This window comes from Streptomyces sp. NPDC058620, from assembly GCF_042717135.1.
In the GTDB taxonomy this organism is placed as follows: domain Bacteria; phylum Actinomycetota; class Actinomycetes; order Streptomycetales; family Streptomycetaceae; genus Streptomyces.
In genome coordinates this window covers 429333-470771 of record NZ_JBHXQO010000002.1, presented here as the reverse complement: position 1 = coordinate 470771, position 41439 = coordinate 429333, and the positions used below count along the sequence as shown (strand labels likewise).

At 71.1% G+C, this 41439-nt stretch carries 42 protein-coding genes and 1 pseudogene; 16 read left to right on the top strand and 27 right to left on the bottom strand.

The genetic code is table 11. The features are described from left to right. Positions 1-76 precede the first annotated feature (76 nt). From ACFWSK_RS04715 to ACFWSK_RS04700, 4 genes are all read right to left on the bottom strand, one after another. Positions 77-1201, bottom strand: coding sequence for a GuaB3 family IMP dehydrogenase-related protein (locus tag ACFWSK_RS04715; RefSeq protein ID WP_383781875.1), 1125 nt, complete (start codon positions 1199-1201; stop codon positions 77-79). Between the two features lie 106 nt (positions 1202-1307). After that, complete coding sequence (gene guaB / locus ACFWSK_RS04710; protein WP_383781872.1) at positions 1308-2810, bottom strand: IMP dehydrogenase; 1503 nt, start codon at positions 2808-2810, stop codon at positions 1308-1310. 127 nt (positions 2811-2937) lie between these two features. After that, a complete protein-coding gene (locus ACFWSK_RS04705; RefSeq protein ID WP_056796454.1) occupies positions 2938-3513 on the bottom strand; it encodes a sigma-70 family RNA polymerase sigma factor in 576 nt (191 codons plus the stop codon). Positions 3514-3800: 287 nt separating this feature from the next. Continuing rightward, positions 3801-4412 (bottom strand): response regulator transcription factor, encoded by a 612-nt coding sequence (locus tag ACFWSK_RS04700; protein WP_003948568.1) that lies wholly within the window; start codon positions 4410-4412, stop codon positions 3801-3803. 422 nt (positions 4413-4834) lie between these two features. Here ACFWSK_RS04700 and ACFWSK_RS04695 point away from each other — a divergent pair, with 422 nt between their 5' ends. Further along, positions 4835-5167, top strand: coding sequence for a WhiB family transcriptional regulator (locus ACFWSK_RS04695; protein WP_383781869.1), 333 nt, complete (start codon positions 4835-4837; stop codon positions 5165-5167). A 101-nt stretch (positions 5168-5268) separates the two neighbouring features. Here the strand turns inward: ACFWSK_RS04695 and ACFWSK_RS04690 are convergent, their stop codons facing one another. Then, on the bottom strand, positions 5269-6159 hold the full coding sequence (locus ACFWSK_RS04690; RefSeq protein WP_383781866.1) for a LysR family transcriptional regulator: 891 nt from the start codon (positions 6157-6159) through the stop codon (positions 5269-5271). A gap of 81 nt (positions 6160-6240) precedes the next feature. On the opposite strand from ACFWSK_RS04690, the gene ACFWSK_RS04685 reads away from it, so the two are divergent. From ACFWSK_RS04685 to ACFWSK_RS04650, 8 genes are all read left to right on the top strand, one after another. Then, complete coding sequence (locus tag ACFWSK_RS04685; RefSeq protein WP_383781863.1) at positions 6241-6909, top strand: MOSC domain-containing protein; 669 nt, start codon at positions 6241-6243, stop codon at positions 6907-6909. Between the two features lie 88 nt (positions 6910-6997). Further along, positions 6998-8518 carry a multicopper oxidase family protein gene (locus ACFWSK_RS04680; RefSeq protein ID WP_383781860.1) on the top strand — a complete coding sequence of 507 codons (1521 nt, stop codon included), beginning with the start codon at positions 6998-7000 and terminating at the stop codon, positions 8516-8518. Positions 8519-8528: 10 nt separating this feature from the next. Beyond that, positions 8529-9302, top strand: a complete 774-nt coding sequence (locus ACFWSK_RS04675; protein WP_383781858.1) for an SDR family NAD(P)-dependent oxidoreductase — start codon at positions 8529-8531, stop codon at positions 9300-9302. Between the two features lie 238 nt (positions 9303-9540). Continuing rightward, the gene (locus ACFWSK_RS04670) at positions 9541-10644 is read left to right on the top strand and encodes a substrate-binding domain-containing protein (protein ID WP_383781856.1); all 1104 of its coding nucleotides are present in this window, start codon (positions 9541-9543) and stop codon (positions 10642-10644) included. A gap of 135 nt (positions 10645-10779) precedes the next feature. Further along, positions 10780-12108 (top strand): ABC transporter substrate-binding protein, encoded by a 1329-nt coding sequence (locus tag ACFWSK_RS04665; protein WP_383781853.1) that lies wholly within the window; start codon positions 10780-10782, stop codon positions 12106-12108. Further along, positions 12108-13001 (top strand): carbohydrate ABC transporter permease, encoded by an 894-nt coding sequence (locus ACFWSK_RS04660; protein WP_383781850.1) that lies wholly within the window; start codon positions 12108-12110, stop codon positions 12999-13001. Before ACFWSK_RS04665 ends, ACFWSK_RS04660 begins: the two co-directional genes overlap by 1 nt. Beyond that, positions 12998-13852, top strand: coding sequence for a carbohydrate ABC transporter permease (locus tag ACFWSK_RS04655; RefSeq protein WP_383781846.1), 855 nt, complete (start codon positions 12998-13000; stop codon positions 13850-13852). Before ACFWSK_RS04660 ends, ACFWSK_RS04655 begins: the two co-directional genes overlap by 4 nt. 35 nt (positions 13853-13887) lie before the next feature. Then, the gene (locus ACFWSK_RS04650) at positions 13888-14916 is read left to right on the top strand and encodes a hydroxyacid dehydrogenase (RefSeq protein ID WP_383781843.1); all 1029 of its coding nucleotides are present in this window, start codon (positions 13888-13890) and stop codon (positions 14914-14916) included. Between the two features lie 75 nt (positions 14917-14991). Here ACFWSK_RS04650 and groL read toward each other — a convergent pair whose 3' ends face one another. From groL to ACFWSK_RS04635, 3 genes are all read right to left on the bottom strand, one after another. Next, on the bottom strand, positions 14992-16614 hold the full coding sequence (groL, locus tag ACFWSK_RS04645) for a chaperonin GroEL (protein ID WP_383781840.1): 1623 nt from the start codon (positions 16612-16614) through the stop codon (positions 14992-14994). A gap of 99 nt (positions 16615-16713) precedes the next feature. Continuing rightward, positions 16714-17022: a co-chaperone GroES gene (groES, locus tag ACFWSK_RS04640; RefSeq protein WP_028439209.1), complete on the bottom strand. Its 309-nt coding sequence runs from the start codon at positions 17020-17022 to the stop codon at positions 16714-16716. 221 nt (positions 17023-17243) lie between these two features. After that, entirely contained in the window at positions 17244-18185 is a 942-nt protein-coding gene (locus tag ACFWSK_RS04635; RefSeq protein ID WP_383781837.1) for a polysaccharide deacetylase family protein, read from the bottom strand. 115 nt (positions 18186-18300) lie between these two features. Between ACFWSK_RS04635 and ACFWSK_RS04630 the strand changes: the two genes are divergently transcribed. After that, on the top strand, positions 18301-19524 hold the full coding sequence (locus ACFWSK_RS04630) for a methyltransferase domain-containing protein (protein WP_383781939.1): 1224 nt from the start codon (positions 18301-18303) through the stop codon (positions 19522-19524). Here the strand turns inward: ACFWSK_RS04630 and ACFWSK_RS04625 are convergent. Further along, entirely contained in the window at positions 19487-20158 is a 672-nt protein-coding gene (locus tag ACFWSK_RS04625; protein ID WP_383781833.1) for a hypothetical protein, read from the bottom strand. The genes ACFWSK_RS04630 and ACFWSK_RS04625 overlap by 38 nt on opposite strands. 71 nt (positions 20159-20229) lie before the next feature. Here ACFWSK_RS04625 and ACFWSK_RS04620 point away from each other — a divergent pair. After that, a pseudogene (locus ACFWSK_RS04620) lies at positions 20230-20992 on the top strand (metallophosphoesterase family protein). 31 nt (positions 20993-21023) lie between these two features. On the opposite strand, the gene ACFWSK_RS04615 reads toward ACFWSK_RS04620, so the two are convergent. From ACFWSK_RS04615 to tsaB, 7 genes are all read right to left on the bottom strand, one after another. Beyond that, positions 21024-21488, bottom strand: a complete 465-nt coding sequence (locus ACFWSK_RS04615; RefSeq protein WP_383781830.1) for a VOC family protein — start codon at positions 21486-21488, stop codon at positions 21024-21026. A 98-nt stretch (positions 21489-21586) separates the two neighbouring features. Beyond that, positions 21587-22828 carry an RNA polymerase sigma factor gene (locus ACFWSK_RS04610; RefSeq protein ID WP_383781827.1) on the bottom strand — a complete coding sequence of 414 codons (1242 nt, stop codon included), beginning with the start codon at positions 22826-22828 and terminating at the stop codon, positions 21587-21589. A gap of 64 nt (positions 22829-22892) precedes the next feature. After that, a complete protein-coding gene (locus tag ACFWSK_RS04605) occupies positions 22893-23249 on the bottom strand; it encodes a YciI family protein (RefSeq protein WP_383781824.1) in 357 nt (118 codons plus the stop codon). Between the two features lie 104 nt (positions 23250-23353). Beyond that, positions 23354-23620, bottom strand: coding sequence for a hypothetical protein (locus tag ACFWSK_RS04600; RefSeq protein WP_383781821.1), 267 nt, complete (start codon positions 23618-23620; stop codon positions 23354-23356). After that, a complete protein-coding gene (gene tsaD, locus ACFWSK_RS04595) occupies positions 23617-24717 on the bottom strand; it encodes a tRNA (adenosine(37)-N6)-threonylcarbamoyltransferase complex transferase subunit TsaD (protein WP_383781818.1) in 1101 nt (366 codons plus the stop codon). Before tsaD ends, ACFWSK_RS04600 begins: the two co-directional genes overlap by 4 nt. Then, complete coding sequence (gene rimI, locus ACFWSK_RS04590) at positions 24717-25202, bottom strand: ribosomal protein S18-alanine N-acetyltransferase (protein WP_383781936.1); 486 nt, start codon at positions 25200-25202, stop codon at positions 24717-24719. Before rimI ends, tsaD begins: the two co-directional genes overlap by 1 nt. Before the next feature lie 53 nt (positions 25203-25255). Further along, a complete protein-coding gene (gene tsaB / locus ACFWSK_RS04585) occupies positions 25256-25918 on the bottom strand; it encodes a tRNA (adenosine(37)-N6)-threonylcarbamoyltransferase complex dimerization subunit type 1 TsaB (RefSeq protein WP_383781814.1) in 663 nt (220 codons plus the stop codon). 152 nt (positions 25919-26070) lie between these two features. Between tsaB and ACFWSK_RS04580 the strand changes: the two genes are divergently transcribed. After that, entirely contained in the window at positions 26071-26631 is a 561-nt protein-coding gene (locus tag ACFWSK_RS04580; protein WP_383781811.1) for a hypothetical protein, read from the top strand. Between the two features lie 135 nt (positions 26632-26766). On the opposite strand, the gene ACFWSK_RS04575 is transcribed toward ACFWSK_RS04580, so the two are convergent. From ACFWSK_RS04575 to glmS, 8 genes are all read right to left on the bottom strand, one after another. After that, the gene (locus ACFWSK_RS04575) at positions 26767-26964 is read right to left on the bottom strand and encodes a hypothetical protein (protein WP_383781809.1); all 198 of its coding nucleotides are present in this window, start codon (positions 26962-26964) and stop codon (positions 26767-26769) included. A 158-nt stretch (positions 26965-27122) separates the two neighbouring features. After that, on the bottom strand, positions 27123-27659 hold the full coding sequence (tsaE, locus tag ACFWSK_RS04570) for a tRNA (adenosine(37)-N6)-threonylcarbamoyltransferase complex ATPase subunit type 1 TsaE (protein WP_383781806.1): 537 nt from the start codon (positions 27657-27659) through the stop codon (positions 27123-27125). A gap of 11 nt (positions 27660-27670) precedes the next feature. Continuing rightward, a complete protein-coding gene (locus ACFWSK_RS04565) occupies positions 27671-28888 on the bottom strand; it encodes an alpha/beta fold hydrolase (protein WP_383781804.1) in 1218 nt (405 codons plus the stop codon). 91 nt (positions 28889-28979) lie between these two features. After that, positions 28980-30119: an alanine racemase gene (gene alr, locus ACFWSK_RS04560; protein ID WP_383781801.1), complete on the bottom strand. Its 1140-nt coding sequence runs from the start codon at positions 30117-30119 to the stop codon at positions 28980-28982. Between the two features lie 72 nt (positions 30120-30191). Further along, positions 30192-30572 (bottom strand): DUF488 domain-containing protein, encoded by a 381-nt coding sequence (locus ACFWSK_RS04555; protein ID WP_383781798.1) that lies wholly within the window; start codon positions 30570-30572, stop codon positions 30192-30194. Between the two features lie 42 nt (positions 30573-30614). Next, complete coding sequence (locus tag ACFWSK_RS04550) at positions 30615-32069, bottom strand: NAD(P)H-hydrate dehydratase (protein ID WP_383781795.1); 1455 nt, start codon at positions 32067-32069, stop codon at positions 30615-30617. 4 nt (positions 32070-32073) lie between these two features. Further along, on the bottom strand, positions 32074-32442 hold the full coding sequence (locus ACFWSK_RS04545; protein ID WP_383781934.1) for a holo-ACP synthase: 369 nt from the start codon (positions 32440-32442) through the stop codon (positions 32074-32076). Between the two features lie 12 nt (positions 32443-32454). Then, positions 32455-34305, bottom strand: coding sequence for a glutamine--fructose-6-phosphate transaminase (isomerizing) (gene glmS / locus ACFWSK_RS04540; RefSeq protein WP_383781792.1), 1851 nt, complete (start codon positions 34303-34305; stop codon positions 32455-32457). A 191-nt stretch (positions 34306-34496) separates the two neighbouring features. Here glmS and ACFWSK_RS04535 point away from each other — a divergent pair, with 191 nt between their 5' ends. The 4 genes from ACFWSK_RS04535 (at position 34497) to ACFWSK_RS04520 (ending at position 38262) form a co-directional block, all read left to right on the top strand. Beyond that, positions 34497-35156, top strand: a complete 660-nt coding sequence (locus tag ACFWSK_RS04535; RefSeq protein ID WP_383781789.1) for an RNA polymerase sigma factor — start codon at positions 34497-34499, stop codon at positions 35154-35156. Next, a complete protein-coding gene (locus ACFWSK_RS04530; protein ID WP_383781786.1) occupies positions 35144-36124 on the top strand; it encodes a CU044_5270 family protein in 981 nt (326 codons plus the stop codon). Before ACFWSK_RS04535 ends, ACFWSK_RS04530 begins: the two co-directional genes overlap by 13 nt. Before the next feature lie 163 nt (positions 36125-36287). After that, entirely contained in the window at positions 36288-37283 is a 996-nt protein-coding gene (coaA, locus tag ACFWSK_RS04525; RefSeq protein ID WP_383781783.1) for a type I pantothenate kinase, read from the top strand. A gap of 19 nt (positions 37284-37302) precedes the next feature. Continuing rightward, positions 37303-38262, top strand: coding sequence for a DUF389 domain-containing protein (locus ACFWSK_RS04520; RefSeq protein WP_383781780.1), 960 nt, complete (start codon positions 37303-37305; stop codon positions 38260-38262). 7 nt (positions 38263-38269) lie between these two features. Here the strand turns inward: ACFWSK_RS04520 and glmM are convergent, their stop codons facing one another. The 3 genes from glmM to rplM form a co-directional block, all read right to left on the bottom strand. Then, on the bottom strand, positions 38270-39628 hold the full coding sequence (glmM, locus tag ACFWSK_RS04515; protein ID WP_383781777.1) for a phosphoglucosamine mutase: 1359 nt from the start codon (positions 39626-39628) through the stop codon (positions 38270-38272). A 240-nt stretch (positions 39629-39868) separates the two neighbouring features. Further along, positions 39869-40396 carry a 30S ribosomal protein S9 gene (gene rpsI, locus ACFWSK_RS04510; protein WP_382738655.1) on the bottom strand — a complete coding sequence of 176 codons (528 nt, stop codon included), beginning with the start codon at positions 40394-40396 and terminating at the stop codon, positions 39869-39871. Between the two features lie 44 nt (positions 40397-40440). Further along, positions 40441-40884 carry a 50S ribosomal protein L13 gene (gene rplM, locus ACFWSK_RS04505; RefSeq protein ID WP_383781773.1) on the bottom strand — a complete coding sequence of 148 codons (444 nt, stop codon included), beginning with the start codon at positions 40882-40884 and terminating at the stop codon, positions 40441-40443. Between the last annotated feature and the right edge of the window lie 555 nt (positions 40885-41439).

The following is a 41439-nucleotide window of genomic DNA, read 5'->3' as shown; positions in this document are numbered from 1 at the left end:
TGATATTGTGCCGGTGGGCCCGTCCCAACAGGCGTGGTCCGGGCCCTCCCGTCATGTCCGGGTCTCCGGCGTGGGATCAGCGGCGGTGCTGCGAGTCCGCCACCGTCACCTCGACGCGCTGGAACTCCTTGAGGTCGCTGTAGCCCGTGGTGGCCATCGCGCGGCGCAGCGCGCCGAAGATGTTCATCGAGCCGTCAGGGGTGTGCGAGGGGCCCGTGAGGACCTCCTCCGTCGTCCCGACGGAGCCCAGGTCCACCAGCTTGCCGCGCGGCACGTCCTCGTGGACGGCCTCCATGCCCCAGTGCCGGCCGCGGCCGGGCGCGTCCGTCGCACGGGCCAGCGGGGAGCCCATCATCACGGCGTCCGCGCCACAGGCGACGGCCTTCGGGATGTCGCCGGACCAGCCGACGCCACCGTCCGCGATCACGTGCACGTACCGGCCGCCCGACTCGTCCATGTAGTCACGGCGCGCCCCGGCCACATCGGCGACCGCGGTCGCCATCGGGACCTGGATGCCGAAGACGTTGCGCGTGGTGTGCGCCGCGCCGCCGCCGAAGCCGACGAGGACTCCGGCCGCGCCGGTGCGCATCAGGTGGAGCGCCGCGGTGTACGTGGCGCAGCCGCCGACGATCACCGGGACGTCCAGCTCGTAGATGAACTGCTTCAGGTTCAGCGGCTCGGCGGCGCCCGAGACGTGCTCGGCGGAGACCGTCGTACCGCGGATGACGAAGATGTCCACGCCCGCGTCGACGACCGCCTTGGAGAACTGGGCGGTGCGCTGCGGGGAGAGCGCGGCGGCGGTGACGACACCGGAGTCGCGCACCTCCTTGAGGCGCTGCCCGATCAGCTCCTCCTGGATGGGAGCGGAGTAGATCTCCTGGAGCCGGCGGGTCGCGGACTCGACGGGCATCTCCGCGATCTCGTCGAGGAGCGGCTGCGGGTCGGCGTGCCGGGTCCACAGCCCTTCCAGGTTGAGAACGCCCAGGCCGCCGAGCTCGCCGATCCTGATGGCGTGCTGCGGGGACACCACGGAGTCCATGGGGGCGGCCAGGAACGGCAGCTCGAACCGGTAGGCATCGATCTGCCAGGCGATCGAGACCTCCTTCGGGTCCCGCGTACGACGGCTCGGGACGATGGCGATGTCGTCGAATGCGTACGCCCGGCGGCCGCGCTTGCCGCGCCCGATCTCGATCTCAGTCACGATGGTGTGGCCTTTCCCTCTACGTCTGCCATGCCAGTATCCCCGACACACGTCGGAGGGGCGGCCCCGGGAACCCCCCGGGGCCGCCCCTCGGGCGACGGTGCGGCTACTTCCTGCTGTAGTTCGGCGCTTCGACCGTCATCTGGATGTCGTGCGGGTGGCTCTCCTTGAGACCCGCCGAGGTGATCCGTACGAAACGGCCGTTGTCCTGGAGCTCCTGCACCGTCCGGCCGCCGACGTAGAACATCGACTGGCGCAGACCGCCGGTGAGCTGGTGGACGACCGCGGAGAGCGGACCCCGGTAGGGGACCTGGCCCTCGATGCCCTCGGGGACGAGCTTCTCGTCGGAGGCGACGCCCTCCTGGAAGTAGCGGTCCTTCGAGAACGACTTGCGGTCGCCCCGGGTCTGCATCGCGGCGAGCGAACCCATGCCGCGGTACGACTTGAACTGCTTGCCGTTGATGAAGAGCAGCTCGCCCGGCGACTCCTCGCAGCCCGCGAGCAGCGAGCCGAGCATCACGGTGTCGGCGCCGGCCACGAGGGCCTTGGCGATGTCGCCGGAGTACTGGAGGCCGCCGTCACCGATGACCGGGACACCGGCCGCCTTGGCGGCGAGCGATGCCTCGTAGATCGCGGTGACCTGCGGGACGCCGATGCCGGCGACCACACGGGTGGTGCAGATGGAACCGGGGCCGACGCCGACCTTGATGCCGTCGACGCCCGCGTCGATCAGTGCCTGGGCGCCGTCACGGGTGGCGATGTTGCCGCCGATGACATCGACCGAGGAGTTCGACTTGATCTTGGCGACCATGTCGCCGACGAGCCGGGAGTGACCGTGGGCGGTGTCGACGACGATGAAGTCGACGCCCGCCTCGACGAGTGCCTGGGCCCGCTCGTAGGCGTCGCCCGCGACACCGACGGCGGCGCCGACCAGCAGCCGGCCTTCCTTGTCCTTGGCGGCGTTCGGGTACTTCTCGGCCTTGACGAAGTCCTTGACCGTGATGAGGCCCTTGAGGATTCCGTGGTCGTCGACCAGCGGAAGCTTCTCGATCTTGTGGCGGCGCAGCAGCTCCATGGCGTCCACGCCGGAGATGCCGACCTTGCCGGTCACGAGCGGCATCGGGGTCATCACCTCGCGCACCTGGCGCGTACGGTCCGGCTCGAAGGCCATGTCACGGTTGGTGACGATGCCGAGGAGCTTGCCCGCCGCGTCGGTGACGGGGACACCGCTGATGCGGAACTTGGCGCAGAGGTCGTTGGCCTCCATGAGCGTCGCGTCCGGGTGCACCGTGATCGGGTCGGTGACCATGCCGGACTCGGAGCGCTTCACCAGGTCGACCTGGTTGGCCTGGTCGGCGATGGAGAGATTGCGGTGCAGCACGCCCGCGCCGCCCTGACGGGCCATGGCGATGGCCATGCGCGCCTCGGTGACCTTGTCCATCGCCGCGGACAGCAGTGGGATGTTCACCCGGACGTTCTTCGAGATGTACGAGGAAGTGTCGATCTGATCGGGCGCCATGTCGGACGCGCCCGGCAGCAGCAGCACGTCGTCGTATGTCAGCCCGAGCGTCGCGAATTTCTCGGGCACTCCGTCGACGTTTGCAGTCATGACACCTTCCCCAAATGGCCTTGATCGGTGCGGATGTCCATGCTAACGGGCTTCCGGGGTGTCTCATTCCACGATCAAGATCGGTAAGTGGTTCTGTACGTTCCTACGTGCTCGCGGGCGGACGCGCCTACTGTCCCGCGAGGGCGCGCAGCCTGCTCAGTGCGCGGTGCTGGGCGACCCGGACGGCCCCCGGGGACATCCCGAGCATCTGTCCGGTCTCCTCCGCCGTCAGTCCGACGGCGACCCGCAGGACCAGCAGTTCACGCTGGTTCTCCGGGAGGTTGGCCAGGAGCTTCTTGGCCCAGGCCGCGTCGCTGCTGAGCAGGGCACGCTCTTCCGGGCCGAGCGAATCGTCGGGCCGCTCCGGCATCTCGTCGGAGGGCACGGCCGTCGACCCGGGGTGCCGCATGGCGGCGCGCTGGAGGTCGGCGACCTTGTGACCCGCGATGGCGAAGACGAAGGCTTCGAAGGGCCTGCCGGTGTCCTTGTACCGCGGCAGCGCCATCAGCACCGCGACACACACCTCCTGCGCCAGGTCCTCCACGAAGTGACGGGCATCACCGGGCAGCCGGTTCAGCCGGGACCTGCAGTAGCGCAGCGCGAGGGGGTGGACGTGGGCCAGCAGATCGTGGGTGGCCTGCGCGTCGCCGTCGACGGCGCGGTGCACCAGAGCACCGATCACCGTTGTCTCGTCATCGCGCATCGAACCATGGTGCCTTGACGCCGCCGGATCCGCGGCACCGCGTCCTGAGTTGTGCACCGAAGCGTTATGAGCGGGTGCGCCGGATGTCATGTCCTGCGCCCTCCCCTTCCGCTCGACCGAATCGTTCCCGAGGAACTCCACGTCTCAAGAATGCGGCATCGGCCGGGAAGCGTCACATATCGCTGGTCGGAGCGGCCGGATCACGGGCCCGCCGCCCCGCCGTCCCCGTCACCCCGCCCGCTGGTGTGCGGACGGGGGCGGCTTCGGCTACCGGCCCCGGCCCGGTGTCAGCGGACCAGGCCCCAGCGGAAACCGAGCGCCACGGCGTGCGCGCGGTCCGAGGCGCCGAGCTTCTTGAAAAGACGCCTCGCGTGCGTCTTCACCGTGTCCTCGGAGAGGAAGAGCTCCCGTCCGATCTCCGCGTTGGACCGGCCGTGGCTCATGCCTTCGAGCACCTGGATCTCACGCGCGGTGAGCGTCGGCGCCGCACCCATCTCGGCTGACCGCAGCCGACGCGGGGCGAGCCGCCACGTCGGATCGGCCAGGGCCTGCGTCACCGTGGCCCGCAGCTCGGCGCGCGAGGCGTCCTTGTGCAGATAGCCGCGGGCACCGGCGGCGACCGCGAGCGCGACACCGTCCAGGTCCTCGGCGACGGTCAGCATGATGATCCGGGCCCCGGGGTCGGCGGAGAGCAGCCGCCGGACCGTCTCCACACCCCCGAGACCGGGCATGCGTACGTCCATCAGAATCAGATCCGAACGATCGGCCCCCCACCGGCGGAGCACTTCCTCGCCGTTGGCCGCAGTCGTCACACGCTCGACACCGGGCACGGTGGCAACCGCGCGGCGGAGCGCTTCTCGGGCAAGCGGGGAGTCGTCGCAGACGAGGACGGATGTCATGACCGTCCTCCGCAGCTGATGCGCGTCACCTTGAGCCTCCAGGCTGATACAAGTCGTCACCTGTGCGATTGACCCCCTCGGACATCTGCCCGAGCTCGTTCTTCGTCAACCGCCTCCGCACTCTCAACGATGGTCACTCGAAAGAGTTACGGGTCGGAAGGTCGAGTTCGGCACTCTACGTGAGGGGCCGTACACGGAGGAGAGCGGCGCAGATCATCCAGGCGTCAACGAAAACTTCACCCAAAGGTATGCCCCATTTAGCGTATTTTCTTCCCTTTTAGTGGTGTCTGTGGCTAGATTCGCAATCAGTCATATTTACATCTACTAACACCGTAGATGTACGGTCGGGACTCCGGTCACCGACGATCCACAACGGTCGAGGATGCCGTTTCCGACTCAGCACGGTTTCGAGGGGACAAGCAATGGCAGATTTCTCCCGCCTTCCCGGACCCAATGCAGACCTGTGGGACTGGCAACTGCTGGCCGCCTGCCGAGGGGTCGACAGCTCACTCTTCTTCCACCCGGAGGGTGAGCGCGGGGCGGCTCGGAGCGCTCGCGAGACCTCGGCGAAAGAGGTGTGCATGCGCTGCCCGGTACGGGCCGAGTGCGCGGCACACGCGCTGGCGGTACGGGAGCCCTACGGAGTGTGGGGCGGCCTGACCGAGGACGAGCGCGAAGAGCTCATGGGCCGGGCGCGCAACCGGCTGATCACGGCGGCCCACTCGGGCGCCACGGCCGGCCCCGGGCATGCCTGACACCGGCGCCCCCACCCAAAACAGAGAAACGTTTCTTCGCAGGCGTTCCCCATACAACCACCGAAGCGGGGCAGTCCCGGATCAGCCGGAGCTGCCCCGCTTCAGCGCGCGGCGGCCCGGGAGAGTTCGTCGAGGGTGGCCGCCACGGCGGGCACCTGGGCCAGGTCCGGAAGGGTCAGCGCGACGATCTCGCGTTCGATGGCCGGTTCCACCGTGACCGTACGGGCGCCCTTCGGGCGCACCGACTCGATGGCGAGCTCCGGCAGGACGGCCACGCCGAGCCCCGCACCCACCAGTCCGATCACCGCCGGGTAGTCGTCGGTGGCGAAGTCGATCCGGGGAGTGAAGCCGGACGCCTCGCAGACCTCCACGAGCTGACGGCGGCAGCGCGGGCAGCCCGCGATCCACGGCTCGTCGGCCAGTTCCGCGATGCTCACGGAGTCGGCGCCCGCCAGCCGGTGCCCCTCGGGGACCAGGCCGATCAGCCGGTCGGCCAGCAGGGGGCGCACGACCAGGTCGTCCCACTCGCCGCCGGACGCCCCGTAGCGGAACGCCAGCGCGATGTCGCAGTCACCGTCCCGGAGCATCTCCACCGAGCGGGGCGGCTCCGCCTCGACCAGCGAGACCCGGGTGCCGGGGTGGGCGGCGCGCAGGGCCGCGAGCGCGCCCGGGACCAGGGTGGAACTGCCGCTGGGGAACGAGACGAGCCGGACCCGGCCCGCCCGCAGCCCGGCGATCGCCGCGACCTCCTCCTCGGCGGCGGTCAGCCCGGCGAGGATGCCCGACGCGTGGCGCACCAGGGCCTCGCCGGCCTGGGTCAGCCTCATCTCGCGGCCCGTACGGATGAGCAGCGTGGTGCCCGCCGACGCCTCGAGCGCCTTCATCTGCTGGCTGACCGCGGGCTGGGTGCAGCCCAGTTCGCGCGCGGCCGCGGAGAACGAACCGGTAGTGGACACGGCGCGCAGGACTCGGAGATGACGGGCTTCGATCACTCCTCCACCATAAGCGAATCTTGGAGCGTGGGCGAATAAATGGCGTGCGGCTTTGAGTGGCGGCTCGCTAGCGTGTACGCCATGAAGCTGCTGACCGTGAACCTGGGCCGCCCCAGGACGTCCGAACACACCAATGGTCCCGGGGGCGTCACCGGGATCGACAAGCGCCCGGCCGACGGCCCCGTACACGTGGCGGACCCTGGACCCAAGGGGACCGGCGGCAGCGGTCTGGCCGGTGACACGGTGTGCGACATGCGGCACCACGGGGGCACGGACCAGGCGGTGTACGCCTTCGCGCGCGAGGAGCTCGACGCCTGGGAGACGGTGCTCGGCCGGGACCTGGCCAACGGTGAGTTCGGCGAGAACATCACGACCCGGGGGATCGATGTCAGCGGGGCGCGGATCGGAGAGCGCTGGCGGATCGGCTCCCGTCTCGTCCTGGAGGTCACCACGGGCCGCATTCCGTGCCGTACGTTCGCGGGTCACCTCGGCGAGAAGGGGTGGGTCAAGCGGTTCACCGGGCAGGCCGCGCCCGGCGCGTATCTGCGGGTCGTCGAACCGGGGACGATAAGCGCCGGGGACCCGATCGAGATAGTGCACCGGCCGGACCACGACGTCACCGTGTCCCTGGTGTTCCGCGCCGTCACGACCGAGCGGCACCTGCTGTCCCAGCTGCTCGCGGCCGGGGACGCGCTGCACCCGGAGGCACTGCGTGACGCACGGGCGTACGTGGAGAAGCACGGGGTCTGACGGCTGACGGTCCGTAGGGGGCGGCTCAGGGGCCGGTCAGGGATGCGCCCCATGCCCTGGCCGGCCCCCGGGCGGAACCCTGGGCAGCATGGAAAAGGCCAGGGGACGACGGTGGTTGGTACGGACGCTCATCACGCTGGGAGTGGTGGCGGGCGTGTTCGTGGCGGCCGTCGGCGGCGTGTTCGCCTGGCTGTGGACCGGCGCCGATGTGAGCACGGTGGGAAAGGTCCGCTTCGCCAACCGGATGGCCGTGCCCCCGCTGGCCGGGTCGACCGTCGACAAGGACGGCACCCGGGTCTTCGATCTGCGGATGCAGACGGGGGAAACGGAGTTCAAGGACGGGCGGCCCACCCCGACCTGGGGATTCAACGGCGGCTATCTGGGGCCGACACTGCGCGCGAGCCGCGGCGAGCAGGTGAAGGTCCGGGTGAGGAACACCCTGGACGAGGCATCGAGCGTGCACTGGCACGGGATGCACCTGCCCGCCTCGATGGACGGCGGACCGCACCAGATGGTGCCTGCGGGCGGCGACTGGGCCCCGCGCTGGACGATCGGCCAGCAGGCGGCGACGCTCTGGTACCACCCCCATCCGCACGGCAGGACCGAGCGGCACGTCCAGCGCGGGCTGGCCGGGATGTTCCTGATCGACGACGAACGGTCGAAGCGGCTCGCGCTGCCCAGCAGGTACGGAGTGGACGATCTTCCGGTCGTCGTCCAGGACGTGACGTTCGACGGGGCGAAGCTCGACCACGGGCGCTTCTTCCTGGCCAATACCGGATTCCTCGGCGAGCAGACCCTGGTGAACGGCACCCTCGACCCGTACCTGGAGGTCGGCGACGAGCTCGTACGGCTGCGCCTGCTGAACGCGTCCACGGCCCGCGTCTACACCTTCGGATTCGACGACGACCGCTCGTTCGGCCTGGTCGGGACGGACGGCGGACTGCTGGAGAAGCCCGCCACCATGAACCGCGTACAGCTCTCCCCCGGCGAGCGCGCCGAGATCGTCGTACGCGTGCGTCCGGGTGAGCGCACCGTGCTGCGCAGCCATCCGTGGCGCCATGGGAACGGCTGGGAGAAGCGGTTCAACGGGGGCGACGACTCCTTCGACGTACTGGAGCTGCGCGCGGCGAAGACGTTGCGGACGTCGCCCGCCCTGCCCGCGGCCCTGGGTGCACCGGAGCTGCCCCGGGCGGAGGATTCGGTACGCGGCCGGCACTTCGAGCTGCTGCAGTCGGGGATCAACCGGCGCCCGATGGACATGGGCCGGATCGACGAGACGGTCGTCCGGGGCACGACGGAGACCTGGACCCTGCGCAACGGCGGCGACGTGACCCACAACTTCCACGTCCACGACGTGCAGTTCAGGGTTCTGGCCGTGAACGGGAAGGAGCCGGAGCCCGCGCTGCGCGGCCGCAAGGACACGGTCGCGGTGCCCATGGGTACGACGGTGACCATCGTTCTGCGGTTCGACGGACCGGCCGATCCCGACACTCCGTACATGTACCACTGCCATCTGCTGCGGCACGAGGACGAGGGAATGATGGGCCAGTTCGTGGTTGTCGACGAGGGACAGCGGGCGGGTCGGCCTCCCGCGCACGCGGGGCACTAACGTGCCGCGTATGACGACTGCACTGATTACGGGCGCGACGGCGGGGATCGGGGCCGCTTTCGCGCGGCGGCTCGCGGGCGAGGGACACAACCTGGTGCTGGTGGCCCGTGACACCGAGCGGCTGCGGGTACAGGCCACCGAGTTGCACGACCGGCACGGCATCGAGGCCGAGGTCCTGACCGCCGACCTCTCCGAGGACAAGGGGATCGCGGCGGTCGAGGCCCGCCTCGGGGACCGCCACCAGTCCGTCGACCTCCTGGTCAACAACGCCGGATTCGGTAACAAGGGGCGCTATCTGGAGGTCCCCATGGCCGATGAGCTGGCGATGCTGAAGGTGCACTGCGAGGCCGTGCTGCGGCTGACGTCCGCCGCCGCGGCCGGGATGAAGGAGCGGGGGCGCGGCGGAGTGATCAACGTGGCGTCCGTCGCGGCCTTCGTGCCGCGCGGGACGTACGGGGCTTCCAAGGCGTGGGTCGTGCAGTTCACCCAGGGGGCGGCCAAGGACCTGTCCGGGTCGGGGGTGCGGCTGATGGCGCTGTGCCCCGGGTTCGTACGGACGGAGTTCCACGAGCGCGCCGGAATGGGCACGGGCAGCATCCCCGGCTGGATGTGGCTCGACGCGGACAAGCTGGTGACGAGCGCGCTCGCGGACCTGGCGCGCGGCCGGACGGTGTCGGTGCCGGACGCCAGGTACAAGGCGCTGATGGGGCTGGTGAAGGTGACGCCTCGCGGCCTGCTCGGAGGGGTCACCTCCAGGACAGGCCGCAAGTACGGTCCTCAGTAGTCCGGCAGGGCGGCAGTCCGGCAGGGCGTCCTTACGGAAGCCCGGGGCCTTCGCAGGCGCCCCGGTTTCTCACAATTCCTCCGTACGGAGAGTCCGAGTCGGGTCGGGCAGGCATCGCCAGGAATCCTGGACTCGGACTGATCGAACGTCAACGAAAAGCACTTGAATGATCGAAACTCCCGTCGTTCGATCATCGTGGTCTAGGGTCGGGGACACACACGTCGAGGGGACTGCTGTCGTGCGCGAAAGTGCTGCTGAACGTCATGACCGCCTGCTGGGGCTGGTACGGGAACGGGGCTCGGCCCGCGTCTCGGAACTCGCCTCCCAGCTGGGGGTCTCACCCGTCACGGTGCGCCGGGACGTGGAGGACCTGGCGGGCCGGGGCCTGCTCGACCGGGTGCACGGTTCGGTCTCCTGGCCCCAGGACCGTACGGCCCCTGCACCCGGCTCCGCGGGCGGTGCGGGCAGTGGGCTGGTCCTCGGCATGCTCGCGCCCTCGGCGACGTACTACTTCGCCGAAGTGATCCGCGGGGCGCACGAGGCCGCGGCCCGCGCCGGGGCCCGGCTGATCCTGCGGATCTCGGACTACCGGCCGGAGGAGGACCACGCCCGCACCCAGGGCCTGCTCGCCGCCGGTGCCGAAGGGGTGCTGATCGCGCCCGGCTGGCGGCGGCCCGGCGACCCGGCGGCGTACGGCGACTGGATCGCCTCACTGCCCGTGCCCACGGTGCTGCTCGAACGGCAGCCCGCCGCCGGCTCGCCCCTGGACGCCCTGGACCGGGTCTGCTCCGACCACCGGCACGGAGTGCTGCTCGCCCTGCGCCACCTGGTGAAACTGGGTCACGGGGCTCCGCTGCTGATGGCCCGCGCCGATTCGCCGACGGCCGTCACGGTGCGGTCCGGGTACGAGGAGGCGCTCGCCGTGCTGGGGCTGCGCGCCCCGCAGGACGTGATCGGTTCCGTACCGGCGGACCAGGCGCCCGACGCCTTCGAGGAGGCCGTACAGGCCCTGCGCGAGGCGGTCGTCTCCGGGGTGGCGACCGCCGCCCTGATCCACAACGACGTGGACGCGATCCAGGTCGTGCAGCGCCTCGCCGAGCTCGGCGTCCGGGTGCCGCAGGACCTGGCGCTCATCGCCTACGACGACGAGGTGGCGGCGCTCGCGGACACCCCGCTCACCGCCGTGGCCCCGCCGAAGCGGGAGGTGGGAAGGCATGCGACGGAACTGCTGGTGGAACGCCTCACGCAGACCGGGGAGCCCGGCACCGTACCGCCCCGCCGCCACCTGACACTGCTCCCGCAGCTCCGGGTGCGGAGCTCCTGCGGGGACCCCCTGACGTAACCTCCGCCGCCACTTCCGTACATAACCGTTCTGATCTTTTTTCGATCAATCAATCTTTCGCTCTTGACTTCGGTCACCACTGGTTCAAGGATCACGGCCAACGCCCCATGTCGCCGCCTGTTCAGGAGCCTCGCTGTGAGCCGCAGTTGGAGCAGAACGTCCCACGTCGTCCTCGGTGCCGCCACCGCCCTCGCCGTTCTCACGGCGTGCGGCGGCAGCGGTGAGGACGAAGCCGCACCCGGAAGCGACGGCAAGCCCGTCAGCATCACCTTCTGGGGCTGGGCGAAGGGATCGAAGGAGGTCGTTGACGCGTTCAACGCCTCGCACAAGGACATCAAGGTCGTCTACGAGGAGATCCCGTCCGGTAACGCGGGCGGCTACGCCAAGATCTCCAACGCGGTCAAGGCGGGCAACGCGCCCGACCTCGTCAGCATCGAGTACCCGCAGCTGCCCGAGTTCGTCAGCCAGGGCTCCGTCCAGGACATCAGCGCGTACGTCACGGACGACATCAAGAAGAAGCTGCTGCCGCAGGCGGTGGAACTGACCACGCTCGGCGGCAAGAACTGGGCCGTCCCGTTCGACGCCTCGCCGCAGGCGTTCTACTACCGCAAGGACCTGTTCGAGAAGTACGGCGTAGAGGTCCCCACCACCTGGGACGACTTCCGCAAGGCCGCCGAGAAGGTCAGGAAGGCCGACAAGAAGGCCCGCATAGGCACCTTCTTCCCGGATGACCCGACCACCTTCCAGGCGATGGCCTGGCAGGCCGGGGCCCAGTGGTACAAGGCCGAGGGCGACACCTGGAAGGTGAACACCACCGACGAGGCGACGACCAGGACCGCCGACTACTGGCAGGGCCTGATCGACGACGACCTGATCAGGGCCAACGCCTCGTTCAGCCCGGAGTGGACCAACTCGCTCAAGAACGGCGGCACGGTCGGCTACCTCGGGGCCGCCTGGGGCGCCGGTGTCCTGAAGGGCACGCTGCCCGAGCAGAGCGGCAAGTGGGCGGTCGCGCCGATGCCCAGTTGGGACGGCACACCGGCGAGCGGCATGCTCGGCGGGTCCACCTTCGCCGTGTCGAAGAACAGCAAGAAGGCCGAGGCAGCCGTCGAGTTCGCCACCTGGATGTCGACCACGCCGGAAGGCATCAAGGCCCGTATCGCATCCGGCACGTCGAGCGCCTTCCCGGCCGCGGCCGAGCTGCGCCCGGTGGCCAAGGCCGCCTTCGACGCGAGCTACTACGGCGGCGCGGACATCTACCAGGTCTTCGAGGGTGCCGCGACGTCCATCCGGCCCGACTGGGCCTGGGGACCGACGACCGGCACCTCCAACACGATCATCAAGGACCAGTTCGGCAAGGTCGCGAGCGGAGACACGACGATCGCCGAAGCGGTGAAGGCCGGCCATGACGCCACGGTCACCGAGCTCAAGAAGCGCGGCCTGAAGGTCGAGGACGCCGGCTGATGAAGCGCGCCCGGACAACCAGAGCCGCCGCAATCCTGCTGGGCCCGTTCTTCGCACTGTTCACCGTGGTCATGGTGGTGCCGATCGGTTACGCGGTCTGGCTCAGCCTGTTCACCGAGAAGCAGTCCGGACTGGGCTTCGGCGGCACCGAGACCGTCTTCAGCGGCCTCGACAACTACGCGGCGGCGCTGGGCGACCGGGCCTTCCGCGAGGGCTTCGTCGTCCTGCTCGGATACTGCCTCTTCTACATTCCGCTGCTGCTCGTCGGAGCTCTCGCGCTCGCTCTGCTGCTGGACTCCACGCTCGCCCGCGCCCGCCGGTTCTTCCAGCTGGCACTCTTCCTTCCGCACGCAGTACCGGGCATCATCGCCGCGCTGATCTGGGTCTACCTCTACACACCCCAGCTCAGCCCGGTGGTCAGCGCCATGGAGTCCGGGGGAATCGGCTTCGACTTCTTCTCCCCCGACGGCGCCCTTCCCTCCATCGTCAACATCGCGCTGTGGGAATGGCTCGGCTACAACATGGTGATCTTCTACGCCGCGCTCCAGGCCGTCGACCGCTCCGTACTCGAAGCCGCCACGGTGGACGGCGCGGGCGCCTGGCGGATCGCCTTCTCCATCAAGGTTCCGCTGATCCGTGCCTCGGTCGCGATGGTCGCCCTGTTCACGGTCATCGGCTCGCTCCAGCTCTTCACAGAGCCGCTGATCCTCGCCAAGGGGACCGGCTCCGCCGTCTCCTCCACCTGGACGCCGAACATGTACGCGTACACCGCGGCCTTCGAACGCAACGACTACGGGCTCGCCGCCGCCGCCTCCATCCTGCTGGCCCTCACCGCCGCGCTGCTGTCCTTCGTCGTCACCCGCTTCACCGGACGCAAGGGCAGGAAGGCATGAACCCCTCAGCTCCCCCGAACCGCTGGATGTCGAAGACCGCGGTCAACGGCTTCCTGATGCTCGCCGTCGTCTACATGCTCTTCCCGCTCGTCTGGCTGGTCACCGCCGCCACGAAGGACACCGGCGATCTGCTCGCGGGCAACGCCTTCTCCTTCGACGGCTTCAACCTCGGCGAGAACCTGTCGAACCTCGCCGCCTACGGCGACGGCATCTACTTCCGCTGGTACGTCAACAGCCTTCTCTACGCGGGCGGCGGCGCGCTCGTCTGCTCCCTGATCTGCGTCGCCGCGGGCTACGCCTTCGACAAGTACGAGTTCCGGGGCAAGGAGAAGCTGTTCGCCCTCGTCCTGATGGGCGTACTGGTCCCGACCACCGCCCTCGCCCTGCCGATGTACCTCCTGGCCTCGAAGACCGGGCTGGTCAACACCTACTGGTCGGTGCTGATCCCCGTACTGGTCAACCCGTTCGGCGTGTATCTCGCACGGGTCTTCTGTGCGGGGTACATCCCCAACGAGGCGCTGGAGGCCGCCCGGATCGACGGGGCGGGTGAGCTGCGCACCTTCTGGTCGATCGGTCTGCGCATGGTCATGCCGGGCTTCGTGACCGTCTTCCTCTTCCAGTTCACCGCGATCTGGAACAACTTCTTCCTCCCCCTGGTGATGCTGTCGGACCGCGAGCTCTTCCCCCTGAGCCTCGGCCTGTATTCCTGGAACACCAACACCCATGGCGAGCCGAGCTTCTACCCTCTCGTCGTCACCGGTTCCCTCCTCGCCGTCATCCCCCTGATCGTCGCCTTCGTCTCACTGCAGCGGCACTGGAAGGCGGGACTGACGGCCGGAAGTGTCAAGTGACCGTCAGGCGAGCCTAAGAGGAGTCGAGTTCCACCATGCCCCACGCCACTGACAACCGGCCCCGCGCGCTGCTCGCGATGGGACCCGGCATCGCCGGCCGGCTGTTCGCCGAACGCCACCGCACCCGGCTGGCCGCCCTCACCCGGACGGACCCCTGCCTCGTCGCCCACGATCTGGCCGCCCCCGGTCCGGAGGCGGCCGCCGCGCTCGCCGAGGCGGACGTGCTCCTCACCTGCTGGGGCGCCACCCCGCTGACCGCGGAGATCCTGGCCGCGGCCCCTCGGCTGCGCGCCGTCGTGCACGCGGCCGGGTCCGTCAAGCACCACATCACCGACGCCTGCTGGGAACGCGGCATCGCCGTCACCTCGGCGGCCAACGCCAACGCCCTGCCCGTCGCCGAATTCACGCTCGCCGCGATCCTCTTCGCCAACAAGCGGGTCCTGCACGCCGCCCAGCGCTACCGCGCCTTGCGGGCCGACCACGACTGGCTCCAGGACCTCGGCGCGAGCGGCAACTACCGCCGTACGGTCGGCATCGTCGGCGCGTCCCGCATCGGCCGCCGGGTGATGGAACTGCTGCGCCCGTTCGACCTGGACGTGCTGCTGTACGACCCGTACGTCTCCCCCGCCGAGGCCGCCGCTCTCGGGGTGCGGACGGCGACGCTGCCGGAGCTGTGCGCCCGCAGCTCGGTCGTCTCCGTCCACGCACCCCAACTGCCCGAGACGCGCCACCTCATCGGGGCGGCGCAGCTGGCGCTGATGCCGGCGGGGACGACGCTGATCAATACGGCGCGCGGTTCGCTGGTCGACGAGGACGCGCTGCTCCCGGAGCTGGTGAGCGGCCGGCTGCACGCGGTGCTCGATGTGACGGAGCCCGAACTTCCGGCCGCGGATTCGCCGTTGTACGACCTGCCGAACGTCCTGCTCACGCCCCACATCGCCGGCTCACTGGGCAACGAGCTGCACCGCATGGCGGATCAGGCGCTGGACGAGCTGGAGCGCTTCGCCGAGGGCCGCCCGTTCGCGGACCCGGTGACCGCGGAGGTGCTGAACCACTCCGCGTGACGGGCCCGCGAACGCACCGAGGCCCGGTACCCCCGCGACGGGGGTACCGGGCTTCAGTGGTGTGCCGGGCGCGTACTAGTGGGAGTGACCGTGGCCGTGACCGGCCTCGGCCTCGTCATCGGCCGGCTTCTCGACGACCAGGGTCTCGGTCGTGAGCAGCAGCGACGCGATGGACGCGGCGTTCTCCAGGGCGGAGCGGGTGACCTTGACCGGGTCGATGACGCCGGCCTTCACCAGGTCGCCGTACTCGCCGGTCGCGGCGTTGAAGCCCTGGCCCTTGTCGAGCTCGGCGACCTTGGAGGTGATGACGTAACCCTCGAGGCCGGCGTTCTCGGCGATCCAGCGCAGCGGCTCGACGGCGGCGCGGCGCACGACCGCGACACCCGTGGCCTCGTCGCCGGTCTTGCCGAGGTTGCCCTCGAGGACCTTGACGGCGTGGACCAGAGCGGAGCCACCACCGGAGACGATGCCCTCCTCGACCGCGGCGCGGGTCGCGGAGATGGCGTCCTCCAGACGGTGCTTCTTCTCCTTGAGCTCCACCTCGGTGGCGGCACCGACACGGATCACGCACACGCCGCCGGCCAGCTTCGCGAGGCGCTCCTGGAGCTTCTCGCGGTCCCAGTCGGAGTCCGTGGAGTCGATCTCGGCCTTGATCTGGTTGACCCGGCCCTTGACGTCGGCGGAGTCGCCGCCGCCGTCGACGATGGTCGTGTCGTCCTTGGAGACGGTGACGCGGCGGGCGGTGCCCAGCACGTCGAGACCGGCCTGGTCGAGCTTGAGGCCGACCTCTTCGGCGATGACGGTCGCACCCGTGAGGGTGGCGATGTCGCCGAGCATGGCCTTGCGGCGGTCACCGAAGCCCGGGGCCTTCACCGCGACGGCGTTGAAGGTGCCGCGGATCTTGTTGACGACCAGGGTCGACAGGGCTTCGCCCTCGACGTCCTCGGCGATGATCAGCAGCGGCTTGGAGCCACCCGTCTGGATGACCTTCTCCAGCAGCGGGAGCAGCTCCTGGATGGAGCCGATCTTGCCCTGGTGGATCAGGATGTACGGGTCGTCGAGGACGGCCTCCATACGCTCCTGGTCGGTCACCATGTACGGGGAGAGGTAGCCCTTGTCGAAGGCCATACCCTCGGTGAACTCGAGGTCCAGACCGAAGGTGTTGGACTCCTCGACGGTGATGACACCGTCCTTGCCGACCTTGTCCATCGCGTCCGCGATGAGCTCGCCGACCTGCGAGTCCTGCGCGGAGAGCGCGGCCACGGCGGCGATGTCGGACTTGTCGTCGATCGGGCGGGCGGTCGCGAGGAGCTCCTCGGACACGGCCTTGACCGCGGCGTCGATGCCCTTCTTCAGGGCGGCCGGGGAGGCGCCCGCGGCGACGTTGCGCAGACCCTCGCGGACGAGCGCCTGGGCCAGGACGGTGGCGGTGGTGGTGCCGTCACCCGCTACGTCGTTGGTCTTGGTCGCCACCTCCTTCACCAGCTGGGCACCGAGGTTCTCGAACGGGTCGTCGAGCTCGACCTCGCGCGCGATGGTGACACCGTCGTTGGTGATGGTGGGAGCGCCGAACTTCTTGTCGATGACGACGTTGCGGCCCTTGGGGCCGATCGTCACCTTGACCGTGTCGGCAAGCTTGTTGACGCCGCGCTCAAGGGCGCGACGGGCGTCCTCGTCGAACTTCAGAATCTTCGCCATGGGCTGTTGCCTGTCCTCTCAAACGAACTGCGCCCCTGACCACCCGGCTAGTTATTTCGCGGGGGCCAGGGGCGCAGAACAGAAACAAACGTGGGTGAATTACTTCTCGATGATCGCGAGCACGTCGCGAGCCGAGAGGACGAGGTACTCCTCGCCGTTGTACTTCACCTCGGTGCCGCCGTACTTGCTGTACAGGACGACGTCGCCGGTCTTGACGTCGAGCGGAAGACGCTCGCCGTTCTCGAAGCGGCCCGGGCCCACGGCCAGGACGACGCCCTCCTGGGGCTTCTCCTTGGCGGTGTCGGGAATGACCAGGCCGGAGGCCGTGGTCTGCTCGGCGTCGAGCGGCTGGACCACAATGCGGTCCTCAAGCGGCTTGATCGCAACCTTGGAGCTGGTGGTCGACACGATCCGGTCTCCCCCTTCGGAGATCTCACGGGGTTTAACAGTCTTTGGGGTGGCGACCAGGTCGATCCGTCGTCGCGGGTGCCGGACCTGCCCTGTCGCACGGTGATGCTGGCACTCTCCAGTGGGGAGTGCCAGCACTGAGACTATGACCGCGATTAGCACTCGGTCAAGCGGAGTGCCAATTCACCACCCCTGCGTGGCGGACGCGCCGCCCTCCCGTGTCAGACGTAGTCCTCCAGCCTGGCGACCGCGTAACCCTTGTCCGTGACCGTCTTCATGACCCGCCGGATCATGTCCGGCATGGAGCCCTTCCAGTCCTCGCGCCCCCGGAAGTGGGTGAGGATGATGTCGCCGGGGTGCAGGTCCCGGTCCCACTCACGCCATTCCATGTGGTCGGGGAACGCCTCGGACGCCCACAGCGGCACGGCCTTGATGCCGCAGGACTTGGCGATGCGCAGGGTGTCGCGGTTGTAGTTGCCGTACGGCGGCCGGAAGAGCGTGGGCCGTTTCCCGAAGTGCTTCGCCATCATGTCCTGCTGGCCGCAGATCTCCCGCTCCTGCTCGGCATAGGACAGGCCGGGCATATAACGGTGGTTCAGCGTGTGGTTGCTGAGGACGACACCGCGGGCCTGCATCTTCTTGAAGTAGCCGTAGTCCTCGTTCACCACGTAGTCGCTGAGGAACGCGCTGTACGGGATGTCCAGTTCCGTCATCATCCGCAGCAGCGCGGGGTCCTTCTCGGCCCCGTCGTCCATCGTCAGGAAGACGATCCGCTCCTTGGTCGGCACAGTGGTGAAGACGGGCGGGAGCGCGTCCCCGCCGGTGACTTCGAATCCCTTGCGGGTGGTGATGCGCGGCTTGACGGCCGGCGGTTCGGGAGCGGTCAGCGGAATCTTCGCCAGCCCCCACTTCTTGGCCGCGGCGACCCGCGCGGCCTGCTTCCGCCGCATCTTCTCGGCGTACACGGACAGCGCGCCGGCCGGCGCCGCCTTCAGTGCGGGCGGGCCCTCCTGACCGGTGGCGGGCGATACCGGCCGCTTGGCGCCGGTGGCGCTGTCCGCGCCGTCTGCGGCGCACCCTGAAGCGACGGCGGTGGCGAGGAGGGCGATCAGGGCCGTACGGACCGGCCCACGGACGAGGCGGCCTGATCTGCGCCACGTCATGGCGAATTGTCCCTTTTGTCGTACTAGCTGCATGGCGCCGCATCCTGCCAGGACGCGCCCGGACGCCGGGACCGACACCGCCGCCGGGCCCGCCCGGTCCCCCGGCTGGCTCACAATGGGCCGGGTGAACGCTCTCCCCACGCCCGACGCGCCCGACCCGCTCGCCGCCTTCCACGCGCTCCGCACCCCCGAGGGCGCGGCGCTCCTGGCCGAGCTGCGCGACCACGACCCCGCCCGGGAACTGGCCACCGCGACCCGCCTGCGCCGCGGCCACCCGGCCGGCCTGGTGTCGGCGGCCCTGGGGCAGGCCCGGCTGCGGCAGCGGGCGGTGGCGAAGTTCGGGGCCGAGGACGCGTACCGGATGTTCTTCACTCCCAACGGTGTCGAGCAGGCGACCCGCACCTCGGTCGCCGCGTACCGGGCGCAGCGGTTCGCCGCCCTCGGGGTGCGGAGCGTGGCCGATCTGTGCTGCGGGATCGGCGGTGACGCGATCGCCCTCGCGCGTGCGGGCATCGCGGTACTGGCCGTGGACCGCGATCCGCTGACCGCCGAGGTCGCCCGCGCCAACGCCGCGGCGCTCGGCCTGGAGGGGCTGATCGAGGTGCGCTGCGCCGATGTCACAGAGACCGACACCGCACCGTACGACGCGGTCTTCGTCGACCCGGCCCGGCGCGGCGGACGCGGCCGGATCTTCGACCCGGAGGCGTACTCCCCGCCCCTGTCCTGGGCGACCTCGGCCGCGCTGAAGGCCCCCCGCGCCGCGCTGAAGATCGCCCCCGGCGTCCCGCACGAGGCGATCGGACCGCGGGCCGAGGCCGAGTGGATCTCGGACGGCGGCGATGTGAAGGAGGCGGTGCTCTGGTTCGGCGAGGGCTTCACGCCCGGCTCGTTCCGGGCGACGCTGCTCCCGGCGGGCGCCACCCTGACGGCCCCGGCTCCGCTGCCCGCCCCGCCCGTCGGGCCAGTCGGCCGCTATCTGCACGAACCCGACGGCGCCGTCATCCGCGCCCATCTGGTCGCCGACATCGTGGACCGGTGCGGCGGGCGGCTGGTCGACGAGACGATCGCGTACGTCACGAGCGACGAGCCGTACGCGTCCCCGTACACGACGGCGTACGAGATCACGGACGAGCTCCCCTTCAACATGAAGAAGCTCAAGGCCCTGCTGCGGGAGCGGAAGGTCGGCGTCCTGACCGTCAAGAAGCGCGGCTCCGCCGTCGAACCGGAGGAACTGCGCCGCAAGATGAAACTCCAGGGCCCGAACGCGGTGACCGTGTTCCTGACCCGGGTGGCCGGGGCTCCTACGATGCTGGTCGGTCAGCCCCTGAAGCGGCCCTGACCGGCGCTTCCACGGGCGTCCCGACGATGACCCGGAGCACCCAGCGACGGTGCGCGAACGCCTTGACGACGCCGATCAGCCCGGTCAGCCAGCAGATGAGGCCGAGCCCCATGAGCAGGGCCACCTCCCCGTACGTCTCCTCGCCCGCCTCCGCGCCCGCGGGGACGACCACACACGTGTACAGACCGAGGGCGCACAGCGCGAAGGACGTCAGCATCCAGACGAGGCTGACGCCGGGAATCCGCAGCCGCGGGTCCCCCGCCGGGTCGCGGTCGAGCGCGCCCCACTGGACGAGCAGCCGGCGGACCTGCCGGTCCCGGGCGAGTCCGACGGCGACGAACGCGACCGACGGCACCAGCAGGCAGGCACCGAGCGCGAATCCGACCATGCCCAGCATCGCGGCGAACGGATCGTCGGGCTCCTCGAACGAGACGATCGCCCCGCCCACGAACGACCAGCCGAGCGCCGCCAGCATCCCCCACAGCCACAGCATGGCGAGCCGCGCGTGCCCCAGGTGCATCCTGACCAACTCGCCCAGAACCACGGCCCGGTCGGCGAGCATCGCCTGCCGGCCGGGCCAGGAGCGCAGCTCCACGGGTGGCGGGGGCGGGGGCAGCGGTGAACGGCGTGGCATGCCCCAGACACTACCGACCGGTCACGCACGCGGGGGTGACGGGCCGTGAACAGCCGTGCAGGGTGGACCTCATGGTGAAAAGGGTCGCGGTTCTCTCGGACGTCCACGGGGCACTGCCCGCACTCGAAGCGGTACTCGCCGAACCCGATGTGTCGGCCGCCGACCGCATCGTGCTGACCGGGACATCACGGCGGGCCCCCAGCCCGCCGAGGTGCTCGACCTGCTGACGGGCCTCGGCGAGCGGGTCGTGTGGGTCAGCGGGAACGCCGACCGCGAGCTGTTCGAGTACCGGCGCGGTGTCCGCGCCTCCATCCCCTGCCCGGTCAGCACCTGGGCGGCCCGTCAACTGCGCGAGGACCACCTCGACCTGCTCGGCCGACTGCCGCGTACGGCCGAGCTGACGCTCCCCGGCCTCGGCCGGGTGCTGTTCTGCCACGCCACCCCGCGCGACGACGAGGAGACCGTCCTGGTCGATTCGCACCTCGACCGCTGGGACGAGGTCCTCAGCGGCCTCGACGACGAGGTGGGCACGGTGGTGTGCGGCCACACGCACATGCCGTTCGTCAGGCTCGCCCACGGCCGCCTGGTGGTCAACCCGGGCAGCGTCGGCATGCCGTACGGGCGCCCCGGAGCGCACTGGGCGCTGCTCGGCCGGGGGTCGAACTGCGGCGTACGGAGTTCGACGTGGAGGCCGCCGTGGCGCGCGTCGGACGGGAGTCCGGCTTCGAGGGGGCCGCCGAGTGGGCCGGCACCTACCTCCGGGGACGGATCACCGACGCCGACGCGCTCGCGGCCTTCGGGCCGGGGGACGGACGCGGCCAGGGCCTGTCGTAGGGACCCCGCCCGGAACTCCCCGCGCGCGTGCTCAGGCGTCCCGGAGCGCCTGGATGTCCAGCTTCCGCATGCCGAGCATCGCCTTCATGGCCCGCTCCGCCTTGGCCGGGTCCGGGTCGGACAGCGCCTCGGAAAGACCGCTCGGGACGATCTGCCAAGACAGGCCGTACCTGTCCTTGAGCCACCCGCACTGCCCCGTCTCACCGCCTTCGGAGAGCGCGTCCCACAGACGGTCCACCTCGGCCTGGTCCGCGCAGTCCACGGAGAGCGAGATGGCCTCAGTGAAGGGGAACTGCGGGCCGCCGTTGAGGGCGGTGTACTCCTGGTCCGCGAGCCGGAAGCTCACGGTCATGACCGAGCCGTTCTCTCCCGGGCCGGCCGGCCCGTAGCGGGTCACGTCCAGGACCCGCGAGTCCCCGCCGAATACGGAGACGTAGAAGTTCGCCGCCTCCTCCGCCCGGGTGTCGAACCACAGGAACGTAGTGATCTTCTGCATGGTCTTCTCCTCGCCGGGAACGCCGAAAGGCAGATGCTCCGGAACTCCGGAGCACCGCCGGATGCTCTCGGAAGGTAGACCCGCCGCGCCCCCGGAACTCATCGCGACACCCGGTCGGCGCGCGCCAGGAGCAGCGTCCTCTCCTGCTCGTTGCGGGTCAGCTCCGCCGCCCGTGCGAACTCCGCCCGCGCCTCCTCCCGCCGCCCCAGGCGCTCCAGCAGATCGCCCCGCACGCTCGGCAGCAGGTGGTACGCCTTGAGCTCCGGCCCCGCCGCCAGCGCGTCCACCAGGGCGAGCCCCGCCGCCGGTCCCTCGGCCATGGACACCGCCACCGCCCGGTTCAGCTCCACCACGGGGGACGGAGCGAGCGCGGCGAGGTGCCCGTACAGCGTGGCGATCGCGGTCCAGTCCGTGTCCTCGTACGTCACCGCGTGCGCGTGGCAGGCGGCGATCGCGGCCTGCAGGGCGTACGGCCCCGTCGCCCCGCCAACCGCGCTCGCCCGCGCCAGGGCCGCGAAGCCGCGCCGGATCAGCAACTGGTCCCAACGCGACCGGTTCTGGTCGGCGAGCAGCACCGGTGCGCCGTCCGGCCCGGTCCGCGCGGCGGCGCGCGACGCCTGGAGCTCCAGCAGCGCGACGAGCCCGTGGACCTCGGGCTCCTTCTCCATCAGACCGGCCAGCACCCGGGCCAGCCGCAGAGCGTCCTGGCAGAGGGCCGGGCGCAGAAGATCGTCGCCCGTGGTCGCCGCGTACCCCTCGTTGAAGATCAGGTAGATCACTTCGAGTACGGAGTCGAGGCGGGCGGCGCGGTCGGGGCCGTAGGGCACCTCGAAGGGGACGCCCGCCCGGCCCAGCGTCCGCTTCGCCCGCACGATGCGCTGGGCGACGGTCGCCTCGGTGGCCAGGAACGCGCGGGCGATCTCCTCGGTACTGAGGCCGCCGAGGAGGCGCAGCGTGAGGGCGATCCGGGCCTGCGTGGAGAGCACCGGATGGCAGGAGGTGAAGATCAGCCGCAGCAGGTCGTCGTCGATGTGGTCCGGATCGGCGGGTTCCGGCGGCGGTACGTCCTCCAGGGCCCGGCCGACCTCCGCCAGCTTGCGCGCGTAGGTCTCCCTGCGGCGTACGAGGTCGATCGCCCGGTGCTTCGCGGTGGCCATGAGCCAGGCGCCCGGCCGGTCCGGTACCCCGGAGACGGGCCATTGCTCCAGCGCGGCGAGCAGGGCGTCCTGCGCGATTTCCTCGGCGATTCCCACGTCGCGCACGATGCGGGCGGTTCCGGCGATGATCCGTGCCGATTCGATCCTGTACACGGCTTCGACGGCACTGCGTGCTTCTGTCACGGCCACCCATCAGAGCAGCCGGGGGCCGGGGCGGCAAGGACCTGCCGCCCCACCCCTGCGCCCGTCAGCCTTCGGCGATCTCGCGGATCTCGGAGGTCACGGTCCAGTGGGCCTCGTGGACCGCCAGGAAGCGCTTGGTCCACTCCAGGATCTCGGCCTTGTCCTTGGCCTGGATGATCGCGTAGCCGCCGACGACTTCCTTCGTCTCGGTGAACGGCCCGTCGGTGACGGTGAACTCGCCGTTGGACCAGGTGACCCTGGTGCCCTGCGCGGTCGGGGTGAGCCCTGCCGTGTCCAGCAGGACACCGGCCTTCGTCATCTCCTCGATCAGGGCGCCCATGCGCTGCATCAGCGCTTCGCTCGGGCCTTCGGCCGGGGCGCTGTTCTCGTCGATACGGACCATCGTCAGATAGCGCGGCACGGTGACTCCTCGGGTCGGGGCGGGCTGTTTCCCCGCCTCACACTCGTACGTCGAACGGGCACGCCCCGGATCGACACCCTGGCGGATTTCTTTTCCGGGGATTTTCAGCCGACGGACTCGAAGCGCCACCGGTGCACCGGCCGCGCGATCAGTTCCGCGTCCGGCTCGGGGAGTTCGGGCAGCTCGTCACCGTAGGCGCCCTCCCACCAGGTGATGACGAGCACCCGGTCCTGCGGGGCGCGCAGCAGCTCGCGGCGGACCGGCTCGCGGGCCAGCTCCGCCGACCGGGCCCGCGCCCACTCCAGCAGCTCGGCGCCCCGGCCCTCGGTGGCCCGGGCCTCCCACATCAGCGCGACGGCCGGACCGCTCATGAGTAGAGGTTGTCCTTGCTGATCTCGTGCACGTGATCGTGGTCATGGGCATGGGCGCCCGGCACGTGGGTCTCCGTCACCGGCAGCGAGGAGTCAGCCGACAGCTCCAGGTCCGAGGCCGGCCGGTTGCGGGCCACCATCTCGGCGCCCAGTGCGGCGACCATCGCCCCGTTGTCCGTGCAGAGTCCGGGGCGGGGCACCCGCAGCCGGATACCGGCCCGCTCGCACCGCTCCTCGGCCAGGGCCCGCAGCCGCGAGTTGGCCGCGACACCGCCGCCGATCATCAGGTGGTCGACGCCCTCGTCCTTGCAGGCACGGACCGCCTTGCGGGTGAGCACATCCACGACGGCCTCCTGGAAGGACGCCGCCACGTCCCGTACCGGGACCTCCTCGCCCGCCGCACGCTTCGCCTCGATCCAGCGCGCAACGGACGTCTTGAGCCCGGAGAAGGAGAAGTCGTACGCGGGGTCGCGGGGACCGCTCAGACCGCGCGGGAACGCTATGGCCTTCGCGTCGCCCTCCTTCGCCAGGCGGTCGATGACCGGTCCACCGGGGAAGCCGAGGTTCAGTACCCGGGCGATCTTGTCGAACGCCTCGCCCGCCGCGTCGTCGATGGTCGCGCCGAGCGGCCGGACGTCGTTGGTGATGTCCGGCGCGAGCAGCAGCGAGGAGTGCCCGCCGCTGACCAGCAGCGCCATGGTCGGTTCGGGGAGCGGGCCGTGCTCCAGCTGGTCGACGCAGATGTGCGAGGCGAGGTGGTTGACCCCGTAGAGGGGCTTGTTCAGCGCGTACGCGTACGCCTTGGCCGCCGAGACCCCGACGAGCAGCGCGCCCGCGAGCCCGGGACCGGCCGTGACCGCGATGCCGTCGAGGTCGCGCGCGCTGATCCCGGCGTCCTTCAGGGCGCGTTCGATGGTCGGGACCATCGCTTCCAGGTGGGCACGGGAGGCGATCTCCGGGACGACACCGCCGAACCGGGCGTGTGTGTCGACGCTGGAGGCGACGGCGTCCGCGAGCAGGGTCGTGCCGCGCACGATGCCGACCCCGGTCTCGTCGCAGGAGGTCTCGATGCCGAGTACGAGCGGTTCGTCAGCCATCAGTCAGTCTCAGTTTCTTGTACGGGCTCTTGTCCGTGCTCTTGTACGTGGAGGCGCATGACGAGCGCGTCGATGTTGCCGGGCTGGTAGTAGCCGCGCCGGAAGCCGATCGGCTCGAAGCCGAAGCGTTCGTACAGCTTCTGCGCGCGGGTGTTGTCGACCCGGACCTCCAGGAGCACCGTGGAGCACTCGAAGGCCGTGGCGTGCTTCAGCAGATCGGTGAGGAGTTCGGAGCCGAGGCCGCCGCCCCAGTGGTCGCGGGTGACGCCGATGGTCTGGACGTCGCCGAGGTCACCGGCGGCGGCGAGTCCCGCGTATCCGACGATCCGGCCGGTGGCCGGTTCCTCGGCGACGACATAGCGGCGGGTGGCGCCGGGGCCGCGGGCGTGGGCCAGTTCCGACCAGAACATCCCGGCCGACCAGGCGTCCTCCGGGAACAGCTCGTGTTCGAGCTCCAGCACCGGGGCGATGTCCCACCAGCGCATCTCGCGCAGCACCGCGGTCACGGTCGCCGCGCCTGCCCCTTGGATCACTTCGGTCACTTCGGGGTGACCACCTTGTAGTTCTTCGGCACCTGGGCGTCGGGCCTGCGCAGATAGAGCGGCTGCGGCGGGAGCAGTTCCTGCCCGGCGGCGAGGCGCTCGGCGGCGAGGGCGGCCAGTGCGCCCGCCGACACGTGTTCGGGCTCCCGGGCGTCGGGGAACGCCTCCGGGTAGAGCACCGCGCCCGCCCCGACGACGGGCAGTCCCGCGAGCTGTGCGGCGATATCGGCGGGCCGGTCCACGGCGGGGTCACCCGTGCGGGTGCGGAAGTCCTCGTACCGCGCCCAGTAGACCTCCTTGCGGCGGGCGTCCGTGGCGACGGCGAACGGCCCCTGGAGGCCGGCGAGCCCGGCGGCGTACGCGAGCCCGTCCAGGGTGCACAGCCCGTGCACGGGGACGGAGAGCGCGGAGGCGAAGGCGGCCGCCGTCACCAGGCCGACGCGGAGGCCGGTGTAGGGGCCGGGGCCGACGCCCACGACCAGGCCGGTCACGGCGTCGAGTGTCACCCCCGCCTCGGCAAGGACCCGGTCGACGGCGGGCATCAGCAGTTCGCCGTGCCTTCGGGCATCGACCTGGCTCGTCTCGGCGACGACGGCTGAGCCGTCGTGCAGGGCGACGGTGACGGCGGGGGTGGCGGTATCCACGGCGAGCAGGAGCACACAAACAGCCTACGGCTCCGCCGACGGGGTCACCGCGCCCGTACGTCGTCCCGGTCCGCCCCGCCCCGGCTGCTACCGTCACCCGGTATACGTGTGTACGACATAAACGCTTGTACGACATACGCCGGATGGCAGGCGAAAGGGGAGCTCAGGTGGCAAGGGGCAGCTCGGGAATCGTGGCCGGGCTCACTGCGGCGGCTGTTGTCGCGGTCAGTTTCCTCGCCTACCAGGCGTCGGCCAGCGCACCGGACTCGGTGGCGGTCCCCAAGCCCTCGGCCTCCACCAGCGCTTCGGCCCAGCCCTCCCAGAAGCCGAAGCCGGCGACGGCGCCGCTGGCGGTGCCCGAGGAATCCGGCACCGGGATGCGCGTCGTGTACGCACTGAAGGACCGGCGGGTCTGGCTGGTGGACGCCAAGGGGCAGGCGGGCCGGACGTTCACGGTCATGCCGAGTCCCGTGAGCCCGCTGCCCGGTGTCTACCAGGTGGGCTCGCGCACCGGCAGCGTCAAGGGTTCGGACGGCGTGATGATCGAGCACGTCGTGCGCTTCACGAACGTCGACGACGTGGCCATCGGCTTCAGCGCCGCCCAGGACGGCACGCTGGCGAGCCCCGACCCGACGTCGAGGACGGGCGGGGTACGGATGAAGCGGGCGGACGGCGACGCGATGTGGACGTTCGCGACGGTCGGCGTCAAGGTCGTCGTCGTTCCGTAGCGGTACGCGGCGGTCTCCGCCGGTCCGCGGGCACACGATGGTGGTCTCCGCCGGTCCGCGGGCACACGACGGCGTCAGGACGGCCCGTAACCCCGCACGACGGTCCCAGCGGCCGTAGCGGTGCGCGGCGGTCTCTCAGGCCGCGTCGCGCCGGCCGGCCGGCCCCGGCCGCTCCTCGTGGTCCGCCTCTTCTCCGCCCTCGCGCTCCTCGCGCGGAGGCGTGGAGACCGCCGAAGCGGCGGCGCAGGAGGCCAGCAGATCCTTCATGGACACCGTCGACGACGGCCGCGCCTGCGGCGACGGCTGCTGCACTTCACGCTCGGGCGTCGGCATGGATGCCTCCTGGGGCTCCGGTGGAAGGCGTGGTTAGGTAGACCTAACCAAGTCTTCTCTCCATGTGAACACGCCTGCGGCCCCGCGCGCAACAATTTACCGACGGCCTGTCGGAAAGTCTCGCTCGGGAACCCGTCCGGAGCCCCGGGACCGGCCCGCTACCCCTCCGGGGCCAGTTCCGCCCGCAGCCCGGCCCAGCGCGGCCCGATGCCCACGAGCGTCACCGTGCGCCGCTCGTCGTCCGTGTCACCGACCGCGCGGTCGATGACCACCCGCAGGCGGTCCTCCGACAGCTCCTCGACCTTGCCGTCGCCCCACTCCACGACCACCACCGAATCCGGCAGCGACACATCGAGGTCCAGGTCCTCCATCTCGTCGAGCCCGCCGCCCAGGCGGTACGCGTCGACATGGACGAGCGCGGGACCGCCGGCCAGCGACGGGTGCACCCGCGCGATCACGAAGGTGGGCGAGGTGACGGCGCCCCGCACCCCGAGCCCCGCACCGAGCCCCCGGGTCAGCGTCGTCTTGCCGGCCCCCAGTTCGCCCGAGAGCATCACCAGGTCACCGGGGGCCAGCACACCGGCGATCCGGCGGCCCAGGTCCTGCATCTGTTCGGGTGACTCGACGGCCACGCCCAGGGTGACGGTGTCCGGCTCGGAGCTCTCCGCCGCCGGACTTTTCTGCACTGCTTCCATGCCGGTCAACGTTAGACGGTCGGAGCCGTCGTCGGCACGGCACCGATGCGAACCAGCAGGTCCGCGAGGCGCTCGTTCACCACCTCGGGGTGCTCCAGCATCACCAGGTGCCCTGCGTCCGGCACGATCACCAACTCCGCGTCGGGCAGGACCTCCGCGATGGCCTCGCTGTGCGAACTGGGCGTCACCAAATCCTTGTCGCCTGCCAGGATCAGCACCGGGACCTCACGGAAAGCGGGCAGCGCCCCGCTCTTGTCGTGCTCGGTGAACGCCGGATAGAACTCGGCCACCACGTCGATCGGGGTGGCCTCGATCAGCCGCTCGGCGAACCGCGCGACCGCCGGGTCCACGTCCCGTGAACCGAACGAGTACCGCTTGATGAGGCTCGCGAAGAGATCCGCGGTCGCCCGCCGCCCGCGCTCCACCAGCTCCGTCTGCGAGCCGAGCGCCTTCAGCACCCCGGGCAGCACCCGTCGTATCGCGTTGACGCCCGCCACCGGCAGCCCGAAACTCACCTCGCCGAGCTTCCCACTGGACGTGCCGACGAACGCGACCGCGGCCACCCGGTCCCGGATCAGCGCCGGGTACTGGTCGGCGAACGCCATCATCGTCATGCCGCCCATCGAATGCCCGACCAGCACGAGAGGCCCCTCGGGCGCCGCCGCGTCGATGACGGCCTTCAGGTCGCGGCCGAGCTGGTCCACCGAGACGGGCACGCCCTCGGCCTGCGCCCTGCCGCGCTCGGACCGGCCGTGGCTGCGCTGGTCCCAGTGGACCGTACGCACCAGACCGCGCAGCGCGGCCCGCTGGAAGTGCCAGGAGTCCTGGCTGAGGCAGTAGCCGTGGCTGAAGACGACGGTGACGGGCGCGGGTGTCTTACGGCCGAAGAGCCTGCGCCTCCGCGAACCGGGGGCCACCGCGCCGGGAGCGGCCGCGGCACCCGCCCCGCCCTCCGGCTCGGCCTCGTCGACCTCGTAGTGCAGTGCCGTGCCGTCGTCCGCGATCGCCTTCCCCGGCACGCCACGCAGGGCGCCGTAAGGGCCCGCGGCGTCCAGCGCCAGCCGGGCCTTCTTGCGCATGCCCCGGCCCACGGTCATCCGCTCGACCGCGACACCGGCCGCGGCGCCCGCCGCGATCACTCCTATCGCCGCACCCGCGATGCCCGCCCGGCGCCAGCCGGCCGCGGCGGCCGCCGTCACCACCACGTCCCCCGCGCTGCTCTCGCTCACCGTGCCGCGCTCCTCGTCCTCGTGGATCGGATATCGGGTGTCGGACGCCGGGCGCCCGCTGCCGGGTGGCCGGACATCGACACGACCGGGGCTACTGGTTCAGATGGACGCGTGGCACCCGGGCCCCGATGCGGGTGACGATCTCGTACGCGATGGTGTCCGCCGCCACCGCCCAGTCCTCGGCGCTCGGCTCGCCCCGGTCCCCCGGCCCGAACAGCACCGCCTCCGCGCCCGGCTCCGGCTCGTCGCCCTCCAGGTCGACCACGAACTGGTCCATCGCCACCCGGCCCGCGATCGTGCGGCGCCGGCCCCCGACGAGGACAGGCCCCCGGCCCGAGGCGTGGCGTGGAATCCCGTCCGCGTACCCGACGGGCACCAGGCCCAGGGTCGTCTCGGCGGACGTCGTGTAGTGGTGGCCGTAACTGACGCCGTGGCCCGCGGGCACCTGCTTGACCAGGGCGACCGACGCGGCGAGCGTCATCACCTGGCGCAGCCCGAAATCGGCCGGGGTGCCCAGCTCGGGGCTGGGCGAGATTCCGTACATGGCGATCCCGGTCCGTACGAGATCGAAGTGGGACTCGGGGACCGTGAGGGTGGCCGGCGAGTTCGCGATGTGCCGCACCTCGGGCCGGACGCCCGCCTTCTCCGCGTACGCCACCAGGTCCTGGAACACGTCCAGCTGGGACGCGATCGACGGGTGGCCCGGCTCGTCAGCGCAGGCGAAGTGCGACCAGAGCCCGGTGATCCTGACCGTGCCGTCCGCTTCGGCGGCGCGGGCCGCCGCGACCAGTTCGGGCCAGTCGGCGGGCTGGCAGCCGTTGCGCCCGAGGCCGGTGTCGGCCTTCAGCTGGATACGGGCCACGGCGCCCGCCCCGGCGGCCGCCCCGACGACCTCGCGCAGTGCCCACATGCCGCTCACCGACACATCGATGTCGGCCTCGATCGCCTCGCGCCACGGGCCCCCGGGCGTCCACAGCCAGCACATCACCCGGCCGCCGAGACCGGCCGCCCGCAGGGCCAGTGCCTCCTGCGGGGTGGCGGTGCCCAGCCATGTCGCGCCCGCTTCCAGCGCGGCCCTGGCACAGGGCACCGCCCCGTGCCCGTACGCGTCGGACTTCACGACGGCCATGAGCTGCGCACCGGCCGCCCGCGCACGCAGGGCGCGCACATTGGCGCGCAGTGCGGCGAGGTCGATCTCTGCACGGGCTCTCAGGGTCGCTGTCTCGTTCATCGCGCCCAGTGTCTCAGAGGCGTACGCCAGTGCGTGTCGCGTGCGCGGCGCGGCCGGGGCGCCGGCACCGGCTCAGTGCTGCGCCAGCTCGTGCTCCAGATGGTCCACGAGCACCGGGACATGGCTGCGGGGGATGTCCTTGACCGCCGTCACCAGCGTCACCGGACCACCCTCGCGCAGCAGGTCGAGCAGTTCACCGACCGCCTCGGTGTGGGCCGGGTCCGACAGTTCGGTGCGGTAGCGGTCGACGAAGTCGTCGTACCGGGATTCGGGGTCCTGGTGGTACCAGGAGCGCAGTTCGTTCGACGGGGTGACGTCCTTGGGCCACCTGTCGATCGCGGCCTTCGCCTTGCTCTCCCCGCGCGGCCAGAGCCGGTCGACGAGAACCCGTACACCGTCCTCGTCCTCCAGCGGCTCGTACACCCGCCGGACACGAACGGAACTCCTGCCCACGGCCCTTCTCCTTCCGCCGCCCTTCCCCAGCGTGGCGCAGGCTCACCCGTCCCGCACATCGCGCCAGGCCGCCGGGACCGCGTCCGCCACGTCCTGCGCGGCCACGGGTGCCCCGGCCGAGACCCGGCGGGCGGCGAGCCCGTGCAGATAGGCGCCCACCGATGCCGCGTCGCGCGGCGCGAGCCCCGCGGCCAACAGGGAGCCGGTCAGGCCGGAGAGCACGTCGCCGCTGCCCGCGGTGGCCAGCCAGGAGGTGCCGGTCGGGTTGACCCGTACCGGCGTGTCCCGGGCCTCGGCGACCAGGGTCGTCGACCCCTTCAGCAGGACGGTGGCGCGGTAGCGGGCGGCGAGCTCCCGTACGGCGGCGAGCCGGCCCGCCTCGACCTCCTCGCGCGCCACGCCGAGCAGCGCCGCGGCCTCACCTGCGTGCGGGGTCAGCACGGTGGGCGCGGAGCGCGACCGTACGGTCTCGGCGTCCAGCAGCCGCAGCCCGTCCGCGTCGACCAGCACCGGCACCTCGGCGGCCAGCACGTCGGCGACCGCCTCGGCCGCCGCTGAACCGTCCCCGAGCCCCGGCCCGACGACCCACGCCTGGACCCGCCCCGCCTTGGAGGGCGGCCCCGCGTGCACCAGCGTCTCCGGGAAGCGGGCGATCACCGCGCCGGCGCCAGGACCCACGTACCGCACGGCCCCCGCGCCGCCCCGCAGCGCCCCGGCGACCGCGAGCACCGCGGCGCCCGGGTACCGCTCGGACCCGGCCACCACGCCGACGACACCACGCCGGTACTTGTCGCTCTCGGCGCCGGGCAGGGGCAGCAGCGCGGCCACGTCCGCGTACTGGAGCGCTTCCAGATCCGGCGGCTCCGGCAGCTCGGGGCCCAGGCCGATGTCGACGAGCCGCAGCGCGCCCGCCCGCTCGGCGGCCGGGTCGATGAGCAGCCCCGGCTTGTACGTACCGAAGGTGACCGTCGCGTCGGCCCACACCGCTGGGCCGTTGACCGCCCCGGTGTCCGCCTCCACCCCGCTCGGCAGGTCCACGGCCAGCACGGGCGCCCCGTGCCCGTGCGCGATGACGGCCGCCACCAGGGCGGCCGCCTCCGGGCGCAGCCCGCCGCGGCCGCCGATCCCGGTTATGCCGTCGACGACGAGGTCGACCGCCCCCAGCTCGTCCGCACTGTCCAGCACCTGGCCACCGGCCGCGCGCAGCGCCGCGAGCCCGCCGGTGTGCACCTTGCCGGGCGAGGTCAGCAGCGCCCGTACACCCGCCCCGCGCTTCGCCAGCCGCGCCCCGGCGTACAACGCGTCGCCGCCGTTGTCGCCGCCGCCGACGAGCAGGAGGACCCTCGACCCGTACACCCGGCCGTTGCGCCGCAGCAGATCGCCGCAGGCCACCGCGAGCCCCGCGGCGGCCCGTTGCATCAGGGCGCCCTCCGGCAGCCGCGCCATCAGTGCCGCCTCGGCGGCCCGTACGGTCTCCACGCTGTAAGCCGTTCGCATACGGTCAACCCTCCGCGATCACCACGGCCGACGCCACCCCCGCGTCGTGGCTGAGCGAGACGTGCCAGTGCCGCACCCCGAGTTCCGCGGCGCGCGCGGCGACCGTGCCGCGGACCCGCAGCCGGGGCTGCCCGCTCTCCTCGACGTACACCTCGGCGTCCGCCCAGTGCAGACCGGCGGGCGCGCCGAGCGCCTTGGCGACGGCCTCCTTGGCCGCGAACCTGGCGGCGAGCGAGGCGATACCGCGCCGCTCTCCGCTCGGCAGCATCAACTCGCTGTCCAGGAAAAGCCGTCCGGCCATCTGGGGCGTACGCTCCAGCGCGGCGCCGAAGCGCTCGATCTCGGCCACATCGATCCCGACCCCAATGATCACGTACTCACTCACTCACTCGACTGTCACTGACTTCGCCAGATTGCGCGGCTGGTCCACCTCGTTGCCGCGGGCGGTCGCCAGTTCGCAGGCGAAGACCTGCAACGGCACGGTGGCGACCAGCGGCTGAAGCAGCGTAGGCGTAGCGGGGATCAGGATCAGGTGGTCGGCGTACGGAACGACCGCCTCGTCGCCCTCCTCGGCGATCACGATGGTGCGGGCCCCGCGGGCCCTGATCTCCTGGATGTTCGACACCACCTTGTCGTGCAGCACCGAGCGCCCCCGCGGTGACGGGACGACCACGACGACCGGCAGACCGTCCTCGATCAGCGCGATGGGCCCGTGCTTGAGCTCGCCCGCGGCGAAGCCCTCCGCGTGCATGTACGCCAGTTCCTTGAGCTTCAGCGCGCCTTCCAGGGCCACCGGATAGCCCACGTGGCGCCCGAGGAACAGCACGGTGTCCTCGTCGGCGAGCGAGCGCGCCAGCTCGCGCACGGGCTCCATGGTCGCCAGCACCCGCTCGACGGCCCCGGCCATCTCGGAGAGCTGCCGCACGACCGTCCGGATCTCGTCCGCCCACTTCGTCCCGCGCACCTGCCCGAGATAGAGGGCGACGAGGTAGCAGGCGACGAGCTGTGTCAGGAACGCCTTCGTCGAGGCGACGGCGACCTCCGGCCCGGCGTGCGTGTAGAGGACTGCGTCGGATTCCCTCGGGATGGTCGACCCGTTCGTGTTGCAGATGGCGAGCACCTTCGCCCCCTGCTCACGGGCGTGCCGCAGGGCCATCAGGGTGTCCATGGTCTCGCCGGACTGCGAGATCGCGATGACGAGCGTCCGCTGGTCCAGGATCGGGTCGCGGTAGCGGAACTCGCTGGCGAGTTCCGTCTCGCAGGGCAGCCGGGTCCAGTGCTCGATGGCGTATTTGGCGATCATTCCGGCGTGGTACGCGGTCCCGCAGGCGATGACGACGACCTTGTCGACCTCCCGGAGCACGCTGGGCGCGATGCGCACCTCGTCGAGCCGCAGCGCGCCCTCCTCCCCGCCGATCCGCCCGAGGAGCGTGTCCGCCACGGCCTTCGGCTGGTCGGCGATCTCCTTGAGCATGAAGGAGGCGTAGCCGCCCTTCTCGGCCGCGGACGCGTCCCAGTCCACGTGGTACGCGCGGGTCTCGGCGGGCCGTCCCGCGAAGTCGGTGACGGTCACCCCGTCCCTGGTCAGCTCCACTACCTGGTCCTGGCCCAGCTCGATCGCGGACCGGGTGTGCGCGATGAACGCGGCGACGTCGGAGGCCAGGAAGGTCTCCCCCTCGCCCACCCCCACCACGAGGGGCGAGTTCCGCCGGGCGCCGACCACCGTGCCCGGCTCGTCGGCGTGCACGGCGACGAGGGTGAAGGCCCCTTCGAGCCGACGGCACACCTGCCGCATGGCCTCCGCCAGACCGGCACCGCCGGAGTACGCCTCGGCCAGCAGATGGGCCACGACCTCGGTGTCGGTCTCCGACGCCAGGCCGTGGCCGCGCCCGGCGAGTTCGCCGCGCAGCGCGGCGAAGTTCTCGATGATCCCGTTGTGCACGACCGCGACGCGGCCTGCGTTGTCCAGGTGGGGGTGGGCGTTGGCATCGGTCGGGCCCCCGTGGGTGGCCCACCGGGTGTGCCCGATACCGACGTGCCCGGCCGGCAACGGCCGCTCCATCAGCTCCTTCTCCAGATTCACCAGCTTCCCCGCCCTCTTCGCGGCGGCGAGCCCGCCGTCCGAGAGGAGGGCGACTCCCGCCGAGTCGTACCCCCGGTACTCAAGGCGCTTGAGACCCGCGACCACGACGTCCTGCGCCGACTGTCCACCGACATAACCCACGATTCCGCACATAGCGGCACCATAAGGCGGCGAGGGGCGGGTTCCCAGGGTTACGGAGAGGGTGGGCGTGGGACGGGGACCGTGGCGGGCCACCCCCGGGCCGTGCGTACGGCACCCGTCTCCCGCCCCCCGTGAACCTTTCCGGCCGCTGCGGGCAACAGGGGGTGCCGGACTCACCGGCCGACCGACCCCCTGGAGGCGCTGTGCCCGGACGACCACGACCACCGGCGGGGCCCGGCGGCGTACCCCCGGGGCCGCCGCCCGCCGCACCGGCCGCCGCGCCCGGACCCGACGACGCCGAGATCATCGCCCAGTCCCTGGAGCAGCCTGAACTGTTCGCGGGTCTGTACGACCACCACGCCCCCGACATCCACCGGTACGCCGCCCGCCGCCTCGGCGAGGAAGCGGCGGACGACATCACCGCGGAGACCTTCCTCATCGCGTTCCGGACCCGTGAGCGCTACGACACCACCCACCGCCTCGCGCGGCCCTGGCTGTACGGCATCGCCGCCAACCTGATCGGCAAGCACCGGCGTACCGAGGTACGGGCCCTGCGCGCTCTGGCCCGCACCGGGCAGGACCCCGTCGCCGCGTCCTGGAGCGAGCGTTCCGACGACCGGATAGCCGTCCAGGCGCCGCTGGCGGGCGCGCTCGCCGGGCTCTCACCCGGGGACCGGCACGTCCTGCTGCTCGTCGCGTGGGCGGACCTCGGCTACCAGGAGGTGGCCGAGGCCCTCCAGATCCCCCTCGGCACGGTCCGCTCCCGGCTCAACCGCGCCCGGCGGAAGGTCCGCGAGGCACTGCGCATCGATCCCTCGTTCACCCAGGACGAACTGGAGCTGACCCCGTCATGGACGAAATGACCCGGTTGCGCGAGCTGCGCGCCGACGCCCCCGTACCCGACCGCGCCACCCTGGCCCCAGGGCGCCTGCGCCTGACCGAGGCCATGGCGGCGGGCGGGCGCACCCGCCGGGCGCGGGCCGACTGGCGGATCGCGTCCCTCGGCACGGCCGCGGCGATCACCGTGGCGGCCCTCCTCGGCACCCAGCTGCTGGACACGGCAGGACCGCGCGGCACGGCTCCCGCCGCGGTCGCGGGCAACCTGGACCTGTCCGGCCCGGCGGAGACCCTGAACCGGGCCGCCGACTTCCTGGAGGGCGTGACGGCTCCCCCGGAGCCCCGCGACAACCAGTGGATCTACACCAGGGTCGTGATCGGACAACCGGAGCTGAAGGCCGACAACGGACAGACGGGCGAGCTCCAGTACGAACCCGACTCCTGGAGCCCCTACGGCAAGGGCGCAGCGGAGAAGGTCCAGTCGGACGACGACTACTCGAACCGCGAGACCTACCGGGCCGCGGCCGCCCTGCCCGAGGATCCGGCGGCACTGCTGGCCGAGGTCCGCAGGCTATACCCGGCGGACGCGAGTGGTCGGTCACGCCCCGAGAGCAAGGAGGCCCAGACCTTCCGCGGACTGAGCGTGCTCCTGCAGTCCTACCCCCTCCCTCCGGCCGCCGTGGCCCGTATCTACCGGGCCATGGCCACGCTCCCGGGCGTCGGGATCACCGGACGCCTCGTCAAGGACGCCGCGGGCCGCGAGGCCATCGCCGTCACCCGGGAAGAGGAGGGCACCCACGAACGCCGCGAGATCCTCCTCTCCCCCTACGACTACGGCTACGCCGGCCTGCGCTTCGTGGTCACGGAGGACCACGAGGTGAAGGTGCCCGAAGGCATGCAGAGCCCCGCGCAGAGGTTCACCGCCGGTGACGTCACCATCAGCGAGGCCCGCACGGCCGCGGCCGTCGTCGACGCCGAGGGCGAGAAGCCCTAGTCACGGGCTCTCCCGTGCCTCCCCGGCACAGAGGCCGGGGTCCACTACAGGGGTGTGGACACCGGCCCCTTCCGGGGCCTGCAGGGCGTCGCCGGGGCCCTGGCGGAGCCCACGTGACCGAACCCACCCCCCACGGAGTTAAAACTCCCGCAACAATGAACCCGTGATCACTTCGCCGGCACGGAGCACCCAACGTCGCACCGAGCACGCGCAGACGCCCTACGTCGACCTGTCACGGGCCGAGTGGAGCGCCCTGCGCGACAAGACTCCGCTGCCGCTCTCCGCCGACGAGGTGGAGCAGCTGCGGGGCCTCGGCGACGTCATCGACCTCGACGAGGTCCGTGACGTCTACCTGCCGCTCTCCCGGCTCCTGAACCTCTACGTCCAGGCCACCTCGGGCCTGCGCGGCGCCCTCAACACCTTCCTGGGCGACGCGGGCAACGGCCACGGGGCGCAGCGGGGCACCCCGTTCGTCATAGGGGTCGCGGGCAGTGTCGCCGTCGGCAAGTCGACCAGCGCCCGCATCCTCCAGGCGCTGCTGGCCCGCTGGCCCGAGCACCCCCGGGTCGAGCTGGTGACCACGGACGGCTTCCTGCTGCCGATGAAGGAGCTCCAGGCGCGCGGCCTCATGTCGCGCAAGGGGTTCCCCGAGTCGTACGACCGCAGGGCCCTGACCCGTTTCGTCGCCGACATCAAGGCCGGCAAGGACGAGGTGACCGCACCCGTCTACTCGCACCTGATCTACGACATCGTGCCGGACGAGCGGCTGACCGTACGCCGCCCGGACATCCTGATCGTCGAGGGGCTGAACGTGCTCCAGCCGGCGCTGCCCGGCAAGGACGGCCGGACCAGGGTCGGGCTCGCGGACTACTTCGACTTCAGCGTGTACGTCGACGCCCGGGCCGAGGACATCGAGACCTGGTATCTCAGCCGCTTCCGCAAGCTGCGCGAGACGGCGTTCCAGAACCCGTTCTCGTACTTCCGCAAGTACACCCAGGTCTCCGAGGAGGAGGCCATGGACTACGCGCGCACGATGTGGCGGACCATCAACAAGCCCAATCTGCTGGAGAACGTCGCGCCCACCCGTGGCCGTGCCACTCTGGTGCTGCGCAAGGGACCCGACCACAAGGTCCAGCGCCTGTCGCTGCGCAAACTCTGACCCTTCCAGGAGCCCGCCCGTGCTGCATCTGCGCCTGATCGTCCCCGCCGACCGCTCGGGCGAGGTGGTGAACCTCCTGGAACGGACCGTCGGCGCCACCCACCTCGCGGTGCTGACCGGCGCGGCCCGCAGTCCGGCCGGGGACGTGGTGCTCTGCGATGTGGCGCGGGAGGCCGGGGACGAGCTGATCGGGGAGCTGCGCAGGCTCGGTATCGACAAGGGCGGCTCGATCACCGTCGAGAACGTGGACCTGACGCTCTCCGCGCACGCCGATCAGGCGGAGGAGGACGCGCCGGGTGACGGCGCGGACGCGGTGCTGTGGGAGGAGCTGTCGGAGGCCACCCACGAGGAGTCGACGCTCAGCGTCACATACCTGGCGTTCCTCACCGTCGCCACGATGCTCGCCGCCTGCGGTGTGATGCTCGACAACGCGATCCTGATCGTGGGCGCGATGGCGGTCGGCCCGGAGTTCGGCCCGCTGGCGGGGGTCTGCACGGCGCTGGTGCAGCGCACCCCGCGCCTGGTGTGGCGCTCGCTGTCGGCCCTGATCGGAGGCTTCGCGGTGGCGATGGTCATCACCGCCGGCTTCGCCTGGCTGATGGACGCCGCCGGCCTGTTCACCCGCTCGATGATCGACGGCGACCGGCCCAACACGGCGTTCATCTGGAAGCCGGACTGGATGTCGTTCGTGGTGGCGTTCCTCGCGGGCATCGCCGGGACGCTCTCGCTCACCTCGGCGAAGTCCGGGGCGCTGATCGGCGTGGCGATCTCGGTGACGACGGTCCCGGCCGCGGCCAACGCGGCGGTGGCGTTCAGCTACAAGGACTACGGCCAGATGTCGGGCTCCGCAGGCCAGCTGCTGGCGAACCTCGGCGGCATCGTGCTCGCGGGCACCCTGACCCTCCTGGTCCAGAAGGGCCTGTGGGCCGCCCACCGCCGCCGGACGGCCCCGAAGACGGCCCCGTCCGGCGGCGTGTGACGCCAGGTCACCCCAGGGCGGACTTCACCGCGTCGGCCAGCCGGCCGGCCACGGCGCGCGCCTGCTCGATGTCGGCGGCCTCGACCATGACCCGTACGAGCGGCTCGGTGCCCGACTGGCGCAGCAGGACGCGCCCGGTGGAGCCCAGCTCGCGCTCCGCCTCCGCGACCGCGGTGGCCAGCTCGGACGAGGTGCTCACCCGGGACTTGTCGACGTCCGGCACGTTGATGAGCACCTGCGGGAGGCGCTGCATGACACCGGCCAGATCGGCGAGCGTACGGCCGGTGGCGGCGACCCGGGCCGCCAGCATCAGGCCGGTCAGCGTGCCGTCGCCTGTCGTGGCGTGGTCGAGGACGATGACGTGGCCGGACTGCTCGCCGCCCAGCGCGAAGCCCTCCGCCTTCATGGACTCCAGGACGTAACGGTCGCCGACGGCGGTCTGGACGAGCTGGATGCCCTCCCGCTCCATCGCGATCTTGAAGCCGAGGTTCGACATGACCGTGCCGACGACGGTGTCCTTGCGGAGCTGTCCGGCGTCCCGCATGGCGAGGGCGAGCACGGCCAGGATCTGGTCGCCGTCGATCTCCTCACCCGCCGCGTCGACGGCCAGGCAGCGGTCGGCGTCGCCGTCGTGCGCGATGCCGAGGTGGGCGCCGTGCTCGACGACCGCGGCACGGAGCAGGCCCAGGTGGGTGGAGCCGCAGCCGTCGTTGATGTTCAGACCGTCCGGCTCGGCACCGATGGTGACGACCTCGGCACCGGCCCGCGCGAACGCCTCGGGCGAGACCCGGGCGGCGGCACCGTGCGCCTCGTCGAGGACGACCTTCAGCCCGTCGAGCCGGTTGGGGAGTACGGCGATGAGGTGGGCGACGTACCGGTCGAAGCCCTCGGCGTAGTCACTGACCCGGCCCACTCCGGCACCCGTCGGGCGCGCCCACGGCTCACCGGTGCGGTGCTGCTCGTAGACCGTCTCGATCCGGTCCTCCAGCTCGTCGGCGAGCTTGTGGCCGCCGCGGGCGAAGAACTTGACACCGTTGTCCGGCATCGCGTTGTGACTGGCGGACAGCATCACGCCGATGTCGGCGCCGAGCACGCCGGTGAGATACGCCACGGCAGGGGTGGGCAGCACGCCCACCCGCAGGACGTCCACGCCCGCGCTCGCCAGGCCCGCCACGACGGCGGCCTCCAGGAACTCTCCGGACGCGCGCGGGTCACGGCCCACCACGGCCGTCGGCCGATGCCCCTCGAAGGTGCCCGCCTCGGCAAGTACGTGCGCCGCCGCGACCGACAGACCGAGCGCGAGCTCGGCCGTCAGATCCGCGTTGGCGACGCCGCGCACGCCGTCCGTGCCGAAGAGTCGTCCCACTGGTGTCCTCCGAGATTGCTCCGAAACCACAAACCCAAGAAATACGAAAACGGGGCGGGCCTGGGCATGCTGCCGCGAACACCGCGCGACAGGGCCCGGCCCTCTGCCCTATGAACCTCTGAACGTCTGAACGTCTGAACGTCTTATGCCGTTATACGCCCGCGAGGGCCGATAAACGAACGCCCCAGCGGCACGAAGTGTGCCGCCGGGGCGAACGGGTAACGCTGACGAGCAGGCGGTTTAGCGCTTGCTGTACTGCGGGGCCTTACGGGCCTTCTTGAGACCGGCCTTCTTGCGCTCGACCGCACGGTCGTCACGGCAGAGGAAGCCGGCCTTCTTCAGCGTGGCGCGGTTGTTGTCCACGTCCGCCTCGTTCAGCGAGCGGGCCACGCCGAGGCGCAGGGCGCCGGCCTGACCGGAGACGCCGCCACCCGAGATGCGGGCGATGACGTCGTAGCGGCCGTCGAGCTCGAGCACCTTGAAGGGCTCGTTGACTTCCTGCTGGTGCACCTTGTTGGGGAAGTAGTCCTCAAGGGTGCGACCGTTGATCTTCCACTTGCCGGTGCCCGGAACGATCCGGACGCGGGCGATGGCGTTCTTGCGACGACCCAGGCCGGCCGCGGGCTGCGGGTCGCCGAAGCGGCCTGCCAGCGACTCGGAGGTGTACTCGCCCTCGACGGGCACCTCGGATTCGAAGGTGGTCACCTCAGCGAAAACCTCTTCGCCCTCGGTGCCCTCGACGGGGGTCTCAACAGTGGTCTCGGCCACGATTCTCCTCAGATCTTTCTGTACGTCTTAGGGGGAGGCCGGAACTACTGCGCGACCTGGGTGATCTCGAACGGGACCGGCTGCTGCGCGCCGTGCGGGTGCTGGTCACCCGCGTAGACCTTGAGCTTCGAGAGCATCTGACGGCCCAGGGTGTTCTTGGGGATCATGCCCTTGATGGCCTTCTCGACGGCCTTCTCCGGGTTCTTCGAGAGAAGCTCGTCGTAACGCACGGAGCGGAGACCGCCCGGGAACCCGGAGTGGCGGTACGCCATCTTCTGGGTCTTCTTGTTGCCGGAAAGGTGAACCTTCTCGGCGTTGATGATGATGACGAAGTCGCCCATGTCCATGTGGGGGGCGTAGATCGCCTTGTGCTTGCCGCGAAGGAGGTTCGCAGCCGTGGTGGCCAGACGGCCCAGGACGATGTCCTCGGCGTCAATGACGTGCCACTGGCGCGTCACATCTCCGGGCTTGGGGCTGTACGTACGCACGGTCGTAGCCTTCGCTTCTTCAGTGAATGGAGTCCTGACAAGGCCACCCGGACGATCACACCAGCCTTTGCGGCACTGCGGGGACGCAACCCGAGTGCCTGCCGCTGGTCATCGGCCCGGTGGACCGGCGTAAGGGCCCCTCGCGTGAGAACGACCAAGCCAATACGCATAACAAACCAGAAGAATACCGTTGAGCCCCCACGCGGGTCAAAACAGCCCCCGAAGCCCCCCTCCCGAGGCCCCCGAAAGCCGCATACGGCCCCTTTTCCTCCCGCCGAGCCCCATCCTTCCAGCCCGGCCGCCGCTCAAGGCCGCCTTCGGCGCGGTGGGCACCGAGGCCACCCCCGGCCCGGCCGGCGTTTGAGCCACCTTCACCCCCGCCGCCCCCGAGGCCACCCCCGAGCCCGGCCGGCGCTTGAGGCCGTCTTTCAGCCCCGCCGACGTTTGAGGCGCGGGGGCCGCGGGGGCGCCCCCCCCCGCGCCCCCCCCGCCCCCCCCCCCCCCCCCCCCCCCCCCCCAACCCACCCCACCGCCCCCCCCCCCCCGCACCCAACC

Bases quoted from the DNA above. Each gene is read 5' to 3' on its own strand.
- guaB (WP_383781872.1), bottom strand. From the start codon at position 2,810: ATGACTGCAAACGTCGACGGAGTGCCCGAGAAATTCGCGACGCTCGGG.
- ACFWSK_RS04705 (WP_056796454.1), bottom strand. From the start codon at position 3,513: ATGCGCGATGACGAGACAACGGTGATCGGTGCTCTGGTGCACCGCGCC.
- ACFWSK_RS04700 (WP_003948568.1), bottom strand. From the start codon at position 4,412: ATGACATCCGTCCTCGTCTGCGACGACTCCCCGCTTGCCCGAGAAGCG.
- ACFWSK_RS04695 (WP_383781869.1), top strand. From the start codon at position 4,835: ATGGCAGATTTCTCCCGCCTTCCCGGACCCAATGCAGACCTGTGGGAC.
- ACFWSK_RS04685 (WP_383781863.1), top strand. From the start codon at position 6,241: ATGAAGCTGCTGACCGTGAACCTGGGCCGCCCCAGGACGTCCGAACAC.
- ACFWSK_RS04680 (WP_383781860.1), top strand. From the start codon at position 6,998: ATGGAAAAGGCCAGGGGACGACGGTGGTTGGTACGGACGCTCATCACG.
- ACFWSK_RS04675 (WP_383781858.1), top strand. From the start codon at position 8,529: ATGACGACTGCACTGATTACGGGCGCGACGGCGGGGATCGGGGCCGCT.
- ACFWSK_RS04660 (WP_383781850.1), top strand. From the start codon at position 12,108: ATGAAGCGCGCCCGGACAACCAGAGCCGCCGCAATCCTGCTGGGCCCG.
- ACFWSK_RS04655 (WP_383781846.1), top strand. From the start codon at position 12,998: ATGAACCCCTCAGCTCCCCCGAACCGCTGGATGTCGAAGACCGCGGTC.
- ACFWSK_RS04650 (WP_383781843.1), top strand. From the start codon at position 13,888: ATGCCCCACGCCACTGACAACCGGCCCCGCGCGCTGCTCGCGATGGGA.
- groL (WP_383781840.1), bottom strand. From the start codon at position 16,614: ATGGCGAAGATTCTGAAGTTCGACGAGGACGCCCGTCGCGCCCTTGAG.
- ACFWSK_RS04635 (WP_383781837.1), bottom strand. From the start codon at position 18,185: ATGACGTGGCGCAGATCAGGCCGCCTCGTCCGTGGGCCGGTCCGTACG.
- ACFWSK_RS04630 (WP_383781939.1), top strand. From the start codon at position 18,301: ATGGGCCGGGTGAACGCTCTCCCCACGCCCGACGCGCCCGACCCGCTC.
- ACFWSK_RS04625 (WP_383781833.1), bottom strand. From the start codon at position 20,158: ATGCCACGCCGTTCACCGCTGCCCCCGCCCCCGCCACCCGTGGAGCTG.
- ACFWSK_RS04615 (WP_383781830.1), bottom strand. From the start codon at position 21,488: ATGCAGAAGATCACTACGTTCCTGTGGTTCGACACCCGGGCGGAGGAG.
- ACFWSK_RS04600 (WP_383781821.1), bottom strand. From the start codon at position 23,620: ATGAGCGGTCCGGCCGTCGCGCTGATGTGGGAGGCCCGGGCCACCGAG.
- tsaD (WP_383781818.1), bottom strand. From the start codon at position 24,717: ATGGCTGACGAACCGCTCGTACTCGGCATCGAGACCTCCTGCGACGAG.
- rimI (WP_383781936.1), bottom strand. From the start codon at position 25,202: ATGCGCTGGTGGGACATCGCCCCGGTGCTGGAGCTCGAACACGAGCTG.
- ACFWSK_RS04575 (WP_383781809.1), bottom strand. From the start codon at position 26,964: ATGCCGACGCCCGAGCGTGAAGTGCAGCAGCCGTCGCCGCAGGCGCGG.
- tsaE (WP_383781806.1), bottom strand. From the start codon at position 27,659: ATGGAAGCAGTGCAGAAAAGTCCGGCGGCGGAGAGCTCCGAGCCGGAC.
- alr (WP_383781801.1), bottom strand. From the start codon at position 30,119: ATGAACGAGACAGCGACCCTGAGAGCCCGTGCAGAGATCGACCTCGCC.
- ACFWSK_RS04550 (WP_383781795.1), bottom strand. From the start codon at position 32,069: ATGCGAACGGCTTACAGCGTGGAGACCGTACGGGCCGCCGAGGCGGCA.
- glmS (WP_383781792.1), bottom strand. From the start codon at position 34,305: ATGTGCGGAATCGTGGGTTATGTCGGTGGACAGTCGGCGCAGGACGTC.
- ACFWSK_RS04530 (WP_383781786.1), top strand. From the start codon at position 35,144: ATGGACGAAATGACCCGGTTGCGCGAGCTGCGCGCCGACGCCCCCGTA.